59 protein-coding genes (2 of these 59 running past the window's edge) are annotated in these 53860 nt (G+C 71.6%); 25 read left to right on the forward strand and 34 right to left on the reverse strand.

The window, feature by feature from the left end:
* The 4 genes from ACE3UN_RS02295 to ACE3UN_RS02310 form a co-directional block, all read left to right on the forward strand.
* Positions 1-195 carry the 3' portion of a ribose-phosphate pyrophosphokinase gene (locus ACE3UN_RS02295; RefSeq protein ID WP_374673291.1) on the forward strand. Its footprint begins 768 nt before the window's first position, so the window shows 195 of its 963 coding nt (coding positions 769-963); its start codon lies off the left edge, out of view; it ends in the stop codon at positions 193-195.
* Between the two features lie 104 nt (positions 196-299).
* Entirely contained in the window at positions 300-926 is a 627-nt protein-coding gene (locus ACE3UN_RS02300) for a 50S ribosomal protein L25/general stress protein Ctc (protein ID WP_374673292.1), read from the forward strand.
* Between the two features lie 174 nt (positions 927-1100).
* Positions 1101-2519, forward strand: coding sequence for a pre-peptidase C-terminal domain-containing protein (locus ACE3UN_RS02305; protein WP_374673293.1), 1419 nt, complete (start codon positions 1101-1103; stop codon positions 2517-2519).
* Between the two features lie 106 nt (positions 2520-2625).
* A complete protein-coding gene (locus tag ACE3UN_RS02310) occupies positions 2626-4095 on the forward strand; it encodes a pre-peptidase C-terminal domain-containing protein (RefSeq protein ID WP_374673294.1) in 1470 nt (489 codons plus the stop codon).
* Positions 4096-4140: 45 nt separating this feature from the next.
* Here the strand turns inward: ACE3UN_RS02310 and ald are convergent, their stop codons facing one another.
* Positions 4141-5256, reverse strand: a complete 1116-nt coding sequence (ald, locus tag ACE3UN_RS02315; protein WP_374673295.1) for an alanine dehydrogenase — start codon at positions 5254-5256, stop codon at positions 4141-4143.
* Between the two features lie 124 nt (positions 5257-5380).
* Here ald and ACE3UN_RS02320 point away from each other — a divergent pair, with 124 nt between their 5' ends.
* Together ACE3UN_RS02320 and pth are read left to right on the forward strand one after the other, a co-directional pair.
* Positions 5381-6361, forward strand: coding sequence for a LysR family transcriptional regulator ArgP (locus ACE3UN_RS02320; RefSeq protein WP_374673296.1), 981 nt, complete (start codon positions 5381-5383; stop codon positions 6359-6361).
* Between the two features lie 19 nt (positions 6362-6380).
* Positions 6381-7019, forward strand: coding sequence for an aminoacyl-tRNA hydrolase (pth, locus tag ACE3UN_RS02325; protein ID WP_374673297.1), 639 nt, complete (start codon positions 6381-6383; stop codon positions 7017-7019).
* Here the strand turns inward: pth and ACE3UN_RS02330 are convergent.
* The 16 genes from ACE3UN_RS02330 to ACE3UN_RS02405 form a co-directional block, all read right to left on the reverse strand.
* Complete coding sequence (locus tag ACE3UN_RS02330) at positions 7003-7284, reverse strand: YfhL family 4Fe-4S dicluster ferredoxin (RefSeq protein WP_374673298.1); 282 nt, start codon at positions 7282-7284, stop codon at positions 7003-7005. The two genes, pth and ACE3UN_RS02330, sit on opposite strands and share 17 nt — an antisense overlap.
* A gap of 38 nt (positions 7285-7322) precedes the next feature.
* A complete protein-coding gene (gene coaD / locus ACE3UN_RS02335; protein ID WP_374673299.1) occupies positions 7323-7832 on the reverse strand; it encodes a pantetheine-phosphate adenylyltransferase in 510 nt (169 codons plus the stop codon).
* Positions 7833-7860: 28 nt separating this feature from the next.
* Positions 7861-8457 (reverse strand): 16S rRNA (guanine(966)-N(2))-methyltransferase RsmD, encoded by a 597-nt coding sequence (gene rsmD, locus ACE3UN_RS02340; RefSeq protein WP_374673300.1) that lies wholly within the window; start codon positions 8455-8457, stop codon positions 7861-7863.
* Complete coding sequence (gene hisF, locus ACE3UN_RS02345) at positions 8454-9233, reverse strand: imidazole glycerol phosphate synthase subunit HisF (RefSeq protein WP_374673301.1); 780 nt, start codon at positions 9231-9233, stop codon at positions 8454-8456. Before hisF ends, rsmD begins: the two co-directional genes overlap by 4 nt.
* Positions 9233-9991 carry a 1-(5-phosphoribosyl)-5-[(5-phosphoribosylamino)methylideneamino]imidazole-4-carboxamide isomerase gene (gene hisA / locus ACE3UN_RS02350; RefSeq protein WP_374673302.1) on the reverse strand — a complete coding sequence of 253 codons (759 nt, stop codon included), beginning with the start codon at positions 9989-9991 and terminating at the stop codon, positions 9233-9235. Before hisA ends, hisF begins: the two co-directional genes overlap by 1 nt.
* A gap of 96 nt (positions 9992-10087) precedes the next feature.
* Positions 10088-10747: an imidazole glycerol phosphate synthase subunit HisH gene (gene hisH / locus ACE3UN_RS02355; RefSeq protein ID WP_374673303.1), complete on the reverse strand. Its 660-nt coding sequence runs from the start codon at positions 10745-10747 to the stop codon at positions 10088-10090.
* Between the two features lies 1 nt (position 10748).
* Positions 10749-11408, reverse strand: coding sequence for an imidazoleglycerol-phosphate dehydratase HisB (gene hisB, locus ACE3UN_RS02360; protein ID WP_374673304.1), 660 nt, complete (start codon positions 11406-11408; stop codon positions 10749-10751).
* A gap of 6 nt (positions 11409-11414) precedes the next feature.
* The gene (hisC, locus tag ACE3UN_RS02365; protein ID WP_374673305.1) at positions 11415-12500 is read right to left on the reverse strand and encodes a histidinol-phosphate transaminase; all 1086 of its coding nucleotides are present in this window, start codon (positions 12498-12500) and stop codon (positions 11415-11417) included.
* Positions 12497-12973 (reverse strand): PIN domain-containing protein, encoded by a 477-nt coding sequence (locus ACE3UN_RS02370; RefSeq protein ID WP_374673306.1) that lies wholly within the window; start codon positions 12971-12973, stop codon positions 12497-12499. Before ACE3UN_RS02370 ends, hisC begins: the two co-directional genes overlap by 4 nt.
* The gene (locus ACE3UN_RS02375) at positions 12945-13190 is read right to left on the reverse strand and encodes a CopG family transcriptional regulator (protein WP_374673307.1); all 246 of its coding nucleotides are present in this window, start codon (positions 13188-13190) and stop codon (positions 12945-12947) included. The genes ACE3UN_RS02370 and ACE3UN_RS02375 overlap by 29 nt, the downstream gene beginning before the upstream one ends.
* Before the next feature lie 70 nt (positions 13191-13260).
* Complete coding sequence (gene hisD, locus ACE3UN_RS02380) at positions 13261-14571, reverse strand: histidinol dehydrogenase (RefSeq protein WP_374673308.1); 1311 nt, start codon at positions 14569-14571, stop codon at positions 13261-13263.
* A gap of 31 nt (positions 14572-14602) precedes the next feature.
* The gene (gene hisG, locus ACE3UN_RS02385) at positions 14603-15265 is read right to left on the reverse strand and encodes an ATP phosphoribosyltransferase (RefSeq protein WP_374673309.1); all 663 of its coding nucleotides are present in this window, start codon (positions 15263-15265) and stop codon (positions 14603-14605) included.
* Positions 15265-16575: a UDP-N-acetylglucosamine 1-carboxyvinyltransferase gene (murA, locus tag ACE3UN_RS02390; RefSeq protein ID WP_374673310.1), complete on the reverse strand. Its 1311-nt coding sequence runs from the start codon at positions 16573-16575 to the stop codon at positions 15265-15267. Before murA ends, hisG begins: the two co-directional genes overlap by 1 nt.
* A gap of 135 nt (positions 16576-16710) precedes the next feature.
* Positions 16711-16965, reverse strand: a complete 255-nt coding sequence (locus tag ACE3UN_RS02395) for a BolA family protein (protein WP_374673311.1) — start codon at positions 16963-16965, stop codon at positions 16711-16713.
* Between the two features lie 60 nt (positions 16966-17025).
* Positions 17026-17823, reverse strand: a complete 798-nt coding sequence (locus tag ACE3UN_RS02400; protein ID WP_374673312.1) for an ABC transporter permease — start codon at positions 17821-17823, stop codon at positions 17026-17028.
* Positions 17820-18740: an ABC transporter ATP-binding protein gene (locus ACE3UN_RS02405; RefSeq protein WP_374673313.1), complete on the reverse strand. Its 921-nt coding sequence runs from the start codon at positions 18738-18740 to the stop codon at positions 17820-17822. Before ACE3UN_RS02405 ends, ACE3UN_RS02400 begins: the two co-directional genes overlap by 4 nt.
* Positions 18741-18810: 70 nt before the next feature.
* On the opposite strand from ACE3UN_RS02405, the gene ACE3UN_RS02410 reads away from it, so the two are divergent.
* The 5 genes from ACE3UN_RS02410 to ACE3UN_RS02430 are packed head-to-tail and all read left to right on the forward strand — an operon-like array spanning position 18811 to position 23335.
* A complete protein-coding gene (locus ACE3UN_RS02410; RefSeq protein WP_374673314.1) occupies positions 18811-19470 on the forward strand; it encodes a TetR/AcrR family transcriptional regulator in 660 nt (219 codons plus the stop codon).
* A 57-nt stretch (positions 19471-19527) separates the two neighbouring features.
* On the forward strand, positions 19528-20304 hold the full coding sequence (locus ACE3UN_RS02415; RefSeq protein WP_374673315.1) for a hypothetical protein: 777 nt from the start codon (positions 19528-19530) through the stop codon (positions 20302-20304).
* Entirely contained in the window at positions 20301-21548 is a 1248-nt protein-coding gene (locus tag ACE3UN_RS02420) for a multidrug effflux MFS transporter (RefSeq protein ID WP_374673316.1), read from the forward strand. Before ACE3UN_RS02415 ends, ACE3UN_RS02420 begins: the two co-directional genes overlap by 4 nt.
* A gap of 5 nt (positions 21549-21553) precedes the next feature.
* Complete coding sequence (gene miaA, locus ACE3UN_RS02425) at positions 21554-22504, forward strand: tRNA (adenosine(37)-N6)-dimethylallyltransferase MiaA (RefSeq protein WP_374673317.1); 951 nt, start codon at positions 21554-21556, stop codon at positions 22502-22504.
* Positions 22505-22549: 45 nt separating this feature from the next.
* Positions 22550-23335: an MBL fold metallo-hydrolase gene (locus ACE3UN_RS02430; RefSeq protein ID WP_374673318.1), complete on the forward strand. Its 786-nt coding sequence runs from the start codon at positions 22550-22552 to the stop codon at positions 23333-23335.
* Between the two features lie 18 nt (positions 23336-23353).
* On the opposite strand, the gene ACE3UN_RS02435 is transcribed toward ACE3UN_RS02430, so the two are convergent.
* Complete coding sequence (locus ACE3UN_RS02435; RefSeq protein WP_374673319.1) at positions 23354-24187, reverse strand: GGDEF domain-containing protein; 834 nt, start codon at positions 24185-24187, stop codon at positions 23354-23356.
* 160 nt (positions 24188-24347) lie between these two features.
* Here ACE3UN_RS02435 and ACE3UN_RS02440 point away from each other — a divergent pair, with 160 nt between their 5' ends.
* Together ACE3UN_RS02440 and ACE3UN_RS02445 are read left to right on the forward strand one after the other, a co-directional pair.
* Complete coding sequence (locus tag ACE3UN_RS02440; protein ID WP_374673320.1) at positions 24348-25238, forward strand: SPFH domain-containing protein; 891 nt, start codon at positions 24348-24350, stop codon at positions 25236-25238.
* A gap of 6 nt (positions 25239-25244) precedes the next feature.
* On the forward strand, positions 25245-25487 hold the full coding sequence (locus ACE3UN_RS02445) for a hypothetical protein (protein WP_374673321.1): 243 nt from the start codon (positions 25245-25247) through the stop codon (positions 25485-25487).
* Here the strand turns inward: ACE3UN_RS02445 and ACE3UN_RS02450 are convergent.
* The 4 genes from ACE3UN_RS02450 to ACE3UN_RS02465 are packed head-to-tail and all read right to left on the reverse strand — an operon-like array spanning position 25429 to position 30269.
* Complete coding sequence (locus tag ACE3UN_RS02450) at positions 25429-27000, reverse strand: DHA2 family efflux MFS transporter permease subunit (protein ID WP_374673322.1); 1572 nt, start codon at positions 26998-27000, stop codon at positions 25429-25431. The two genes, ACE3UN_RS02445 and ACE3UN_RS02450, sit on opposite strands and share 59 nt — an antisense overlap.
* 14 nt (positions 27001-27014) lie before the next feature.
* A complete protein-coding gene (locus ACE3UN_RS02455; protein WP_374673323.1) occupies positions 27015-28220 on the reverse strand; it encodes an efflux RND transporter periplasmic adaptor subunit in 1206 nt (401 codons plus the stop codon).
* A gap of 19 nt (positions 28221-28239) precedes the next feature.
* Entirely contained in the window at positions 28240-29769 is a 1530-nt protein-coding gene (locus ACE3UN_RS02460) for an efflux transporter outer membrane subunit (protein WP_374673324.1), read from the reverse strand.
* A gap of 5 nt (positions 29770-29774) precedes the next feature.
* A complete protein-coding gene (locus ACE3UN_RS02465) occupies positions 29775-30269 on the reverse strand; it encodes a MarR family winged helix-turn-helix transcriptional regulator (RefSeq protein WP_374673325.1) in 495 nt (164 codons plus the stop codon).
* Between the two features lie 91 nt (positions 30270-30360).
* On the opposite strand from ACE3UN_RS02465, the gene ACE3UN_RS02470 reads away from it, so the two are divergent.
* From ACE3UN_RS02470 to ACE3UN_RS02485, 4 genes are all read left to right on the forward strand, one after another.
* Complete coding sequence (locus ACE3UN_RS02470) at positions 30361-32154, forward strand: ABC transporter transmembrane domain-containing protein (RefSeq protein ID WP_374673326.1); 1794 nt, start codon at positions 30361-30363, stop codon at positions 32152-32154.
* Positions 32155-32215: 61 nt separating this feature from the next.
* Positions 32216-32872, forward strand: a complete 657-nt coding sequence (locus ACE3UN_RS02475; RefSeq protein ID WP_374673327.1) for an OmpA family protein — start codon at positions 32216-32218, stop codon at positions 32870-32872.
* Between the two features lie 59 nt (positions 32873-32931).
* Entirely contained in the window at positions 32932-33747 is an 816-nt protein-coding gene (locus ACE3UN_RS02480; protein ID WP_374673328.1) for a thymidylate synthase, read from the forward strand.
* Position 33748: 1 nt separating this feature from the next.
* Positions 33749-34246: a dihydrofolate reductase gene (locus ACE3UN_RS02485; protein WP_374673329.1), complete on the forward strand. Its 498-nt coding sequence runs from the start codon at positions 33749-33751 to the stop codon at positions 34244-34246.
* A 16-nt stretch (positions 34247-34262) separates the two neighbouring features.
* Here ACE3UN_RS02485 and ACE3UN_RS02490 read toward each other — a convergent pair whose 3' ends face one another.
* Positions 34263-34742 carry a DUF456 family protein gene (locus ACE3UN_RS02490; protein WP_374673330.1) on the reverse strand — a complete coding sequence of 160 codons (480 nt, stop codon included), beginning with the start codon at positions 34740-34742 and terminating at the stop codon, positions 34263-34265.
* Positions 34743-34919: 177 nt separating this feature from the next.
* On the opposite strand from ACE3UN_RS02490, the gene ACE3UN_RS02495 reads away from it, so the two are divergent.
* Entirely contained in the window at positions 34920-35333 is a 414-nt protein-coding gene (locus ACE3UN_RS02495; RefSeq protein WP_374673331.1) for a hypothetical protein, read from the forward strand.
* A 42-nt stretch (positions 35334-35375) separates the two neighbouring features.
* The gene (gene xth / locus ACE3UN_RS02500; protein ID WP_374673332.1) at positions 35376-36149 is read left to right on the forward strand and encodes an exodeoxyribonuclease III; all 774 of its coding nucleotides are present in this window, start codon (positions 35376-35378) and stop codon (positions 36147-36149) included.
* Positions 36150-36164: 15 nt separating this feature from the next.
* On the opposite strand, the gene ACE3UN_RS02505 is transcribed toward xth, so the two are convergent.
* The 9 genes from ACE3UN_RS02505 to ACE3UN_RS02545 form a co-directional block, all read right to left on the reverse strand.
* A complete protein-coding gene (locus tag ACE3UN_RS02505; RefSeq protein WP_374673333.1) occupies positions 36165-36353 on the reverse strand; it encodes a hypothetical protein in 189 nt (62 codons plus the stop codon).
* A gap of 12 nt (positions 36354-36365) precedes the next feature.
* Positions 36366-37298: a DMT family transporter gene (locus ACE3UN_RS02510; protein WP_374673334.1), complete on the reverse strand. Its 933-nt coding sequence runs from the start codon at positions 37296-37298 to the stop codon at positions 36366-36368.
* Between the two features lie 56 nt (positions 37299-37354).
* Complete coding sequence (gene ntrC, locus ACE3UN_RS02515; protein ID WP_374673335.1) at positions 37355-38872, reverse strand: nitrogen regulation protein NR(I); 1518 nt, start codon at positions 38870-38872, stop codon at positions 37355-37357.
* Positions 38873-38893: 21 nt separating this feature from the next.
* The gene (gene glnL / locus ACE3UN_RS02520) at positions 38894-39919 is read right to left on the reverse strand and encodes a nitrogen regulation protein NR(II) (RefSeq protein WP_374673447.1); all 1026 of its coding nucleotides are present in this window, start codon (positions 39917-39919) and stop codon (positions 38894-38896) included.
* A 71-nt stretch (positions 39920-39990) separates the two neighbouring features.
* Positions 39991-40509, reverse strand: coding sequence for a hypothetical protein (locus ACE3UN_RS02525; RefSeq protein WP_374673336.1), 519 nt, complete (start codon positions 40507-40509; stop codon positions 39991-39993).
* A 145-nt stretch (positions 40510-40654) separates the two neighbouring features.
* A complete protein-coding gene (glnA, locus tag ACE3UN_RS02530) occupies positions 40655-42070 on the reverse strand; it encodes a type I glutamate--ammonia ligase (RefSeq protein ID WP_374673337.1) in 1416 nt (471 codons plus the stop codon).
* 264 nt (positions 42071-42334) lie between these two features.
* The gene (locus tag ACE3UN_RS02535) at positions 42335-43126 is read right to left on the reverse strand and encodes a competence/damage-inducible protein A (RefSeq protein ID WP_374673338.1); all 792 of its coding nucleotides are present in this window, start codon (positions 43124-43126) and stop codon (positions 42335-42337) included.
* Positions 43127-43144: 18 nt separating this feature from the next.
* The gene (locus ACE3UN_RS02540; RefSeq protein WP_374673339.1) at positions 43145-44038 is read right to left on the reverse strand and encodes an EI24 domain-containing protein; all 894 of its coding nucleotides are present in this window, start codon (positions 44036-44038) and stop codon (positions 43145-43147) included.
* 57 nt (positions 44039-44095) lie between these two features.
* Positions 44096-44908: a TIGR00266 family protein gene (locus tag ACE3UN_RS02545; RefSeq protein WP_374673340.1), complete on the reverse strand. Its 813-nt coding sequence runs from the start codon at positions 44906-44908 to the stop codon at positions 44096-44098.
* A 70-nt stretch (positions 44909-44978) separates the two neighbouring features.
* Between ACE3UN_RS02545 and ACE3UN_RS02550 the strand changes: the two genes are divergently transcribed.
* Positions 44979-45713, forward strand: coding sequence for a hypothetical protein (locus tag ACE3UN_RS02550; protein ID WP_374673341.1), 735 nt, complete (start codon positions 44979-44981; stop codon positions 45711-45713).
* Positions 45710-47017 (forward strand): pectin acetylesterase-family hydrolase, encoded by a 1308-nt coding sequence (locus ACE3UN_RS02555; RefSeq protein ID WP_374673342.1) that lies wholly within the window; start codon positions 45710-45712, stop codon positions 47015-47017. Before ACE3UN_RS02550 ends, ACE3UN_RS02555 begins: the two co-directional genes overlap by 4 nt.
* Here ACE3UN_RS02555 and ACE3UN_RS02560 read toward each other — a convergent pair.
* The gene (locus ACE3UN_RS02560) at positions 46947-47636 is read right to left on the reverse strand and encodes a TetR/AcrR family transcriptional regulator (RefSeq protein WP_374673343.1); all 690 of its coding nucleotides are present in this window, start codon (positions 47634-47636) and stop codon (positions 46947-46949) included. The genes ACE3UN_RS02555 and ACE3UN_RS02560 overlap by 71 nt on opposite strands.
* 193 nt (positions 47637-47829) lie before the next feature.
* Between ACE3UN_RS02560 and ACE3UN_RS02565 the strand changes: the two genes are divergently transcribed.
* Both ACE3UN_RS02565 and ACE3UN_RS02570 read left to right on the forward strand, forming a co-directional pair.
* On the forward strand, positions 47830-48783 hold the full coding sequence (locus ACE3UN_RS02565) for a fasciclin domain-containing protein (RefSeq protein ID WP_374673344.1): 954 nt from the start codon (positions 47830-47832) through the stop codon (positions 48781-48783).
* Between the two features lie 35 nt (positions 48784-48818).
* Complete coding sequence (locus ACE3UN_RS02570) at positions 48819-49271, forward strand: fasciclin domain-containing protein (protein ID WP_374673345.1); 453 nt, start codon at positions 48819-48821, stop codon at positions 49269-49271.
* Between the two features lie 118 nt (positions 49272-49389).
* Here the strand turns inward: ACE3UN_RS02570 and ettA are convergent, their stop codons facing one another.
* Complete coding sequence (gene ettA / locus ACE3UN_RS02575; RefSeq protein ID WP_374673346.1) at positions 49390-51054, reverse strand: energy-dependent translational throttle protein EttA; 1665 nt, start codon at positions 51052-51054, stop codon at positions 49390-49392.
* A 227-nt stretch (positions 51055-51281) separates the two neighbouring features.
* On the opposite strand from ettA, the gene ACE3UN_RS02580 reads away from it, so the two are divergent.
* Positions 51282-52658, forward strand: a complete 1377-nt coding sequence (locus tag ACE3UN_RS02580) for a S8 family peptidase (RefSeq protein ID WP_374673347.1) — start codon at positions 51282-51284, stop codon at positions 52656-52658.
* A gap of 223 nt (positions 52659-52881) precedes the next feature.
* A protein-coding gene (locus ACE3UN_RS02585) for a S8 family peptidase (RefSeq protein WP_374673348.1) crosses the window boundary here: on the forward strand, positions 52882-53860 show its 5' portion. It continues 359 nt past the right edge of the window; only the first 979 of its 1338 coding nucleotides appear in the window; it begins with the start codon at positions 52882-52884; its stop codon lies beyond the right edge, outside the window.

Here is a 53860-nt window from a genome sequence, read left to right on the forward strand (position 1 = left end):
GCCATCGAGCGCATCAAGTCGTCCCACCTCGACGAGGTGGTGATCACCAACACCATTCCGCTGTCGGACGCCGGCCGGGGCTGCCCGAAGATCCGCCAGCTGTCGGTGGCCTTCCTGTTCGCCGAGACCATCCGCCGCATCTCCGACGGGGAATCCGTCACCTCGATGTTCGCGGAGCAGAACAACAACTTCTGAGGCCTGCGCCGCAGGTCTCTTTCGCCGGGCGGCCGTCTTTCGAGGCTGCCCATTCACCCAGGGGCGCATCTGGTCGCGGACGCCCCGACTCATTGGAGAGTGTCATGGAATTCGTCGCTTTCGAGCGCAAGCTGCAGGGGACCGGAGCGAGCCGCCGCCTGCGCAACACGGGCAAGGTGCCCGGCATCGTCTTCGGGGCCGGCGAGCCCGCGATGATCGAGCTGGACCACAACGCGCTGTACTTCGCCCTCAAGAAGGAAGCCTTCCACTCGTCCATTCTCGAGATGGAACTGAACGGCGCCAAGCAGAAGGTGCTGCTGCGTGACTTCCAGATGCACCCCTGGAAGCAGCAGGTGCTGCACGTGGACTTCCAGCGCGTGGACGAGACCACCCGCCTGCGCAAGAAGGTGCCGCTGCACTTCTCCGGCGAAGAGAACTCCGTCGCCGTGAAGACCGACAAGTGCCTGGTCAGCCACGTGGCCACCGAGATCGAGATCGAGTGCCTGGCGGTCGAGCTGCCCGAGTTCATCGGCGTCGACCTGACCGGCCTGGTCAAGGGCAAGAGCCTGCACGTGTCGGACCTGCAGCTGCCCGCCGGCATCAAGGTGGTGAAGCACGGCAACCTGAACCCGGTGGTCGTGGCCGTCACCGAGCCGAAGCCGGAAGAGGAAATCGTCGCCGCGCCGGCCCCCGCCGCGGACGACAAGAAGGGCAAGAAGGGCAAGAAGTAATTCGCCTGCCCGGCTCCCTGCACACCCCGCCCCGGCGGGGTGTGTCGTTTCCGGGGGTGTCTGTTGCGTCTGGTCGCACATTGGGGGCGCATGCCCCTTGGCCTGGGGATGCTCGCGCGGCGGTGGGACACGCATGCTGGCGCGCCACCTACCACCCCGATCCGGAGACGCACCATGTCCCACCCCCTGCCCTGGCGCGCCAGCCTGGCCGCCACTGCGCTGAGCGCCGCCCTGTCCACCGCCTTCGCCGCCGCGCCGGCGCCGCGCCTGTCGCTGCCCGAGGCGGGCGCCTCCGGCCAGCGCGCCATCGACCTGCTGGGCGACCGGCTGCCCGAGGTGGCCGCCTGGCACAAGCGCAGCCCGGAAGCGCTGCGCGAGATGCTGCTGCGCGACCCCCTCATGCGCCTGGACCGCCAGGGCCGGCTGTACGTGGTGGACCAGCTCGACCACCCGCTGCCGCCGGCGCCGGAGAACGGCCCGGCCTCCGAGCCCGGTGTGCTCACCGCGCCCCTGGCCGACACCTTCAAGTTGCACAGCCGCCCCGGCGCCAAGCGCACCATCTACCTGGACTTCAACGGCGCGGTGCTGACCAACACCGCCTGGAACAACGGCGGCGGCCCCATCACGGCCCAGCCCTTCGACGCCGACGGCAGCGTCAACACCAACTTCTCCGACATGGAGCTGGAGCGCATCCAGTACATCTGGCAGCGCGTGGCCGAGGACTTCGCGCCCTTCGATGTCAACGTCACCACCGAGGAGCCGGCCGCCGACAAGCTCACGCGCAGCAGCATGGCCGACGAGGTCTACGGCACCACCGCCCTCATCACCAACCACAACGGCGTCTACAACTGCAGCTGCGGCGGCGTGGCCTATGTGGGCGTGTTCGATGCCGTGGGCGACTTCTACAAGCCGGCGCTGGTGTTCTGGGACATGCTGGGCAGCGGCAACGAGAAATACGTGGCCGAGGCCACCACCCATGAGGTGGGCCACAACCTCGGCCTGAGCCACGACGGCTATTCCGGCGGCGGCTACTACCCCGGCCATGGCAGCGGTGACACCGGCTGGGCGCCCATCATGGGCGTGGGCTACTACCAGCCCGTCGTGCAGTGGAGCATCGGCGAGTACAACACCGCCAACAACCACGAGGACGACATCGTGGTCATCGGCAACAACGGCGCCCCCCTGCGGCCCGACGACCACGGCAACAAGGCCGCCACCGCCACCGCCCTGTCCACCACGCCCAACGGCGGCAACATCAACCTGGCCGGCAGCGGCGTGGTGGAGCGCCGCAAGGACAAGGACGTGTTCAAGTTCACCGCGGGCGCCGGCGCCGGCTCGCTCACCGTGTCGCCCGACAGCCGCTCGGCCAACCTCGACGTGTTCGTGAAGCTGACGAACGCCGCGGGGACGGTGATCGCCAAGGCCAAGCCGCCTACCACGCTGGGCGCCAGCCTGTCGTTCAACCTGCCCGCCGCCGGCACGTACTACGTGACGGTGGACGGCGTGGGCGTGTACGACCCGGCCACGGACGGCTACAGCGACTACGGCAGCCTCGGCCAGTACCGCATCACGGGGACCGTGCCGGCGCCCTGAGCCCCGGCCGTCCGGGCACCGCGGCACCGCCCTGCCGTGCAACTTGCACGGCAGGGCGGCGGGTCACGGCGCTATGCTGGCGCCTCGACCCATGAGGAAGGACCGCATGCCCTTGACACGACTGGTGCACCGGCTGGTGCTGGCCTGCTGTGGCGCCACCGCCATGGCCATCGCCCTGCCCGCGGCGTCGGCCGCCACCCGCGCCGCGGCCGCCGATCCCGTCCCGACGGCCCCACCGCCGGCGCCTGCCCTGCTCCTGCCCGAGAGCGGGCTCAGCGGCCAGCGGGCCATCGACACCCTCGGACCGGCCCTGGACGCGGTGGCACGCTGGCACCGCCGGAGCCCAGACGCGCTTCGCCGGGCCCTGCTGAGCGACCCCACGCTGCGGCTCGATGCCCGCGGCCGCCTCTACGTGGTGGACACCCTGGACCGGCCGCTGCCGGCCACGCCCGCGCCGGAGCGTGCCAGCCCCGCCTACCTCGACCAGCCCATCCCGCTGGAGTACACCTTCCTCCTGCACAGCCGGCCGCTGGCACGCCGCACCATCTACCTGGACTTCGACGGCGCGGTGCTCACCAACACCGCGTGGAACAGCGGCGGCGCACCCATCGACGCACCGGCATTCGACCTCGACGGCAACCCTGCCAGCTTCAATGACGAGGAACTGCGACGCATCCAGGCCATCTGGCAACGCGTGGCCGAGGACTTCGCGCCACTGGACGTGGACGTCACCACGCAGGTGCCGGCGGCCAGCCGCCTGACCCGCAGCTCCAGCGCCGACACCAGCTTCGGCACCACCGTGCTCATCACCCGGCGTGACGGGGTGTACGTGTGCGGCTGCGGTGGCGTCGCCTACGTCGGCGTGTTCGACTATGTGGGCGACTACTACAAGCCGGCGCTGGTGTTCTTCGACGCGCTGGGTGGCGGCCACGACAAGTACGTCGCCGAGGCCATCTCGCACGAGGCGGGCCACAACCTGGGCCTCAGCCATGACGGCTACTCCGGCGGCAGCTACTACACCGGCCACGGCACGGGCGACACCGGCTGGGCGCCCATCATGGGCGTCGGCTACTACCAGCCGGTGGTGCAGTGGAGCAAGGGCGAGTACGCCACGGCGGACAACCTGGAAGGCGATTTCCTGGTCATGGGCAACCACGGCCTGCCGCTGCGCCGCGACGACCACGGCGCCACCAGCGCCACGGCCACGCCCCTGCATGCCGACACCCAGGCCGGCGTGTCCACGCTGTCCGGCACCGGGGTCATCGAATCGAGCTCGGACCGGGACTGGTTCAGCTTCAAGGCAGGCGCCGGGCGGGCCACGTTCACGGTCACCGGTGCGACGCCGTCACCCAACCTCGACGTGCACCTGCGCGTGCTCGATGGCACGGGCCGCTCGATCGCCGTGGCGAACCCTGCGGCCACGCTGTCCGCGACCGTGTCCGTGACACTGCCCTCGGCGGGCCTGTACTACCTGGCCGTGGACGGCGTGGGCGTCAACGACCCGGCCACGACCGGCTACAGCGATTTCGGCAGCGTGGGCCAGTACCGGGTCACGGGCACGGCACCTGCGCCCTGAGCTTGCCGCGCAGCGGGATGAAAAAAGGGGCCGTGTGGCCCCTTGTCAGTTCAGCAGGGTGTCCGCCGGCACGTAGGCGTAGTTGAGGTCGCGTGCCACGGCCTCGTAGGTCACCTGCCCTGCCGCCACGTTCAGCCCGTTCTTCAGGTGCGGGTTGTCGCGCAGGGCCTGCTTCCAGCCCTTGTCCGCCAGCGCCAGGCCGTGGGCCAGCGTGGCGTTGTTGAGCGCAAAGGTGGAGGTGCGCGCCACGGCGCCGGGCATGTTCGCCACGCAGTAGTGCACCACGTCGTCGACCATGTAGGTGGGCTCGGCATGGGTGGTGGCACGCGAGGTCTCGAAGCAGCCGCCCTGGTCGATGGCCACGTCCACCAGCACGGCGCCCTTCTTCATGCAGCGCACCATCGGCCGGGTCACCAGCTTGGGGGCCGCCGCACCGGGCACCAGCACGCCGCCGATCACCAGGTCGGACTCCAGCACCTTCTCCTCCAGCGTCTGGGCGTTGGAGTACAGCGTCTTCACGCGGTTGCCGAACACCATGTCGATCTGGCGCAGGCGATCCACGTTCTTGTCCAGCACGGTGACACGCGCACCCAGGCCGATCGCCATCTGCATGGCGTGCGTGCCGACGACCCCCGCACCGATCACCAGCACGTGCGCCGGCTCCACGCCGGGCACGCCGCCCAGCAGCACGCCCATGCCGCCCTTGCTCTTCTCGAGGTGGGCGGCGCCCGCCTGGATGCTCATGCGGCCGGCGACCTCGCTCATCGGCGCCAGCAGCGGCAGGCCGCCGCCCGGGCCGGTGATGGTCTCGTAGGCCACGCAGATCGCGCCGGATTTCACCAGGGCCGCGGTCTGCTCCGGGTCCGGCGCCAGGTGCAGGTAGGTGTAGAGGATCTGGCCCTCGCGCAGCATGGCGCACTCGGCGGGCTGGGGCTCCTTCACCTTCACGATCATGTCGGCCTTGGCGAACACCTCGGCCGCATCCTTCAGCAGCACCGCCCCGGCGGCCGCGTAGTGCTCGTCGGCCAGGCCGATGGCCGCACCCGCGCCCGCCTGCACGAAGACCTCGTGGCCGTGGCTGGTGAACTCGCGCACGCTCGCCGGGGTCAGGCCGACCCGGTACTCGTGGTTCTTGATCTCCTTGGGCACGCCGATGCGCATGGCTTGTCTCCTGGTTGGACGTTGGAAGCGGCCATGTTCCGGCGGCTGGCGTGCCCGCGCCAAGGTGCATCGGCAGGTCAGCGGCTACATTAGCCAGCCTGATGACGCCCATTAGCCATACCGCATGAATGCGCTGGACCCCGCGGGACTGGAGTGCCTGGCCGCCCTTGCCGAGGCGGGCAGCTTCGAGCGGGCGGCGCAGCTGCTGTCCATCACCCAGTCGGCCGTGTCGCAGCGCCTGCGTTCGCTGGAAGCCAGCGCCGGCCACCTGCTGGTGGTGCGGGCCCGCCCGCTGCGTCTCACCGAGCCGGGCAAGGTGCTGCTGCGCTATGCCCGCCAGATGCAGGCCCTGCGCGCCGACGCCGCGCGCGAGCTGGGCACGGTGCTGGCGCGCGACGAGCGCCTGCCCATCGCGGTGAACGCCGACAGCCTCGCCACCTGGGTGCTGCCGGCCCTGGACGCGCTGGTGCGCACCGGCCAGCGCGAGGGCTACGGGCTGGAACTCATCGTGGACGACCAGGACTTCACGCACGACTGGCTGCGCCAGGGCGAGGTGCTGGGCTGCGTGAGCACGGTGTCCCACGCCCTGCGCGGCTGCTCGTGCCAGCCGCTGGGCCACATGCGCTACCTGGCGGTGGCGAGCCCGGCCTTCATCGAGCGCGCCATGCCCGACGGCCTGACGCCGCACAACTTTCCGCAGGTGCCCTTCATCGTCTTCAACCGCAAGGACGACATGCAGGCCCAGTGGGTGTCCAAGGCCTTCGGCGTGCGCGCGCCACGGCTGAAGGAGCGCTACGTGCCCAGCAGCGAGGCCGGCGCGCGCGCCGCGGCCATGGGCTGGGGCGTCGCCGTGCTGCCCGAGCTGCTGGCGCGCGACGCGCTGGCCAGCGGCGCCCTGCGGCCGCTGCTGCCGCAGGTGACGCTGGACGTGGACCTGTACTGGCACCAGTGGAAGCTGAGCAGCCTGGAGGAGCCCCGGCTGCTGCCACCCGCGGCGGGCGACCGCCCCGTCACGCCGGCCCATACCGGGCTGATGGAACAGATCGGGCAGGCGGTGATCGCCGGCGCCCGCGCCGCCCTGGGCGCCCCCCTGGGCGCCCGGTAGGCGGCCGATAATCCACCGGATGATCCGTCTCATCGTCGGCCTGGGCAACCCGGGCGCCGAATACGAAGCAACCCGCCACAACGCCGGCTTCCGGTGGGTGGACGGCGCCGCCCGCCTGCTCAAGGCCAGCCTGCAGCCCGACCGCGCCTACCACGGCCTGGTGGCGCGCGTGAACCGCCCCGCCGAGCAGGGCGGCCCGCTGTGGCTGCTGCAGCCCATGACCTACATGAACGTGTCGGGCAAGTCGGTGGCGCCGCTGGCGCGCTTTTTCAAGATCGCGCCGGCCGAGATCCTGGTGGTGCACGACGAGCTGGACCTGCTGCCCGGCCAGATGAAGCTCAAGCAGGGCGGCGGCAACGGCGGCCACAACGGGCTGAAGGACATCCAGGCCCAGCTGGGCGCGGCGGATTTCTGGCGCCTGCGCCTGGGGATCGGCCACCCGGGCGTGAAGGCGGAGGTGGCGAACTACGTGCTGCGCAAGCCGCCGGCCGACGAGCGCGACGCCATCGAGCGCTGCATCGAGGAGTCGCTGCGCCACCTGGACCTGCTCACCGCGGGCGAGATGGGTCGTGCCGTGATGAAGCTGCACGCGCAGCCCCCGCGGCCCAAGCCGCCGCGGCCGCCCGCGGCGCCACCGGCCGTCAGCCCCGAGAGCTAGCCTCGGCCTCGGCGCGCGCCTGCGCCTGCAGGGTGTGGAACTTGCGCTGCAGCTGCTCGCGCGTTTCCACCCGCTCGGGGTTCACCGGGATGCACTCGACCGGGCAGACCTGCACACATTGCGGCTCGTCGAAGTGCCCCACGCACTCGGTGCAGCGGTTCGGGTCGATGAGGTAGTGCTCCTCGCCCATGGAGATCGCGTCGTTCGGGCACTCGGGCTCGCACACGTCGCAATTGATGCACTGGTCGGTGATGGTCAGGGCCATGGCGGGAACGGACAAGGCGGGCAGTAGCCGCCGGAGGATCAGCTGGGGTCGCGCGGCTGGGCCATACGCTCCTTCAGCCGCTGCAGCACCGAGGGTGCCACGAACTTGGAGACATCACCGCCGAGCATGGCAATCTCGCGCACGAAAGTGCCGGAAACGAACTGGAACTGGTCGCTGGGCGTGAGGAACATCGTCTCCACATCCGGCATGAGCTGGCGGTTCATGCCCGCCATCTGGAACTCGTACTCGAAGTCGCTCACCGCCCGCAGGCCCCGCACCACGACCTGCGCGCCGTGGCCTACCACGAAGTCGCGCAGCAGCCCGCGGAATGCCACCACCTCCACGTTGGGGTAGGCCTGCGCGAGTTCGGTGGCGATGGCCAAGCGCTCGTCCACGGTGAACAGCGTGCGCTTGTGGTGCCCGGCCGCCACCGCCAGGATGAGCCGGTCGAACAGGCGGCTCGCCCGGCGCATGAGGTCCTCGTGGCCCAGGGTCATGGGGTCGAAGGTGCCGGGGTAGACGGCGGTCAGCGGGCGGGTGGCGGTCATGGGGGCGCAGTGTAGGGCGGCGGCCCGGTCAGGCGGGGTCGGCCTGGAACAGCGCGTAGTGCACCGCCCCTGCCCGGCCGCTGCGGTGCAGCCGCAGGCCGGCGGGCGGCGCGGGCGCCGGCTCGCCGCTTTCCAGGTAGACCCAGCCGCCCGGCACGACGGCCCCGGCGGCTGCGGCGAGCGCCGGCTGCGCCAGGCCGGCGTCGAAGGGCGGATCCAGCAGCACCAGCTCCCAGCGGGCACGGCCGCCGCGCAGCACGCCCAGGCCGTCGCCGCGCTGCACCCGCAGCCCGGTGGCCTTCAGCCGCTCGCGGCTCGCGTCGAGCGAGCGCACCAGCGTCGGGTCGTGCTCGACCAGCAGCACCTCGGCCGCACCGCGCGATGCCGCCTCGAAGCCCAGCGCCCCGGAGCCGGCGAAGGCGTCCAGCACACGCCAGCCGGTGAGGTCCTGGCCCAGCCAGTTGAACAGGGTCTCGCGCACGCGGTCGGGTGTCGGGCGCAGCCCCGGCAGCGACGCCACCGGCAGCACGCTGCGCCGCCACTGGCCGCCGATGATGCGCACCTGGTGCGGCGCGCGCGAGGCACCACCCGGCCGGGGCGGCGCCGGGCCGCGCGCGGGCTTCACTGGCGCACCGGCACGCCGGCCGCGGCCAGGCGGGCCTTGGCCTGCGCCACCGTGAACTCGCCGTAGTGGAAGATGCTGGCGGCCAGGACGGCGTCGGCGCCGCCCTGCTGGATGCCTTCGACGAGGTGGTCCAGCGCCCCCACGCCGCCCGAGGCGATCACCGGCACCGGCACGGCATCGCTCACCGCGCGGGTGAGTTCCAGATCGAAGCCGATCTTGGTGCCGTCGCGGTCCATGCTGGTTAGCAGGATCTCGCCCGCGCCATGCTCGGCCATCTGGCGCGCCCAGGCCACCGCGTCCAGGCCCACGTTCTTGCGGCCGCCGTGGGTGTAGACGTCCCAGCCCGGACCGCGCGCCGCGAGGTCGTCGCCATGACGCCGCTTCGCATCGATGGCCACCACGATGCACTGGGCACCGTACTTGTCCGAGGCGTCGCGGATGACCTGCGGGTGGGCCACGGCGGCGGAGTTGAAGCTCACCTTGTCCGCCCCCGCGTTGAGCAGCCGGCGCACGTCGTCCACCGTGCGCACGCCGCCGCCCACCGTGAGGGGGATGAACACCTGCGAGGCCACCGCCTCGATGATGTGCAGGATCAGGTCGCGGCCGTCGCTGGTGGCGGTGATGTCGAGGAAGGTGAGTTCGTCGGCGCCCTGCTCGTTGTAGCGCGCGGCGATCTCCACCGGGTCACCCGCGTCGCGCAGCTCGACGAAGTTGACGCCCTTGACGACCCGGCCGCCCGTCACGTCCAGGCAGGGGATGATGCGTTTGGCGAGCATCAGGTCGGCGCCGCCTGCTGCTCGGCCAGCGCGTCGGCGCGGGCCTGGCCGGCGGCCAGGTCCAGGGCACCGGTGTAGATGGAGCGGCCGCAGATCACGCCCGCGATGCCCTCGCGCTCCACCGCGCACAGGGCCTCGATGTCGGCGATGCCGGACAGGCCGCCCGAGGCGTACACGGGCATGGTGAGCGCCTGCGCCAGCTTCACCGTGGCCTCGATGTTGATGCCGGTGAGCATGCCGTCGCGGCCGATGTCGGTGTAGATGACGCCCTCCACACCGTAGTCCTCGAACTTGCGCGCCAGGTCCACCACCTCGTGGCCGGTGAGCTTGCTCCAGCCGTCGGTGGCGACCTTGCCGTCCTTGGCGTCCAGGCCCACGATGATGTGGCCGCCAAAGGCCGTGCAGGCGTCGCGCAGGAAGCCGGGGTTCTTCACCGCGGCCGTGCCGATGATGACGTAGCTCAGGCCGTCGTCGAGGTAGCGCTCGATGGTGTCGAGGTCGCGGATGCCGCCACCCAGCTGCACGGGGATGTCGTCGCCCACGGCCTTCAGGATGGCCTTGATCGCCGCCTCGTTCACCGGCTTGCCGGCGAAGGCACCGTTCAGGTCCACCAGGTGGAGCCGGCGTGCGCCGGCGTCCACCCAGCGTCGCGCCATGGCGGCCGGGTCCTCCCCGAAGGTGGTGGAGGCGTCCATGTCGCCTTGTTGCAGGCGGACGCAGTGACCGTCTTTGAGGTCGATCGCAGGGATCAGCAGCATGGCTCGGCGAGCACGAGTGGGGAAGGAGGAAGGGGCCGCGCGGGTGGCGCGGTCAGCGGGCAGGCACCGCGGCAAGCGGTGTGCGCGCCCCGGGCATCAGGGGTTCCAGTGCAGGAAGTTGCGGTACAGGGCCAGGCCGTGCGCGGCGCTCTTCTCCGGGTGGAACTGGGTGGCAAAAATATTATCCCGGGCCACCGCACAGGTAAAGCGCGCACCGTATTCGGTGGAACCCGCGCTGTGCGCCGGATCGGCGGGCTCGGTGTAGTAGCTGTGGACGAAGTAGTACCAGGCCTCGTCCGGGATGCCCGCCCACAAGGCATGCACCCGCCCGCCGTGCGGCTGCTGGTGGACGCGGTTCCAGCCCATCTGCGGCACCTTGTAGCGGCTGCCGTCGGGCTGCAGGCGGCCGTCCAGCCGGAAGCGCTTCACCCGGCCCGGGATCAGCCCGAGGCCGGGGGTGTCCTGTTCCTCCGAGTGGTCGAGGAGCATCTGCATGCCCACGCACACGCCCATCAGCGGCTTGGTCGCCGCGGCCTCGAGCACCGCCTGCTGCAGGCCGGAGTCGCGCAGCTCCCGCATGCAGTCGCGCATCGCGCCCTGCCCCGGCAGCACCACGCGTTCGGCGGCGCGCACGTCTTCGGGGCGCGAGGTGACGGCCACTTCCACGCCTGAGCCCTCGGCCACGTGCATCACCGCCTGCGACACCGAGCGCAGGTTGCCCATGCCGTAGTCGACCACCGCGACGGTGCGTGCCATGTCAGAGGCTTCCCTTGGTGGACGGCACCATGCCCGCCGCACGCGGGTCGGGTGTGAGCGCCATGCGCAGTGCCCGGGCAAAGGCCTTGAAGATGGTCTCGCACTGGTGGTGCGCGTTGTGGCCCTTCAGGTTGTCGATGTGCAGGGTGACGCCGGCGTGGTTGGCGAAGCCCTGGAAGAACTCGAAGGCCAGCTGGGTGTCGAAGCCGCCGATGCTGCCGGCCGTGAAGCGCACGTCCATGTGCAGGCCCGGCCGGCCGGAGAAATCGACCACCACGCGCGACAGCGCCTCGTCCAGCGGCACGTAGGCATGGCCGTAGCGGGTGATGCCCTTCTTGTCGCCCACGGCGCGTGCCACCGCCATGCCGAGCGTGATGCCCACGTCCTCCACCGTGTGGTGGCCGTCGATGTGCAGGTCGCCCTCGGCCTGCACCTCCAGGTCGATCAGCCCGTGGCGGGCGATCTGGTCGAGCATGTGGTCGAAGAAGCCGATGCCGGTGGCGAGCTGGGCGCGGCCCGTGCCATCGAGGTCGACGCGCACCGAGATCCGGGTCTCGTTGGTGTCGCGCCGCACTTCCGCGGCACGCTCAGGGCTGGGCGCACGCACGGTGGCGTCGACGGGCGGGTTCACGGGGACCAGGGCGGAGTCGTGGGTGCTCATGGGTCATCAGTCGGCCAGGGCGCCGCGCAGGGCGGCCAGGGTCTGGAGGTTGTCGTCCGGCGTGCCAATGGTGATGCGCAGGCAGCCGGCCAGCAAGGGGTGCAGGCCCGAGACGTTCTTCACCAGCACGCCGCGGGCCTTCATGCCGGCGAACACGCGGGCGGCATCGGGCACGCGCGCCAGGATCATGTTGGCCTCGCTCGGGAAGGGCTGCACGCCGGGCATGCCGCGCAGGGCCGCCTGCATGGCCTCACGCTCGGCGCGGATCACGCCGGCTTGGCGCGCGTACTCGTCCACATGCTCCAGCGCGAACAGCGCCGCCTCGGCGTTGAGCACGCTCACGTTGAACGGCGGGCGCAGCTTGTCCAGCTCGCGGATCAGCGGGGCGCGGCCGATGAGGTAGCCGATGCGCACGCCGGCCAGGCCGAACTTGCTCATGGTGCGCATCAGCAGCACATGGTCGTGGCGCTGCAGCCGGGCGCGGGAATCACGCGTGGCGAAGGGCTGGTAGGCCTCGTCCATCACCACCAGCCCGGGCGCTGCCTCGATGATCGCCTCGATCGTGGCGTCGTCCCAGAGGTTGGCGGTGGGGTTGTTGGGGTAGGCCAGGTAGACGATGGCCGGCTGGTGCTCGGCGATGGCCGCCAGCATGGCGGCGCGGTCCAGCTCGAAATCGGCCGTGGTGGGCACCCCGACGAAGCGCAGGCCCTGCAGCCTGGCGGAGAGCTCGTACATCACGAAGCCCGGCACCGGCGCCAGCACCACGCTGCCCGGCACATCGGCAGCCAGCGCCAGCAGGCTGATGAGCTCGTCGGAGCCGTTGCCCAGCATCAGCTCGCAGCCCTCGGGCATGCCGGCGTGGCGGGCCAGCGCCTCGCGCAGCACGTCGATGCGCTCGGCCGGGTAGCGGTTGAGCGCCACCTCGGCCAGCCGCTCGCCCAGCGCACGGCGCAGCGCCGGCGGCAGGGTGAACGGGTTCTCCATGGTGTCCACCTTCACGAAGCCGGCGCTGGGCTGCACGGCGTACCCGTGCATGCCCTGCACATCGGCGCGCAGGAAGCGGGTCATGCGGTCGGCAAGGGCGGCGCTCATGGCTTGGCGGCGGGTTCGGGAGGGGGGTGGTCCAGCACGGCGGGGTCGACAAGGAAGGGGTTCACGATGCGCAGGCCGTCGATGCGCTGGTCGTGCTGCAGGTCCTCGGTGAGCAGCCACTCGCAGCCCTGGTGCAGCGCGGCCGCCACCATCAGGCTGTCCCACCAGCTGATGCCGAAGCGTGCCTCCAGGGCCCAGGCAGTCTCCACGGTCTGGTGGTCGACGGCCCAGGGCTGCCAGTGCTGATACCGACGCACCTCGGCGCGGGCATCACCGCGTGTCACGTTGGCTGCCAGCTTGCGCGTGGCCACCGCGTAGTACTCGTTCAGGACCTGCTGGCTGGTGCGACCGCGCCGCTCAAGCCACAGCTTCTCCAGCCAGGCGCGGGCGATGGGCCGCTTGTCGTCCTCGCGCGCATCGTCGGCGTAGACGAGGACGTTGGTGTCAACGAAAACGGTCGAGGCGGTCGCCATAAATCTCGTCCCGCTTGGGATAAGGGCCGCCGATGCTGAACAAGGGCCGCTCGCGCTGCCGCCACTCGTTCATCGCGCGCTCGTAGGCGTCGTCGTGGCGCATCTTCTCGGCCAGCATCTCACCGACCAGCCGCGACACGCTGGTGTTGCGGCGCGCGGCTTCCAGCCTCGCCCACTCGGCGACGCTGTCTTCCATGGTGACGGTGACGTTCTTCATGCCTACCCCCGCGGGACCGGACGAACACGAACTTCGTGTGGCACGATTCTCGTGTGGCACGAAGTTCGTGTCAACGCTTCAGGCGCATCTCCGCGGCCCGCGCGTGGCCCTGCAGGCCTTCCCCGTGCGCCAGCTCCGCGGCGATCACGCCAAGCTTGTTGGCGCCCACTTCGCTCACCTCGATGAGGCTGCTGCGCTTCTGAAAGTCGTACACCCCCAGCGGCGACGAGAAGCGGGCCGTGCCCGACGTGGGCAGCACATGGTTGGGGCCCGCGCAGTAGTCGCCCAGGCTCTCGCTGGTGTAGGCCCCGAGGAAGATGGCGCCGGCATGCCGCAGCAGCGGCTCCCAGCGGTGCGGGTCGGCGGACGACACCTCGAGGTGCTCCGGCGCGATGCGGTTGCTGATCTCGCAGGCTTCTTCCATCGAGCGCGTCCGGATGAGCGCCCCGCGGCCTTCCAGCGAGGCGCGGATCACCGCCGCGCGCGGCATCTCAGGCAGCAGTCGCCCCATGGCAGCGCGCACCTCGGCCAGGTACTCGGCGCTCGGGCACAGCAGGATGGATTGCGCCAGCTCGTCATGCTCGGCCTGGCTGAAGAGGTCCATGGCCACCCAGTCGGCGGGCGTGCTGCCGTCGGCCAGCACCAGGATCTCGCTGGGCCCCGCGATCATGTCGATGCCCACCTGGCCGAACACGCGCCGCTTGGCGCTGGCCACGTAGGCATTGCCCGGGCCGGTGATCTTGTCCACCGCCGGCACGGTGGCGGTGCCATAGGCCAGCGCCGCCACCGCCTGGGCGCCGCCCAGCGTGAAGGCGCGCGTGACGCCGGCCACATAGGCCGCCGCCAGCACCAGCGGGTTCTTCTCGCCGCCGGGGGTGGGCACCACCATGATGATCTCGCCCACACCGGCCACGTGGGCCGGAATGGCGTTCATCAGCACGGACGACGGGTACGCCGCCTTGCCGCCCGGCACGTAAATGCCCACCCGGTCCAGCGGGGTGACCTTCTGCCCGAGCAGCGTGCCGTCCTCGTCGCGGTAGCTGAAGCTGCGGCCACAGGCCTCCAGCTGGCGCTCGTGGTAGCGGCGCACCCGCTCGGCCGCGGCCTGCAGCGCGCTGCGCTGGGCGGGCGTGATGGCGTCGAAGGCCGCCTTCAGCTCCTCGCGCGTGAGCTCGAGCCCGGCCACCGACGCGGCCTGCAGACGGTCGAAGCGCGCGGTGTAGTCCAGCACCGCCGCGTCGCCGCGGCGCCGCACATCCGCGAGGATGTCGGCCACGCGCTGCTCGATGGAGGCATCGGTGTCCTCCGACCAATGGCGCAGGCGGGCGAACTCGGCGTCGAAGTCGGCGGCGGTGGTGTCGAGCTGGCGCAGGTTCAGCATGGCGGGGCGGGGCAGGCGGTGGCTGGGGTCGTCAGGCGCGCACGGCGCCGGCAAACGCATCGATCAAGGGGCGCAGCATGTCGCGCTTGAGCTTCAGCGCGGCCTGGTTCACCACCAGGCGCGAGGAAATCTCCATGATGCGTTCCACCTCGACCAGGTGGTTCGCCTTCAGCGTGGACCCGGTGGACACCAGGTCGACGATGGCGTCGGCCAGGCCGGTGAGCGGCGCCAGCTCCATCGAGCCGTACAGCTTGATCAGGTCCACGTGCACGCCCTTGTCGGCGAAGTGCTGGCGCGCGACGCTGGTGTACTTCGTGGCCACGCGGATGCGCGAGCCCTGGCGCACGGCGGCGGCGTAGTCGAAGTCGTCCCGCACGGCCACGCTCATGCGGCAGCGTGCGATCTGCAGGTCCAGCGGCTGGTACAGGCCACCGCCGCCGAAGGCGGCATCCGAGGCCGCGCCGTGCTCCAGCAGCACGTCCTTGCCGGCCACGCCGAGGTCGGCCGCGCCGTACTGCACGTAGGTGGGCACGTCGGTGGCGCGCACCAGCACCACGCGCACATCCGGCCGGTTGGTGGCCAGGATGAGCTTGCGGCTCTTGTCCGGGTCCTCGGCCACCTCGATGCCGGCGGCAGCCAGCAGCGGCAGGGTCTCCTCGAAGATGCGTCCCTTGGACAACGCGAGCGTGAGCATCAGGCCCCCCGTGCGGCAATGCGTTCGATGTCGGCGCCGAGGGCGCGCAGCTTGTCTTCCATGCGGTCGTAGCCGCGGTCCAGGTGGTAGATGCGGTCCACCACCGTGGTGCCCTCGGCCACCAGGCCGGCGATGACCAGGCTGGCCGAGGCCCGCAGGTCGGTGGCCATCACGGCCGCCCCGGACAGGCGCTCCACACCGGTGACCATGGCCGAGTGCCCGTCCACCTCGATCTTCGCGCCCAGGCGGATCAGCTCGTTGACGTGCATGAAGCGGTTCTCGAAGATCGTCTCGCTGATGCGCGCGGCGCCTTCGGCGATGCAGTTGACCGCCATGAACTGCGCCTGCATGTCGGTGGGAAAGGCCGGGTACTCGCTGGTGCGGAAGCTCACCGCCTGAGGCCGGCGATCGGCCTGCACGCGGATCCAGTCCCCCTGCCCGTCGCGGCCGGAGGTGACGACGACGCCGGCCTCGCCCAGCTTGTCGATCACCGCGTCCAGGTGGCGCGCCTCGGCGCGGCGCAGCGTTACGTCCCCGCCGGCCGCGGCCACGGCACACAGGAAGGTGCCCGTCTCGATGCGGTCGGGCAGGATGTGGTGCGGCGTGGCCGGGGCATGCAGCCGCTCCACGCCGTCGATGACGATGCGGTGGGTGCCGTGGCCCTCGATGCGTGCGCCCATGGCGATCAGCAGCTCGGCCAAGTCGGGGATCTCGGGCTCCTGCGCGGCGTTCTCCAGCACCGTCTGGCCCTCGGCCAGGACCGCCGCCATCATGAGGTTCTCGGTGCCGGTCACCGTGACCATGTCGGTGGTGATGCGGGCGCCGCGCAGGCGGCGCTGGCCGGCGGCGTTCAGGGGCGCCTGCGCGCGAATGTCGCCGTGCTCGACGACGATCTCGGCCCCCATGGCCTGCAGGCCCTTGATGTGCTGGTCCACCGGCCGCGAGCCGATGGCGCAGCCGCCCGGCAGGGACACCGTGGCCGTGCCGAAGCGCGCCAGCAGCGGCCCGAGCACGAGGATGGACGCGCGCATGGTCTTGACCAGCTCGTAGGGCGCCTGCGTGCTGGTGATGTCCGCGGCGTCGATGACGACCCGGCCGGCCGCCGCCTCGTCCACCGCGGTGCGGGCGCCCAGGTGGCGCAGCAGCTTCAGCGTGGTGGCCACGTCCTGCAAGCGGGGCACGTTGTGCAGCGCCACCGGCTCCGGCGTGAGCAGGGCCGCGCACAGCTCGGGCAGCGCCGCATTCTTGGCGCCGGAGATGGTGATCTCGCCCTGGAGGCGGCGGCCGCCGCGGATCTGCAGTTTGTCCATGGTGGAGTCAGTGAAGGCGACTGGGGCCGGCGGGTCCGTGCGGGACCGGGGGAGGGGGCGCGCCCAGCGGGCGCCGGGAGGGCAGGCGGGCGGACGGGCCGCCCGGCGTGTCAGGCCAGGGTCAATGGGGGCACATCACGGGGAGCCCGGCGGGGCCGTCCACTCGGCCGGCGTGAGGGTCTTCATCGACAGCGCGTGGATCTCCTCGCGCATGCGGTCGCCCAGCGCCGCGTACACGCGCTGGTGCCGGCGGATGCGCGACAGCCCCTCGAACTCGGCCGACACGATGGTGGCGAAGAAGTGCCGACCGTCGCCCTCCACCTCCAGGTGGTCGCAGCCGAGGCCGGCAGCGATGTACTCACGGATCTGGGCAGGGGTGGGCGCGGACATGGCTCGGGATTATCCCCGATAGGGCGATGACGGGGCGACGCGGCGGGGGATGCGGCGCGCTCAGTGGCGCAGCTTGTAGCCGGTGTGCAGCAGCCGCAGCGCGGCCGCCGCCACGGCCACGAACGCCCCCAGCACCACCGCCAGGGACAGCCAGGGCGACACGTCGCTGACGCCGAAGAAGCCGTGCCGGAACCCGTCGACCATGTAGAAGAACGGGTTCAGGTGGCTGGCCGCCTGCCAGAACGGCGGCAGCGAGTGCACCGAATAGAACACGCCAGCCAGGAAGGTCATGGGCATGACGATGAAGTTCTGGAAGGCCGCCATCTGGTCGAACTTCTCCGCCCACAGCCCCGCGATCAGCCCCAGCGAGCCCATCAGCGCCGAGCCGGCGAGGCCGAAGACGAGGATCCAGCCGGGCGCCGCGAAGGCGGGCGGGTCGAACCACACGGTCACGGCCAGCACGCCGGCACCCACCACCAGCCCGCGGACCATGGACGCCCCGACATAGGCCACGTACCAGGCCAGCGGCGACAGCGGGGTGACCAGCAGGAACACGAGGTTGCCCGTGATCTTGCTCTGGATGAGGCTGGACGAGGTATTGGCGAACGCGTTCTGCAGCACGCTCATCATCACCAGGCCGGGGATCAGGAAGCTGGTGTACGACAGGCGGTCGTAGACCTGCACGTGGTCTTCCAGCACATGGCCGAAGATCAGCAGGTACAGCACGGCCGTGAGCACCGGGGCCCCCACCGTCTGGAAACTCACCTTCCAGAAGCGCAGGATCTCCTTGTAGAACAGCGGGCGGCTGCCTTCGAGGCGCCAGAAGCGCGCCGGACGGACGGCGGGACGGGCGCTCATGCCGCCACCTCCTGCGCATGCGCCTGCATGATCTGCAGGAACACGTCCTCCAGGTCGGCCCGGCCGATCTCCAGGTCCTCCACGCGCACGCCGGCCTGGCGCAGGCGACCCAGCAGCTGCTCGATCTCGGCGGCGTCATGCGCCGGCAGCTGCACGATGCGGCCGGTCACCCGGGCCGCGGCGGCCAGCTCGGGTGGCAGCGTGTCGTCGGTCTTGAAGCGCAGCTGGCTGCCGGCCGTGCCGGCCAGCAGGTCGGCCGTGCGCTCCAGCGCCACGATGCGCCCCTGCTTGAGCATGGCGATGCGGCCGCACAGCGCCTCGGCCTCCTCGAGGTAGTGCGTGGTCAGCAGCACCGTGTGGCCCTCGCGGTTCAGCCGGGCGATGAACTGCCACAGCGTCTGGCGCAGCTCCACGTCCACGCCGGCAGTGGGCTCATCCAGCACGATGACGGGCGGCCGGTGCACCAGCGCCTGCGCCACCAGCACGCGGCGCTTCATGCCCCCCGACAGCTGGCGCATGTTGGCATGCGCCTTGTCGGCCAGGCCCAGGCCGGCCAGCAGCTCGTCGATCCAGTCGTCGTTGTGGCGCACGCCGAAGTAGCCGCTCTGGATGCGCAGCGTCTCGCGCACCGAGAAGAACGGGTCGAACACCAGCTCCTGCGGCACGATGCCCAGCATGCGCCGCGCCGCCGCGTAGTCGTCGACCACATCGTGGCCCATGACGGTGACGCGCCCCTGCGTGGCACGCGCCAGGCCGGCCAGGATGCTGATCAGCGTGGTCTTGCCCGCCCCGTTGGGGCCGAGCAGTCCGAAGAACTCGCCCCGCTGGATATCGAAACTGACCCCATCGAGCGCACGCAAGGTGCCCCGGGCGCCGGTGTAGGTCTTGGCGACGCCCTGGAAGGAAACGGCTGGCATAGCGGCCGGATTGTAGGTAGCCTCCCCAAGGGGTGTGCGGTGCGGGGATGCTAGATTGGCGGCGCCCACCATGCCCACCAAGAAACCCCGCCGCACCGCCGAGCGCATCCTGGAGGTCACGCTCGACCTGTTCAACCGCTTCGGCGAGCCGAACGTGTCCACCACGCTCATCTCGGCGGAGCTGGGCATCAGCCCGGGCAACCTCTACTACCACTACCCGGCCAAGGACGAGCTGATCAACGCGCTGTTCGACCGCTACGAACGTGCCCTGAACGAGCTGCTCAACGCCGCGGACGACGTGCGCCACGTGGAGGACGCCTGGCTGTTCTTCCACATGCTCTTCGAGCTGATCTGGGACCACCGCTTCCTGTACCGCGACCTCAACGACCTGCTCAGCAAGAACCGGCGGCTGGAGACGCACTTCCAGTTCGTGCTGAAGAACAAGTCCCGTGCCGTCGAGGCCGTGCTGGCGGGCCTGGGCCGCGGCCAGGCCATGCGGCTGGCGCGCGAGGACATGGCGGTGGTGGCCACGTCCATGGTGGTGGTGCTGACCTACTGGCTCAGCTACGCCTACGTGCGCGAGCCGCGCAAGGCGCTGGAGACCGAGCACGCCGCGGCCACGCTCGCCAGCGGCGCCTGGCATGTGCTGGGGCTGCTCGGCCCCTACCTGGAGCCCGAGGCGCGCGCCCATCTGCACACCCTGGCCGGCCCCTACCGGCAGACCGATTGACCGGCGCCGCGCCACGCCGCGCCCTGCACCCCCACATCGCCCGACAAGGAGACAGCCATGGCCAAGTGGACCGCCTTTCCCTATGACAGCGCCGACTACACCTACGACGCCGCGGCGCTGAAGAAGCACTGGGCGCGCCTGCACGCCGGCGACGCCGAGCCCTGGCCCAAGGACGAGGCCGCCCAGCGGGCCTGGGCGCTGTACCACGCCGGGCAGTTCCAGCAGGCCGTGGACGCCGGGCTGAAGGCGGGGGGCGCGGGCCTCACCGCCGCCAACAAGGCCCAGGCCATCTACGCCAACTACCTGGAAAAGAGCGAGAAGACGCGCCTGGCCCTGCTGCTGGAGGTGGCCGAGCGCGCCGAGGCGCAGGCCCGGGCCGAGCCGAAGAACGCCAACGCCTGGTACCTCATGGCCTATGCCCTGGGCCGCTACAGCCAGGGCATCAGCGTGACCAAGGCCCTGGCGCAGGGCCTGGGCGGCAAAGTGAAGGGGGCGCTGGAGACCGCCATCACGCTGCAGCCCCGGCACGCCGACGCCCACATCGCGCTGGCAGCGTTCCATGCCGAGGTGATCGACAAGGTGGGCAAGCTGCTGGGCAAGACGCAGGGTGCGGACGCGGCCACCGGGCTGCGCCTGTACAAGGAGGCGATGAAGCTGAACCCGGCGAGCGCCATCGCCCGGGTGGAATACGCCAACGGGCTGGTGATGCTCGAGGGCGAGAAGAAGATGGCGGATGCGGAGCGCCTGTACGCCGAGGCCGCCGCGTGCGAGCCGATGGACGCCATGGAGCGCCTGGACGTGGAGATGGCACGGGCGGAACTCGAGGACGAGTGACCACCGACCGGCTTTCCCCGCTCTCCCCGGCCCTGGCCGCCCTGGCGATCGCACTGCTGCTGGGGCTGCAGCCGGTCACGACCGACCTGTACCTGCCCGCCCTGCCGCTGCTGCGCGCGCAGCTGGGGGCCTCCATGCCGGCGGTGCAGCTGACCATGTCGCTGCTGCTGCTGGCGTTTGGCGCCGGGCAGCTGGTGGCCGGGCCGCTGTCCGATCGCTTCGGCCGCCGTCCCGTGCTGCTGGGCGGCCTGGTGCTGCATGTCGCGGCCAGCCTGGCCTGCGCCGCGGCGCCGCACATCGAGGCGCTGATCGTGGCGCGCACCGTGCAGGGCCTGGGGCTGGCCGCCTGCGTGGTGTGTGCCCGGGCGATGGTGCGCGATCTCTACGAGCCGGCCCAGGGCGCCCACGTGATGACCTGGGCCATGTCGGGCCTGGGCGTGATGGCCCTGGTGGCCCCGCTGGCGGGTGGCTGGCTGGCGGCGCGGATCGGCTGGCGTGCGCCGCTGGGAGGCGTGGCCGCGGTGGCGGGCGTGGCGCTCGTCGTCATCGCCTGGCGCGTGCCCGAGACCCTTGGCCGCCGCGACGCCGACGCGCTGCGGCTGCGCCCGCTGGTGCGCACGCTGGGACAGGTGCTGCGGCATCGCACCTTCCGTGCCTGGGCGGGGCTGGTCAGCGCCACCTACGGCGGCCTGTTCCTCATGCTTGCCGGCTCGTCGTTCGTGTACATGGGCGTGCTGGGCCTGGACGCGGCGGGTTATGGCGTGGCGCTCGCCTCGGCCTCGCTGGCCTACCTGGGCGGCACCTTCTGGTGCCGGCGGCTGCTGCGTCGCCATGGGCTGGCCGGCGCGGTGCGGCGCGGCGCCGCGTGCACGCTCGCCGGCGGCCTCGGCATGGCCGCACTCGGCCTGGCCGGGTCCACGCAGCTGCTGCCCGTGCTGGCGGCGCACTGGCTCTACAACATCGGCCATGGGGTCCACCAGCCCTGCGGCCAGGCCGGCGCCGTCGGCCCCTTCCCGCGCACGGCCGGGCTGGCCTCCGCGCTGGCCGGCTGCGTGCTCGCGGCGGTGGCCTTCGGCGTGGGCCTGTGGCTCGGCCAGGCGCTGGACGGCACGCTGCAGCCCCTGGGCCTGGGCCTGGGGTTCTGGGCGGTGGTCACCGCGCTCATCGCCTGGACCTGGGTGCGGCGCGACGGCGAACGGTTCGGCCCCGCGGCGGCCGGTGCCGCCGCCCCCGCCGCACGGTGAGGCCCATGGACATCCCGTCGTCTCCCGAATGGATCGGCCTCGCCGGCCCCACCGCCTCGGGCAAGACCGCCCTGGCCCTGGCGCTGGCGCGCGAGTTCCCGATCGAGGTCGTCAGCGTCGATTCCGCGCTGGTGTTCCGCGGCATGGACATCGGCACCGCCAAGCCCACGCCCGCAGAGCAGTCCGCGGTGCCGCACCACCTGCTCGACATCCTGGATCCGGCCGAGGCCTATTCCGCCGCCCGATTCGTGGAGGACGCGCGGCGGCTCGTCGCCGACATCCGGGCACGCGGGCGGCTGCCGCTGCTGGTGGGTGGCACCATGCTGTACTTCAAGGCGCTGGTCGACGGCATCGATGCGCTGCCCCCGGCGGACGCGGCCGTGCGCGCCACGCTCGATGCCGAGGCGGCGCGCGACGGCTGGCCGGCCCTGCATGCGCGCCTCGCGCGGCACGATCCGGCCACGGCGGCGCGCCTGCCGCGCGGCGACGCGCAGCGCATCCAGCGCGCGCTGGAGGTGTGGATGCTCACGGGCCAGCCGCTGTCGTCCTTCCACACGGGCGGCGCGGCCCGCGCCCCCATGCCGCACCGCCTGCTGTCGCTCGAGCCCACGGACCGCGCCTGGCTGCATGCGCGCATCGACGAGCGCTTCGCCCACATGCTGCACGACGGCCTGCTGGAGGAGGTGCACGCGCTGCGCGCCCGTGGCGACCTGCACCTCGGCCTGCCCAGCGTGCGCTGCGTGGGCTACCGCCAGGCGTGGGAGGCACTGGACGCCGGCCTGGCGGGCGATGCGCTGCGCGCGGCCGTGGCCGAGCGCGGCGCCGCGGCCACCCGCCAGCTGGCCAAGCGCCAGCTCACCTGGCTGCGTAAGATGCCGCGTGACATATTGCCGGCGGAGGACCCGGCCGCCGCCCGCACCCGGGCCCGGCAGTTGTTACTTGCCGTACACGATTGACGTCTGTCAATCGCCGGCTCGATGGCGGCGCCTACATTGCGCCGCATGCCTGTCACCCTGTACGACCAGGACGGCCACCGCTGTCTCATGTTCACCGACCTCGGCCACCCGCCCGGCGCGGACGGCCATGCCGACGAGGCGGTGCAGTCGAACCAGTTCCTGATCGTGGACGGCGACACCGGCGCCATCATCGACCCGGGCGGCAACCTGGCCTACAGCGAGCTGTACCTGGCCATGACGCGGCACTTCCCGCCGCATCGGCTGGAGGCGCTGCTCGCGTCCCACGCGGACCCGGACATCATCGCCTCGCTGGACCGCTGGACCACGTCCACGCAGGCGAAGATCTACGTGTCCGCGGTGTGGGAGCGCTTCATCCCCCACTTCTGCAAGCCGGGCAAGACCGTGGGCCGCATCGTGCCCATCCCGGACAGCGGCATGCGCATCCGCATCGGCCGGTCGGACCTCATCGCCCTGCCGGCGCACTTCCTGCACGCCGAAGGCAACTTCCAGTTCTACGACCCGGTCAGCCGCATCCTGTTCTCGGGTGACCTGGGCGTCTCCCTCGTGGGGGGCCAGGCGGCGCAGAAGCCGGTGGACAACCTGGCCACGCTGCTGCCGCACATGGAGCGCTTCCATCGGCGCTACATGGTGTCCAACAAGGTGATGCGCCTGTGGGCGGACATGGTGTCCACCCTGCCCATCCAGATGATCGTGCCGCAGCATGGCGCCCCGCTGGTGGGCCCGGCCGTCGGCCAGTTCATCCAGTGGGCGCGCGGCCTGGCCTGTGGGGTGGACCTGGTGGACAGCACGCTCTACCGCGTGCCGGCCTGATCCCGCGGGCGACGCGCCTCAGGAAGTGACGGAGCGCGTCTCGCCGCTGCGGCGGGGCTGGATGGGCGTGGCACGCACGCAGTTGCGGCCCGCTTCCTTGGCGGCCTCGAGCGCCGCCTCGGCGTCCTGGATGAGCCCGTCCAGCGCCGCCTGGCCCATGTGCACATGGGCGACACCCACGCTGACGGTGGCCACCACGTGCGCGTTTTCCCAGCGGAACGGCGCCGACGCCACCTGCTGGCGGATGCGCTCGGCGGCATCCAGCGCGCCCAGCGGGTCGGTGTGGGGCAGGAAGACGGCCAGCTCCGCGCCGCCGAAGCGCGCCAGCAGGTCGGACTGGCGCAGCGTGGCGTTCACCCGCCGCGTCACTTCCATCAGGATCGCGTCACCGCAGCGCTGGCCCATGGTGTCGTTGATGCGGCGCAGGTGGTCGGTGTCGATCAGCAGCAAGGCGCCATCGTCGCCGTAGCGGCGGCAGCGCGACCACTCGCGCTCGGCCAGACGTAGGAACTGACGGCGGTTGCTGACACCGGTGAGTTCGTCGTCCACCAGCAGCAGCTCACGCTGCACCGATGTCTGCGCCAGCGCGCGCGCCAGGTGCAGGGCCGCATAACCCGCGGCCACGGCCGGCGCCAGCGCCAGCACACCGGCACCCAGGGCCACCGGCCAGGAGGTGCCATCGAGCCACACCAGCAGGGTGGCCACCACGACGGCCACCACCACGGCCACGCCGGCCTGGAAGGCCAGGGCCGAGCCGAGGCTGGCCCGGCTCGCGAGTCGGGTCAGGGCCTGCAGCCAGGCAGGCGGGGCGGCGCGCGCGGTAGGCGGCGGGGTCTCGGGCACCATCGTCATGTCGGGTGAGGGTCGGGGAATTCGACCACAAATCGGCCAATCGGGGACGGGCTTGAGCCCGGCCCCTGCGGCATTTACATCGTGGGGTCCCGCCCCGATTGACACCTTTGCCGGCCCGGCCCTAAAGTGATATCACTCTGATTTCAACCGGGAGACCTTCATGACACCCAGCGTCCGCGCCGAGCGACCCTTCACGTCGGCCAATGGCTACCTCATGGCGGCCGTGGGGGTGGGGTTGATCACGATCGGCCTGGCCAGCCTGGTGCGCGGCGTCGCCGGCATCGGCGGGCTGCTGTTCGCCCTGGCCCTGCTGGGCGGCGGGACGGTGGTGCTGGCCGGCCTGTACATGCTGCAGCCCAACACGTCCGCCCTGCTGATGCTGTTCGGCGAGTACCGCGGCACCGACCGCAGCGAAGGCCTGCGCTGGGCCAACCCGCTGCTGGTCAAGCGCAAGCTGTCGCTGCGGGCGCGCAACCTGAACGCCCCGACGCTGAAGGTGAATGACCGGCGCGGCAACCCGGTGGAGATCAGCGCCGCGGTGGTCTGGCGGGTGCGCGACACCGCGCAGGCGGTGTTCGAGGTGGACGACTTCGAGCTGTTCGTGAAGGTGCAGGCGGAGGCCGCGCTGCGCCACCTCGCCTCGCAGTACGCCTACGACCAGGGCGACGACACGGAGGTCGAGAGCACCGAGGTCACGCTGCGCGGCAGCATCGAGGAGGTGGCCGCGGCGTTGAAGACCGAGCTGCAGGCGCGCTTCGCGGACGCCGGCGTGGAGGTCATCGACGCCAAGCTCACCCACCTGGCCTATGCGCCCGAGATCGCCCAGGTGATGCTGCGCCGCCAGCAGGCCGAGGCCATCATCAGCGCCCGGCGCAAGATCGTCACCGGCGCCGTCACGATGGTGGAGGCGGCCCTGCGCGGGCTGTCCGAGCGCGAGATCGTGCACCTGGACGACGAGCGCAAGGCCGCCATGGTGAGCAACCTGCTGGTCGTGCTGTGCTCGGACAAGGACACCCAGCCCATCCTCAACGCGGGCACGCTGTACAACTGAGCCGGCATGGCCAGCCCGGGCAAGAAGAGCTACCCGCTGCGCATCGACCCGGCGCTGTGGGCCGAGATCGAGCGGCTCGCGGCGCAGGAGCTGCGCAGCGCCAACTCGCAGGTGGAGTTCCTGCTGCGCGAGGCGCTGGCCCGGCGCGGCCGGCTGCCGGCCGCCGACGGCGCGGGCGCGGCTGCGCCGGTCAGTGCGCCCCGCCCGCGTCCACCGGCGCCGCCCCCAGGCGAGGCGGACGGCGGGTGAACCAGATCAGGCCGATCAACGCCAGGAACAGCAGCGACGAGGCGAGGAAGATGTCGTCCGCCGCCCGTGTGTAGGCCTGCTGGTCGATCAGCCGGTTGACCTGCGCCAGCGCCTGCTCTGCGCTGAGCCCGGCCGCCTGCAGCGACGCCAGCGTCTGCGCCAGCGCGCCGTGCCCCGTGCCCAGCGGCTCGGCCAGGTGGGCGTGGTGCATCGCCGCCCGGTCGTCCCACAGCGTCGTCGCGATGGAGGTGCCCATGGCGCCGGCGGTGATGCGCACGAAGTTCGACAGGCCCGCGGCCGTCGCGACCCGCTCCGGCGCGATGCCCGACATCGTCAGCGTGGTGAGCGGGATGAAGAAGAACGCCATCGCCGCGCCCTGGATGAAGGTGGGCAGCAGCACGTGCGCCAGGTCGGTCTGCGGCGTGAACTGGGAGCGCATCCACAGCACCAGCGCGAACACGACGAAGGCCAGCGTGGCCATGCGGCGCGGGTCCCAGACCGCCACCTTGCGGCCCACCAGCGGCGACAGCAGGATGGCGAACACGCCCACCGGCGCCAGCGCCATGCCCGCGGCGGTGGCCGTGTAGCCCATCCACTGCTGCAGCCACAGCGGCATGAGCACCACGTTGCCGAAGAACAGACCATAGGCCACGGACAGCGCCAGCGCACCGAAGGCGAAGTTGCGCCGCGCGAACAGGCGCAGGTCCACCACCGGGTGCGCGTCGGTGAGCTCCCAGACCAGGAACACCGCGAACGAGACCCCGGCCACCACCGCCAGCAGCACGATCTGCGGCGAGGCGAACCAGTCCAGTTCCTTGCCCTTGTCCAGCATGAGCTGCAGCGCGCCCACCCAGGTGACCAGCAGGGCCAGGCCGATGCCGTCGATCGGCAGCCGCCGCACCGGGGTCTCGCGGTGGCGGTAGATGCCCCAGGTGAGCGCCGCCGCGAACAGGCCCACGGGGATGTTGATGTAGAAGATCCACGGCCACGCGATGTGGTCGGTGATCCAGCCGCCCAGCAGCGGCCCCACCACCGGCGCGACAAGCGTGGTGACGCCCCACAGCGCCAGCGCCGTGCCGGCCTTGGCGCGTGGGTAGCTGGCCAGCAGCAGCGTCTGCGACAGCGGGATCATCGGCCCGGCCACCAGCCCCTGCATCACGCGGAACGCGACCAGCCATTCCAGCGTCGGCGCGAAGCCGCACAGCCACGACGCCAGCACGAACAGCAGCACGCTCCAGGTGAACAGGCGCACCGCGCCGAACCGCTGGGTGAGCCAGCCCGTGAGCGGCACGGAGATCGCGTTGGCCACGCCGAAGCTGGTGATCACCCACGTGCCCTGCCCCGGGCTGACGCCCAGGTCGCCCGCGATGGCGGGGATGGACACGTTGGCGATGGACGAGTCCAGCACGTTCATGAAGGTCGCCAGCGACAGCGACAAGGTGCCCAGTGCCAGCGCCGCGCCCTGCAGCGGGGGCGGCGGTGCCGAGGCAGCGGCAGCGGAAGGCCGGCTCATGCCCACGCCGCCCGTCAGCGCGCCAGGGCCTGGCCGCCGACGATGCGCGCGATGCGCTCGTCCACCGCGCGCTCGGCCGCCTGGTAGACGGTGGTGGCCGCCACCGCCTGCTCGCGCGGGGTGGACGCCAGCGTGGCGCCCCCGGTGTCGGCCGTGTCCACCGTCACCTCCATCGACAGGCCGATGCGCAGCGGGTGCGCCGCCAGCTCGGCCGGGTCGAGGGCGATGCGCACCGGCACGCGCTGCACCACCTTGATCCAGTTGCCGGTGGCGTTCTGCGCCGGCAGCAGCGCAAAGGCCGAGCCCGTGCCCGCGCCCAGCCCGGCGACCCGGCCGTGGTAGACCACCCGCGTGCCGTAGACGTCGGCCACCAGCTCGGCCGGCTGGCCGATGCGCAGGTCGGCCAGTTGGCCTTCCTTGAAGTTCGCGTCCACCCACAGCCGGTCGAGCGCCACGACGGTCATCAAGGGCGCACCGGCCTGGACCCGCTGGCCCACCTGCACCGCACGCCGCGCGACATGGCCGTCGATCGGGGCCGGCAGGTCGGCGCGCTGCAGCGCCAGCGCGGCCTCGCGCACCCTTGCCGCGGCACGCTGCACGTTGGGGTGCTGCGTGGGCGTGGTGCCCTCGGTCATCACGCGCGCCGTGGCCAGCTGTTCGCGTGCGGCCAGCACGGCGGATTGCGCCGCCGCGGCGGCGCTGCGCACCGCCGCCAGCTGCGCCGTCGCGTGCTCGTACTCCTCGCGTCCCACCGCGCCCGTGGCCACGAGCGGCGCCCGCCGGTCCACATCCTCCTGGGCGCGGCGCTGCTCGGCCTGGGCACGCGCGAGGTCCGCCTCGCGCAGCGCCACCTGGGCCTGCAGCGTGGCGTTGCCGGCGTACAGCGAGCGCACCTCGCGCACCGTCTGCGCGAGCTGCGCCTCGGCTTGCTCCAGCGCCACCCGCATGTCGGCCGTGTCCAGCCGCACCAGCGGCTGCCCGGCCTTCACCCGGTCGTTGTCGTCGGCCAGGATGGCCACCACCGTGCCGCCCACCTGCGGGGTGATCTGCACCACGTTGCCCGCCACGTAGGCGTTGTCGGTGGTCTCGTGGTGGCGACCGTGCAGCCAGTGCCACACGCCCCAGCTGGCACCGGCGAGGGCCACCACGAGGGCCACGCCGACCAGGCCACGGCGGCGGGCGGCGGGGGAGGCGACGGGAGAGGAAGCGGCGTCGTTCATGGGCGGTCGGAAATCCGGTTCAAGGGGTGCCGGCGGCCGCCTGGACGACGGCGGCGGCAGGCGGGAAGTCGGGCGACGCGTCGGTGCGCGCCGTGTTCGTCGGGGGCACCACGGCCCAGCCGCCGCCCAGCGACAGCGCCAGGGCCACCCCGGCGTCGAGCTCGCGGGCGCGCAGGTCGACGGCCTGGCGGCGCTGTGCCAGCCACTGCGTCTCGGCGTTGAGCACCACCAGGTAGCTGCCCAGGCCGGCGCGGTGGCGCTGCGCGGCCAGCGCATGCGCCTGCTCGGCACCGGCCAGGGCCCGCGCCTGCTCGTCCCGCTGGCGCGCGAGCGACTGCAGCGACACCAGGGCATCGGCCGCCTCCCGCACGGCCGTCAGCACCGTGCCGTCGTACTGGGCCACGGCGGCGTTCAGCTCGGCCTCACGGCCGCGCAGCTGGGCACGCAGCTGGCCGCCCTCGAACAGCGGCAGGTGCAGCGCGGGCGTCACGCCAGCCTGGCGGCTGGCGGCTTCGAACACGTGGTCCAGGCCGATGGCGTTCAGCCCGATGAAGGCCGACAGGTTCACGTCCGGGTAGAAGCGGGTGCGCGCCAGCGCCACCTCCTGCCCCGCCGCCTCGACGCGCCAGCGGGCGGCCTGCACGTCGGCGCGCCGGGCAAGCAGGTCGGCACCCAGGCGGGCCGGCAGCCCCGGCAAGTCCAGGGCATCGAGCGACGGATGCAGGCCGTCGAGCGCCGCCGGCGCCTGGCCGGAGAGCACCGCGAGTTGATGGCGGCCGAGCGCCGCCTGCTCGTCGAGCGCCTCGATCTGCGCGCGCATGTCGGGCAGCGAGGCCTGCGACTGCACCCGCTCGACCTGGGTGTCCAGGCCGGCGGCCACGCGCTGCCGCGTGAGCACCCACATCTGTTCACGCTGTGCCAGCGCGCGCGCCGCCACCTCACGCTGGGCCAGCACGCGCGCCAGCGCCACGTAGCCACGCGCCACCTGCGCCGCCAGGCCCTGGGCGGCCAGCGCCGCATCGGCCCTCGCGGCACTGGCCTGGCCGCGCGCGGCCGCCAGGGCCGCCGCCTGGGCGCCATACCAGTCGGGCCCCCAGGCCACGCCCGCCTGCACCGTGCCGCTGTTGAGCACGCTGCCGGCCAGCGGCGGCGGCACCAGGCCCTGGGCGGTGTAGCGCTGCCGCGAGGCCTCCACCGACAGGCGCGCCTGGGCCTGCCCGGCGCCCTCCGTCTGCCGCGCCAGGGCCTCGGCGCGCAGGGCCCGGGCTTGCGCGGCCAGCAGGCTGGGCTGCGCCTGCAGCGCCCGCTCCACCAGCGAGGCGAGCTGGGCATCGCCCCATGCCGTCCACCACGGCGTTGCCGCCAGCGCCCCCTCGCCTGCCGGCTCGCCGGGGCCGTCGAGACCGAGGGAGCGCGCATCACGCGGCTGGGCCCGCGTCAGCGGCTCGCCGGGCGACGCGCAGCCGCCCAGCAGCAGCACCAGGGCGGACAGCACGGCCACCCCCAGCGTGGCCGAGGTCAGCGCGGCCGCGCCGCGTCGGGGATCCATCGGCTTCATGCGTCGTGCTCCTCGCGCATGGCATCGGCATTGGCCACCAGGCGGCCCAGCAGCGACAGCAGCTGCTCCCACTCGGCCCGACTGAAGCCGCGCAGGTGGTTGTTCAGCACCTCGGCCATCACCGGCGGCACGCGCTTGGCCACCTGGCGCCCCTCGTCGGTGAGCGCCACGCGCACCACGCGCCGGTCGGCCTCGGAGCGCTCGCGCCGCACCAGGCCCTTGGCCTCCAGCCGGTCCAGCGCACGCGTCATGGCGCCGGCATCGAGCGAGAGTTCACGCGCCAGCGACACGGCCGTGTCGCACTCGCGCACCGAGAGCTTGAACAGCGGCAGCCACTGCGCATGGGTGAGGTCGTAGCGGGCCAGGCGTTCGTCGGCCTGGGCCAGCACCGAGGCGAGCACGCGCTTCATCAGGAAGCCGTAGCTCTGGTCGGGCCGGTACTGGCCGGCCACGTAGAAGCCGGGCACCGCATCGTCGTGGCGGGAAGTCATGCCCGCAATTTACTTGCCTATGCAATGATTGACAAGGCATGCGTTACATCGACCCCACGCACACCGGGGGCCATTGCCTACACTCGCGCCCATGCCCGCTGCCCCCACCGAAGCCTCCGAGCGCCCGCGCGGCGCCAACCCGCGCGCCCTGTCCGGGCTGATGCCTTTCCTGCGGCCCTACCGTGGCCGCATCGCCCTGGCGCTGATGTTCATGGTGCTGGCCGCCGTGGCCACGCTGGTCCTGCCGGTGGCGCTGAAGTCCCTCATCGACGAGGGCCTGGTCGCCGCCGGTCCGGGCGACCGGCTCATGGCCCTGCGGGAGCACTTCGGGGCGCTGTTCGCCGTGGGTGCCGCGCTGGGGCTGTTCTCCGCCGGGCGGTTCTACTTCGTCACCTGGATCGGCGAGCGCGTGACGGCCGACCTGCGTGATGCCGTGTACGCGCACGTGGTGCGCCAGAGCCCGGAGTTCTTCGAGACCACCGCCACCGGCGAGGTGCTCAGCCGCCTGACCACGGACACGACGCTGGTGCAGTCGGTGGTCGGCTCCAGCCTCAGCATGGGCCTGCGCAACACGGTCATGGGCATCGGCGCGCTGGGCATGCTGGTCGTCACCAACCCCTACGTCATGACGCAGGTGCTGGGCATCCTGGTGCTGGTGGTGCTGCCGGCGCTGTTCTTCGGCCGCCGCGTGCGCAAGCTCAGCCGCGCCAGCCAGGACCGCGTGGCCGATTCCAGCGCCATCGCCGGCGAGGTGCTGAACGCCATCCCCGTGGTGCAGGCCTACGGGCAGGAGCGGCGCGAGGCGGAGCGGTTCGCCGCCGCCACCGAAGCCGCGTTCGACACCGCCCGACGGCGCACGCGGGTGCGCGCCGCCCTGGTGGCCTTCCTCATCAGCGCCACCTTCGGCGCGCTGCTGTGGGGCCTGTACCAGGGCACGCAGGCGGTGCTGCGCGGCGACATCACCGCCGGCCACCTGGGGCAGACGGTGCTGTACGTGATCGTGCTGGTGAGCTCCGTGGCGGTGCTGTCGGAGGTCTATGGCGACCTGCTGCGTGCCGCCGGCGCCACCGAGCGGCTGATGGAGCTGCTGGCCGCCCGCTCGCCGGTGGCCGAGCCGGCCCGGCCCACCGCCCTGCCGCCCACCCGTGGCGGCTCGCGGGTGGCGCTGCAGGAGGTGCGCTTCCACTATCCGTCCCGCCCCGCCCATGCAGCCCTGGACGCCGTGAGCCTGCACATCGAGCCCGGCGAGACGGTGGCGCTCGTGGGCCCCAGCGGCGCGGGCAAGACCACCGTGCTGCAGCTGCTGCTGCGCTTCTACGACGCCCAGCAGGGCCGCGTGGCCATCGACGGCGTCGATGTGCGCGAGGCTGCCCTGGCGGACCTGCGCGGGCGCATCGGCATCGTGCCGCAGGACAGCGTGGTGTTCTCCACCAGCGCCCTGGAGAACATCCGCTACGGGCGCCCCGACGCCACGAATGAAGAGGTCATCGCAGCGGCGAAGGCCGCGTTCGCGCACGACTTCATCCTGGCGCTGCCCGAGGGTTATGCCAGCTTCCTGGGAGAGCGCGGCGTGCGCCTGTCCGGCGGCCAGCGCCAGCGCCTGGCCATCGCCCGGGCCATCCTGAAGAACCCGCCCCTGCTGCTGCTGGACGAGGCCACCAGCGCGCTCGATGCCGAGAGCGAGCGCATGGTGCAGGCCGCCCTGGAGCGGGCGATGGCCGACCGCACCACGCTCGTCATCGCGCACCGCCTGGCCACCGTTCAGAAGGCGGACCGCATCGTGGTGCTCGAGGCGGGCCGCATCGTGGAGCAGGGCCGGCACGCCGAGCTCGTGGCCCGCGGGGGCCTGTACGCGCGCCTGGCCGCGATGCAGTTCGACGCCTGATGCGCCCAGGGCGGGAACGCCACCTGCTCCGGGCCGGTCCAACCCAGAAAGGAGCCTCGTGATGAACCTGAACACGCCTTCCCTGCGCCTGACCGCGCTGTGCCTGAGCGCCGCGCTGGCCACCGGCTGCGCCAACATGGGCGAACGCGAAAAGGGCACCGCCGCCGGCGCGGGCATCGGCGCCGCCGTGGGCGCCATCGTCAGCACCACCACCGGCGGCAAGGCCGGCACGGGGGCCGTCGCCGGTGGTGTGGTGGGCGCGGTGGCGGGCAACCTCTGGTCCAAGCGCATGGAAGACAAGCGCAAGGCCATGGAAAAGGCCACCCAGGGCACGGGCGTGACCGTGGACCGCACGGCCGACAACCAGCTCAAGGTGAATGTGCCGAGCGACATCTCGTTCGACACCGGCCGCGCCGACATCCGCCCCGAGCTGCGCCCGGTGCTGGACCAGTTCGCACAGGGGCTGGACACCAGCATGCACGTGCGGGTGGTCGGCCACACCGACAGCACCGGCAGCGATGCGGTGAACGACCCGCTGTCCGTGGCCCGCGCCCGGTCGGTGCAGGACTACCTCTCGGCACGCGGCGTGAGCGCGCAGCGCGTGGAGATCTCCGGCGCCGGCTCGCGCCAGCCCATCGCCGACAACGGCACGGCCGACGGACGGGCCCGCAACCGCCGCGTGGAGATCTTCCTGCGCGAGCCGGAACGCCCCTCCTGAGACCCGGCCCGGCGCCGGCTGCGGGCGGGCACGGCGGGGGCGGCGCATAGAATTTCGCGATGACCGCACCCCGCCCCGTCCGCTCGCAGTATGAGGATTTCCTGCGCCATGTCTTCGAGACGGGCGTGGCCAAGGCGGACCGCACCGGCACGGGCACCCGCAGCGTGTTCGGCCACCAGATGCGGTTCGACCTGGCCGAAGGCTTCCCGCTGGTCACGACCAAGAAGGTCCACCTCAAGAGCATCATCCTTGAGCTGCTGTGGTTCCTGCGCGGCGACTCCAACGTGAAATGGCTGCAGGAGCGCGGCTGCACCATCTGGGACGAATGGGCCCGCGACGACGGGGACCTCGGGCCGGTGTATGGCGTGCAGTGGCGCACCTGGCCCACGCCCGACGGCGGCCACATCGACCAGATCGCGCAGGTGGTCGAGCAGCTCAAGACCAACCCCGACTCGCGCCGCATCATCGTGAGCGCGTGGAACGTGGCCGAGCTCCACAAGATGGCGCTCATGCCCTGCCATGCGTTCTTCCAGTTCCATGTGGCGCACGGCCGGCTCAGCTGCCAGCTGTACCAGCGCAGCGCCGACATCTTCCTCGGCGTGCCGTTCAACATCGCCAGCTACGCCCTGCTCACCCACATGCTGGCGCAGCAGTGCGATCTGACGCCGGGCGACTTCATCTGGACGGGCGGCGACTGCCACATCTACGACAACCACGTGGAGCAGGTCAGGACGCAGCTCGCCCGCACCCCCTTCGCCTACCCCGAGCTGCACATCCGCCGGCGCCCCGCCTCGATCTTCGACTACGAGCTCGACGACTTCGAGGTGCGTGACTACCAGCACCACGCGCCCATCAAGGCGCCGGTGGCCGTCTGACATGGCGCTGGTGCTCATCGCCGGGGTGGCGCGCGGCGGCGTGATCGGCCGCGACAACCGGCTGCTGTGGTCGCTGCCGGAAGACATGAAGCACTTCCGCGCCGCGACGATGGGTTGCCCGGTCATCATGGGCCGGCGCACCTGGGATTCGCTGCCCGAGCGCTTCCGCCCCTTGCCGGGCCGCCGCAACCTCGTGCTCAGCCGCCAGCCCGGCTTCCACGCACCGGGGGCGGAGGTGGTGCCGGCGCTGGCCGATGCCCTGCAACGGGTGCAGGACGCCCCGCGCGCCTTCGTCATCGGCGGCGAGCAGATCTACCGGCAGGCCCTGCCCCACGCCGACGAGCTGCTGCTCACCGAGATCGACCTCGACGTGGACGGCGACGCGCACTTTCCCGAGGTGGATCCGGCGCAGTTCGAGGAAGTGGCCCGCCACACCCAGCGCGCCGCGCCGCCGAACGCGATGGACATCGCGTTCGTCACCTACCGTCGGCGGCGCTGAACCGGCGCCACCGCGCTCAGACGGCGTAGGCCACGGCCCAGGCGGCCACCATGGCCAGGCCCAGGGTGAGCTTGACGAGGGCGGCCACGAGGTAGCCCGCGCCCGCAGCCACTGCGGCGCGCGCCGTGCCGGCCCGGTCGCGCCCCTGGCTCCATTCGCCCGCGGCCGCGCCGGCCACCGGGCCCAGGATCAGCCCGGCGAGACCGCCGAACACCCCCAGCACGGCCCCGAGCCCCGCGCCCGCCATTGCGCGCCGGCTGGCCCCGGCCCGCTTCACGGCCAGCGCGGCCGCGGCGAAGTCCACGCCCCAGGCCAGCAGCGCGACCAGCGCCAGGGCGACCAGGGTCCACGGGCCGACGCGGTCGTAGCCGTCGATCCACGCGGCCAGCCACAGCCCGCCGAACAGCAGCGGGGTGCCGGGCAGCAGCGGCAACACCAGGCCGGCCAGGCCGAGCAGCACGGCGGCGACGGCGACGATCCACAGGGCAATGTCCATGGGGGTGGGAGTGGTGAAGCAGGGGTGGACAGGGGCGGCACCGTATCCTGCCGCGGCACCGGACGGGCCGTCGAGCAGGCTGCACCGCAGCATCGGTTCCGTCGAACCGACGGAACCTGCCGGTCCCCTGGCGATCGACATGCCTGGGCCATTGGCCATTGGCTGGAGGACATCACGATGAAGGCATGGATCTGGGGCATCACCACGCTGCTGGCGGCGGTCTGGACGGGCCTGGCCTGGGGCACCGCCGAGGCCGTGGCCTGGGCGGCGCAGGCCGTGAACACCGGCGAGGCGGCCGACTGGGGCCGCGCCGCCGCACAGTGGCCGGTGCCCGACTGGCTGGCGATCTGGGTCGACCCCGCCCTGCTGCGCTGGGGCCAGGAGGCCCTGACCTGGCTGGTCGACGCGATGCCCAGCGGCGGCACGCTGGCCCGGCAGGCGGTCGGCTGGGTCGTGGGCCTGGTGTGGCTGGGCTGGGGCCTGGGCCTGGCGCTGCTGCTGGCCGTGGCCGGCGTGCTGCACTGGCTGGTGGCGCGCGCCCGCCGGCCGGTGGCGCAGCAGGTAGCATCCGCCACCCGCACCGCGCCCTGAGGTGATCCCCGGGCGCGCCCTCGACCTGCCCCTGCCCGCCCGATGAAGCTCGCCACCTGGAACGTCAATTCGCTGTCGGTCCGCCTGCCCCAGCTGCTGGCCTGGCTGGCCGAGCACCCGGTGGACGCCATGGTGCTGCAGGAAACCAAGCTCTCGGACGACAAGTTCCCGGTGGCGGAGATCGAGGCGGCCGGCTACCACGTGGTCTTCCATGGGCAGAAGACGTACAACGGCGTGGCGCTGCTGACCCGCGGCACGCCGGCCGAGACGGTGGTGCGCAACCTGCCCGGCTTCGGCGACGACCAGGCGCGGCTGATCGCGGGCACGCTGGCGGGCATCCGCGTCATCGGCGCCTACTTCCCCAACGGGCAGGCGCCCGGCACCGACAAGTTCGCCTACAAGATGGGCTGGCTGGACGCGCTGCGCGGCTGGCTGCAGGCGGAACTGGCGGCCCACCCGCAGCTCGTGCTGATGGGCGACTTCAACATCGCCCCCGAGGACCGCGACGTGCACGACCCGGTCGCCTGGGCCGGCCAGATCCATTGCACCGACGAGGAACGTGCGCATTTCCGCGCCCTCGTGGGCCTGGGGCTGCACGACGCCTTCCGGCTGTTCGAGCAGCCCGAGAAAAGCTGGAGCTGGTGGGACTACCGCCAGCTCGCGTTCCGCAGGAACCAGGGCCTGCGCATCGACCACATCCTGGTGAGCGAGGCCTTGCGCGCCCGGGTGCGCGCCTGCGGCATCGACAAGCAGCCGCGCCGCCACGAGCGGCCCAGCGACCACGCGCCGGTGTGGGTGGAACTGGCCGACGCCTGAGCGGCCGGCCCGCGTTCAGCCGCCGCTGACCTGGTCCTTGGCGCCGGGCAGGCGCTCGGTCGGCGGCGGCGGCGCGGGTTCACCGGGGCGTCCGCCCTGCCCGATGCCCTGCGCAGGCAGGCGTTCGGCGGCGTTGGGTGATGCCGGGTCGGCCGGCGCGGGAGCCGGTGGCACGGGGGGCGGGGCAGCGGCAGGGGTCGCCATGGCGGGTTCCTTTCAGCGGTCGGACGGGCTGGCCGCCGGCGCGGCAAGGCCCGTGCCGCCACCGGGCACCCGCCCGCGCGGCTGCCACATCGCCACCCCGTTGCCGGCCAGGGCGAGCACCACGCCGGCCGCCGTCTCCCCCGTCCACACGAAACCCTCGAGCAGCGACGAGACCGCCAGCGCCACCACGGGTGTCACCACGCCGATGTAGCCCGCCTTGGCCGGACCGATGCGGTGCACCAGGGTGTAGAACGCGCCGAAGGTCGCCACCGATCCCGCCACCGCCAGGTAGGCCAGCGAGGCCACGAACGGCACGCTCCACAGCACCTGCGTCGACGCGCCGCCCAGCCCGCCGACGACCGCCGACCCGGCCGCGCCCCACGCCATGGCCCAGGCCAACGGCGGCCAGCCGGAGACACCCTGGCGCTGGTAGCGCACGGCGGCGATGCTCGCGGCGTTGGACAGCAGCACGGCCGCGGCCGTCAACGCGGCACCCAGCAGCACGCCGTCCGAGGCGCCGAGCCGCGCGAACTCGTGGCGGAAGATCAGCGCCACGCCGGCCAGGCCCATGGCACCGCCGGCCGCCACGCGGCGCGACATGGGCGTGCCCAGGAACAGGCGAGCGGTGACCAGCCCCACCAGGGGCGAGGCGGCATAACCCACCGCCACCACGCCGCTGACGATGAAACGCTCGGCGTGGTAGATGCCGATGTAGCTCAGGCAGAAGCCGGTGAGGCCCTGCAGCGCGAACAGCGCATGCAGCCGGGGCGGGAACCGCATCGGCAGGCGCCGCCAGCTGCACCAGCCGAACAGCAGCAGCGCGGCCAGGGCGAAGCGCACCGCCACGCCATACTCCGGCGCGATGGCGCCGATCTGCGCCGTGATGGCGTACCACGTGGTGCCCCAGATCAGCACGCACAGGGCATACAGGGATGTGGTCGACATCCGCGGGAGTGTCGCACCCGCTGCCACGCCACCGTGTCAGCAGGCGGGGCCGCCGGTCAGTCGTCCAGGCCGAGTTCCTGGATCTTGCGCGTGATGGTGTTGCGGCCGATGCCCAGCTTCTGCGCGGCCTCGATGCGGCGGCCCCGGGTGAGGCCCAGCGCCGTGCGGATCAGGCGGGCCTCGAACTGGCGCGTCAGGCCGTCCCACACCTCGGGCAGGCCAGCCTCCAGGCGGCGGCGCGCCTCGGATTCCAGGTCGGCCAGCCAGCGCCCGTCGGCCGCCTCGCCCACCCCACCCACCCCACCCGCCAGCGCGGCCGGGCCGGCGGGCGGTGCGGCGGGTGCGGGCTCGGCACCCACCCGCGCCTCGCCGGCCGTCGGCCATGACGACGCCGGTGCCGCAGGCGCCGACCCGGCGACGGCGCGCGTCGCCAGCTCGGCCGGCAGGTCCTTGGCCTCGATCAGCTGCGCGGGCGCCATCACGGTGAGCCAGTGGCACACGTTCTCCAGCTGGCGCACGTTGCCGGGGAACTCGAAGGTCTTCATGACCGCGAGCGCCTCGTCGCTGATGCGCTTGGGCTCCACCCCGAGCTCCTTGGCGCTCTTGGCCAGGAAGAACCGGGCCAGGGCGGGAACGTCGTCGGCCCGCTCGCGCAGCGGCGGCAGCCGCAGGCGGATGACGTTCAGGCGGTGGAACAGGTCCTCGCGGAACGCGCCCTGTCGCACGCGCTCCTCCAGGTTCTGGTGGGTGGCGGCGATGACGCGCACGTTGGCCTTCAGCGGCTGGTGGCCGCCCACGCGGTAGAACTGGCCGTCCGACAGCACGCGCAGCAGGCGCGTCTGCAGGTCGAAGGGCATGTCGCCGATCTCGTCCAGGAACAGCGTGCCGCCGTCGGCCTGCTCGAAGCGGCCGCGGCGCATGGTCTGCGCGCCGGTGAAGGCGCCGCGCTCATGGCCGAACAGCTCCGACTCGAGCAGGTCCTTCGGAATGGCCGCGGTGTTGATGGCGATGAACGGGCCGCTGCCGCGCGGGCTGTGGCGGTGCAGCGCATGCGCGACCAGCTCCTTGCCCGTGCCGGACTCGCCCGTGATGAGCACCGTGACGTTGCTCTGCGACAGCCGGCCGATGGCACGGAACACGTCCTGCATGGCCGGCGCCTGGCCGAGGATCTCGGGCGCCGGGAGCTGCCGCTCGTCCTTGACCTCCTCGCGCAGGCTCTCGTCCACGGCGCGGCGGATCAGCTCCACCGCCTTGGTGAGGTCGAAGGGCTTGGGCAGGTACTCGAAGGCCCCGCCCTGGAAGGCCGACACCGCGCTGTCCAGGTCGGAGTAGGCGGTCATGATGATGACTGGCAGCCCCGGCAGCCGCTCCTTCACCTGGGCCAGCAGGTCCAGCCCCGAGCCGCCCGGCATGCGGATGTCGCTCACCAGCACCTGGGGCTCGTCGTCCGCCAGGGCGGTGAGCACCTCGCGCGGGTTGGCGAAGCTGCGCACCGGCAACTGCTCGCGGGCCAGGGCCTTCTCGAGCACGAAGCGGATCGATTGGTCGTCGTCGACGATCCAGATGGGTTTCATCGAGGGGGCTGTCTTTCAGCGTCAGGGCAACGGAATCACGATCTTGAAGACCGTGCGTCCCGGCTCGCTGTCGCATTCGATCGTGCCCTGATGCTGTTGGACGAAGGTCTGCGCCAGCGTGAGCCCGAGTCCTGAGCCGCCGTCCCGCCCCGATACCAAGGGGTAGAAGATGCGGTCCTTCAGGTGCTCGGGGACGCCCGGTCCGTTGTCCAGAACATGCAATTCCAATGCCAGTCGATAGCGCTGCTTGCCGATCGTCACCTGTCGCGCCACCCGCGTGCGCAGGATGATCTCGGCCTCCTCCCGCTCGATGCGCTCGCCCAGCGCCTGCGCGGCGTTCTGCACGATGTTGAGCACGGCCTGGATGAGCTGCTCGCGGTCACCGCGGAACTCGGGGATGGACGCGTCGTAGTCGCGGCGGACGGCCAGCCCGCGCGGGTGTTCCAGCAGCACCAGCGTGCGCACACGCTCGCACACCTCGTGGATGTTCACGTCGCCCACCACATGCGGCTTGCGGTGCGGCGCCAGCAGCCGGTCGACCAGGGTCTGCAGGCGGTCTGCCTCGTGGATGATGACCTGCGTGTACTCGGTGAGCTCCGGCGACGGCAGCTCCAGGGCCAGCAGCTGGGCCGCCCCGCGGATGCCGCCCAGCGGGTTCTTGATCTCGTGCGCGAGGTTGCGGATGAGTTCCTTGGTGACCTCGGCCTGCCCGTGCACGCGCTCCTCGCGCTCCTGGCGGGTCTGCTGCTCGATCTCGATCATCTCCACCAGCACGGCCCCGCCGGCGCGGTCGGTCTGGCTGACGATGATGTGCACGGGCAGTGGCTCGCTGCCACCCACCACCGCCCGGCGCAGCGCGCCTTCGAAGCGGCGGGTGGAGAACTCGTTGCGCGACACGGCGTCCAGCGCCTCACGCAGGGCGGCCGGCTCGCGCAGCCATTCGTGCAGGTGGCGGCGGGTGAGCGTGCGCCGCGACAGCCCGACGGCCGCCTCCAGGGGGGCGTTCGCGAACAGGCATTCGCCACTGGGCCGGACCACGGCCACCATGGTGGCCAGCAGGTCCAGCGCCTCCAGGCCCGCCGGGGTGTCGACGTCGGCCTGCGGGTCGTGGGGGGCGCTCACGACGGCAGCTTGGCCAGCTCCCGCCGCAGCGCCGCCACGTCGGCCTCCTGGCGCGTGATGGCGGCCTTCAGCTCGGCCACGCGGTCGAGGTAGCGCTGCGCATTGCGGACTTCGTCGCCGCGGCGCTCGGGCTCGCCGTTGTTGTACTCGCGCCGCAGCGCCTCCAGGCGTTCCTCGGCCTGCCGCAGCTCGGTCTCCAGGATGCGGCGGGCATCGGTGTCGCGCGCGCGCTGCTCGGCCGAATCGACGCGGTCGGTCTTGGGGCCGGAGGACGGCGCGGCGCCCTGCACGGGGCGCGGCTTGGGGCCGGCGATGGTGGTGGGCTGCTGGGCCTCGCGGGCCTTGCAGCCGCGGGCCTCGGCCTCCTTGGCGGTGATCGTGTTCGTGAACACGTTGCCGGGGCAGATGTAGTAGACGCTGCCCGCCTGCGCCGCCGCAGGCCCGGCCACCGCCAGGCAGGCCACGGCCACGGCGGCCACGCGCCAGGCGCCGAGAAAGTCAGCGGGTGTGATCATGCGAAGGATTGTGCGCCAAAGGCCCTCAACGCCCGAGGTGACCGGCACGACGACCGGGCACCGGCCATGAAAAAGGGCGGCCTTCGGCCGCCCTTTGTCGCGTGTGCCGGCGGCGCCCCGGCACGCCGGGGCCGCCGCCCGCGCATCACAGCGCGTAGTACATGTCGAACTCGACCGGGTGCGTGGCCATGCGGAAGCGGGTCACCTCCTGCATCTTCAGCTCGATGTAGGCGTCGATGTAGGCATCGGTGAACACGCCACCCTTGGTCAGGAACGCGCGGTCCTTGTCCAGGTACTCCAGCGCCTGGTCCAGGCTGTGGCAGACGGTCGGGATCTTCGCGTCCTCTTCCGGCGGCAGGTGGTACAGGTCCTTGGTGGCGGCCTCGCCCGGGTGGATCTTGTTCTCCACGCCGTCCAGGCCGGCCATCAGCAGGGCGGCGAAGCACAGGTACGGGTTGGCGGAGGGATCCGGGAAGCGCGCCTCGATGCGGCGGCCCTTGGGGTTGGCCACGTACGGGATGCGGATGGACGCCGAGCGGTTCTTGGCCGAGTAGGCCAGCTTGACCGGGGCCTCGAAGCCGGGCACCAGGCGCTTGTAGCTGTTCGTGCCGGGGTTGGTGATGGCGTTGAGCGCACGGGCGTGCTTGATGATGCCGCCGATGTAGTACAGCGCGAACTCGGACAGGCCCGCGTAGCCGTCGCCGGCGAACAGGTTCTTGCCGTCCTTCCAGACCGACTGGTGCACGTGCATGCCGGAGCCGTTGTCACCGACGATGGGCTTGGGCATGAAGGTGGCCGTCTTGCCGTAGGCATGGGCCACGTTCACGATCACGTACTTCTGCAGCTGCAGCCAGTCGGCGCGCTCGACCATGGTGGAGAACTTCGTGCCGATCTCCATCTGGCCGGCATTGGCCACCTCGTGGTGGTGCACCTCGACCGGGATGCCCAGCTGCTCGAGCAGCAGGCACATCTCCGAGCGCATGTCCTGGCCGCTGTCGACCGGGGGCACCGGGAAGTAGCCGCCCTTGACGGTGGGGCGGTAGCCGGAGTTGCCGTGCTCGTACTCCTTGGCGCTGTTCCAGGCGGCTTCCTCCGATTCGATCTTGAAGAACGAACCGCCCATCTCGTTGCCCCAGCGCACGCTGTCGAACACGAAGAACTCGGGCTCGGGGCCGAAGAACGCGGCGTCGCCCAGGCCGGAGCTCTTCATGTAGGCCTCGGCGCGCTTGGCCAGCGAGCGCGGGTCGCGCTCGTAGGGCTTGCCGTCGTGCGGATCGATGACGTCGCAGGTCAGGATCAGCGTGGGCTCTTCGAAGAACGGGTCGATGTTGGCCGTGTTGGGATCCGGCATCAGCAGCATGTCGGACGCCTCGATGCCCTTCCAGCCGGCGATGGAGGAGCCGTCGAACGCATGGCCGCTCGTGAACTTGTCTTCGTCAAAGTGGGAGACGGGCACGGAGACGTGCTGCTCCTTGCCACGGGTATCGGTGAAGCGGAAGTCGACGAACTTGACTTCGTTGTCCTTCACCATCTGCATCACGTCGGCGACGGTCTTGGCCATCAAAAGGGCTCCTGGCGGCTGGGTGTGTTCAATGACGGGGGAAGTTCGCCTCGTCGGACAGGGCGCGGCGCGGACGCGGCGCACCGGATCGGGCGGGCAAGCCGCGAGGATTATGCAGAAAGCATGCCCACTTCTGGTGAGCGCCCCGGCCGGGCGCCGCGGGCGCGTGCCGCCCTTCTGAGCAGGCCTTGACACGCCGCAAGCCGAGGCGACGCACCACTCCAGGGCGAGCGACCGCCCCATCCTGGAGCGAACGGGGTGCACCTATTCGGTGCTGAACTCGACGCCGGGCAGCACGCGCAGGCCCGCCTGCAGCGCCAGGAAGGCGCGCTCCGTGGCGACGGGCTCTCCCTTCACCCCGAGCTCGATGTGCCGGCCCCGTTGCGGATGGTCCACGCTGGGCAGGCTGAACACCTTGACGCCCGGGTGGGCGGCCTCGATCGCCTCCATCAGCGGCGTCAGCGTGGCCTCCATGCTGCCCCGCACGAAGACCGCGCGTTCCAGGTGGGCGCGCGGCACGAGGCCGGCGTAACGCTGGTCCAGCAGCCACTCGATCATCGGATGGGCCATGACCGGAAAGCCGGGCACGAAGTGCACGTCACCCACGCTGAAGCCGGGGATCTTGTTGTACGGGTTGGGAATGAGCTCGGCGCCCTCGGGGAACACGCCCATCTGGAAGCGGTGGACGTTGTCGGGCCGGTCGGGCTCGTAGGCCACGCCCTGCTCCGCCGCCACATCGCGCATGCGCTCCTCGATGAGGGCGCGTGCGTCCGGGTGCAGCACGAGCGGGCGGCCCAGCGCGGCCGCGGCGCACTGGCGCGTGTGGTCGTCCGGCGTGGCACCGATGCCGCCACAGCTGAACACGACGTCCCCGCTGGCGAAGGCCTCGCGCAGCGCCGCCGTGATGAGCCCGCGCTCGTCACCGAGGTAGCGCACCCACGACAGCGCATGGCCGCGCGCGCCGAGCAGCTCGATCACGCGGGCCATGTGCTTGTCCTGCCGTCGGCCCGACAGGATCTCGTCGCCGATGATGATCAGACCGAATTCACGTGTCATGGCGGCAAGTCCCGGGGTTCAGGCCAGCGGGCCGCGCAGGTCGGTGCCCAGCGCGGCGCCGGGCGGCGCAGCGCCCGGCATGGGCGGGGGTGGCTCCACCGGCTCCACGACGACCACCGCCGCCGCGCGGCGGGCATGCAGCGCCGCCAGCAGGTAGTGCGTGAACCACAGCGAGGAGAAGGCGAACACCAGCGTGTAGAGCCACACCGTGGCCGCCACCATCACGGGCGCGAGCACCAGCGCCAGCGCACTCACCGCCCAGATCAGCGTGGGCGCGGCGCCCAGGAAGCCGCTGACGATGCCCAGCAGCAGGAGCTGCCAGCGGTGCTCGGCCATGAGGGCCCGCCGCTCGTCGCGGCTGGCGTGCTCGGCCAGGGCATCGAAGCTCATCACCCGGGCGGTGAGCCAGCCCCAGATCAACGGCGGCACGATCAGCACCGCGCCCGGGACCAGCCACAGGGGCAGCGTCACGAAGATGGCCAGCAGCGCCAGCGCGGTGGCGGCCAGCGACCAGCCGAGGCTCTGCCACCAGGCCGCTCCGCGGCGCTTCTCGAGCGCGGGGAACCGCCGCTCGGCGACCAGGCTCACGATGGCCGGCGTCATGAGCAGCGCCACCAGCAGCAGCGACGCCACGATGACCAGCGGCGCCGCCAGCGCGATGAGGATCAGCGAGACCACCATGGCCCGGAAGTGCGGGCCCATCATGGACTCCACCCACTTCAGCGCCGCATCCACCAGCGCCCAGTCCTCGAGCGCCTGGCGCACCGTGGCATACGCGCCATCCCAGAAGTACCAGGCCCAGCCGATGGTGAGTCCGCCCGCGATGAGCAGCGGCAACAGCGACAGGCCGATCACCCGCGGCATCAGCAGGTAGGCCAGCGCGCGCCAGAAGGAGTCGAGCAGCAGGGTCATCGGCCGCAGCATAGCCGGCCGGCGCGCCGCGGGCGGCCCCGCCGCGCGCCGGGCCGGTCACTCGTCGTCGCCGCCCAGGATGCCGCCGAGCAGGCCGCCGGTGGCGAAGCCGCCCAGCACCGAGCCCTCCTCGCGCGAGCCGCCCATCTGCGGGGCCGCGGCGAACACGCGGCTGGCCAGGCGGGAGAACGGCAGGCTCTGCAGCCACACGGTGCCCGGGCCGGTCATCTTGGCGAAGAACAGGCCCTCGCCGCCGAACAGCGCCGTCTTGATCTTGCCCACGTACTGGATCTCGAAGTTCACGTTGGGCGTGTAGGCCACGACGCAGCCGGTGTCGATCATCAGCGTCTGGCCGGGCTGCAGCTCGCGCTTGACCACCGTGCCGCCGGCGTGCACGAACGCCAGGCCGTCGCCCTCGAGCTTCTGCATGATGAAGCCTTCGCCGCCGAAGAAGCCCACCGACAGCTTCTGCTGGAAGTGCAGGCCGATGGACACGCCGCGCGCGGCGCACAGGAACGCGTCCTTCTGGCACACCAGCATGCCGCCGAGCTGCCGCAGGTCCATGGGGATGATCTTGCCCGGGTAGGGCGCGGCGAACGCCACGCGGGCCTTGCCGGCGCCCTGGTTGGTGTAGACCGTGGTGAACAGCGACTCACCGGTGATCAGGCGCTTGCCGGCACCGAGCAGCTTGCCGAACAGGCCGCCGCCTTGCTTGCCGCCGTCGCCGAACACGGTGTCCATGCCGACCGAGGCGTCCATGAAGAACAGGCTGCCGGCCTCCCCCACCGCCGCTTCGCCGGGGTCGAGCTCGACCTCCACGAACTGCATCTCCGAGCCCTTGATCTCGTAGTCCACGACATCCATCGCCATCGCTGTGTTCCCCTTGTTGAAAGCAGGGCGGCACCTTGCCGCGAAGGCGCGAATGGTACTGAAATCGCCCATGGCCACGCCGGACCGTGCCCGCACCCGCTCGACGCGTCGCCGCGCCGGCGTGGTGGCGGTACTGGCGGGCGCCGCCGTGGTCGCGGCGCTGGGGCTTGCGGCAGGGCGCGCCGGGCCGCCGGCGGTCGGCCCCGCCGTGCAGTCCGCGCCTGCGGCCGCGGCGGCGTCGGCCCGTGCGGCGCCTGCGGCCATCCCCCCCGCTCCGGCCGTGGCCAGCGCCGACCTGCTCACACCTGCCGAGTGGGCCGCCTTGCACGCCGCGCATGCCGGGCAGCCGGACGGCCCGGCGGAGATCGCCCGCATCCTGGAGCTGCTGGCCTTCCGGCGTGACGCCCGGGCGGTGCAGGCGGCGCTGGCCCAGGGCGGGCCCGACGAGTCCACACGCGCCATCGCCCGGCGGCTGGACGCCGGGCTGGCCGAGCGTGTGGCCCGCCGCGAGATGACCGCCCCGGAGGCGCTGCACCTGAAGGCCGCGCTGCTGGCGGTGCTGCAGCCCGACCCGGCGGCCCGCGCGCCCGAGCTCGCCGCCTGGCGCGCAGCGCTGGCCGAGCGCGCCCGATCGCCCGCGGACGCGCGCGACACGCGCTGGCGGCGGGAGCGCGACGCGCTGGTGGCCGGCTGGCCCGCCGGCGTCAGCCCGTCGGCCGGGCAGCTCGACGCCTTGCAGGCATTGCGCCAGCGCATCTATGCCGGCACATCCGACTCCCCCCCACCCCCAGGAGACACGCCATGAGCCACACTGCCTTGCGATCCCCGATGGCACGGACCAGGCCGCGCTGGCGGCGACTGGGCTGGCACGCGGCCCTCGCGCTGGCCGCCTGGCTGGCCGCCCCGGCGGCGCAGGCGGCCTGGTTCGTGTGGGAGACGGTGGAGCTGTCGCTGGCCACGGGCGCGTCCTGCGGCAACGGCACGCCCTACCGCTTCTTCGTCAACCGCACGCCGCTGAACGGCCACGTGGCCATCAGCTTCGAGGGCGGCGGCGCCTGCTGGGACCAGGACGCCTGCGAGGGCCGAGGCGAGTACAGCGCCACCAACCCCGATGGCATTCCCGCCGACTACCTGGCGCAGCCGAACGCGGCCGCGGGCGGGCTGGTGACGCCGTTCACGGCGCGTGTCGACCCCTTCCAGTCGGTGCAGACGCAGGACTGGACCCTCGTCTACCTGCCCTACTGCACCGGCGACGTGCACACCGGCAGCACGGTGAGGGTCTACGGTGACCAGCGGCCCGATGCGCCGCGTGTGCAGTACCACGCGGGCCAGGCCAACGTCCGCGCGGCGGCGGACTGGATGCGCCGCCACCTCGGCCGGCCGGACAAGCTGCTGCTCACGGGCTTCTCCGCCGGCGGCGTGGGTGCCACGGCCCAGCACGCCATCGTGCGCGACCGGCTGGCACCGCGCGGGCGCACGACGCTGCTGGCCGATTCCGGGCCGCTGATGAGCGCGCCGCGCGGCCACACCAGGGAGCAGTCGCCCTCGCTGCCGCTGCATGAGCGCATCCGCGCCACCTGGGGCCTGGACGCGCCGGGCGGCCTGATCCCCACGCTGCAGGCGCGACTGCCCACGCTGAACCCCGATGACCTGGGCAGCCTCCACGGCGCGCTGGCCCGGCGCTACACCCAGGACCGGTTCGGCTACATGGTGTTCCAGGAGGACGGCATCTTCGCCGGCTTCAGCTACCTGGACTTCTTCCCCGAGATCGCCAACGAGCCGGATCCGAAGAGGCGCGCCGACCTGCTCAACGCCCTGTGGCGGCAGGACCTGGCCCACTGGCTGCCCACGCTCGACGCCGAGCCGAACATCCAGTACCACGTGCCCTTCTTCCGCGACTTCAATGAATCGCACTGCCTGACCATCGTCGACTTCTCGGGCACCGGCATCCAGGAGGCGGGCCTGGCCACCGTGGAGCCGTTCATCAACAGCGCGCTGGACCGCAAGCCGCCCCTGCGCACCGTGGAGCAGGACCAGCTCAGCGACCTCGGGCAGCCCTTGTCGCTGGCACTGGAGATCCTGGCGATCGTGCTCGAGCTGTTCGGCTGACGGCGGCGCCCGCGGCACGCGACTGCAGGCCACCGAAGCAGGTGGCCAGCAGCAGCGCCACGATGCGCTCGTCGGTGTAGGCCCCGGACGCCTTGAGCACGCCCAGCACCGGGTCGCAGGCGCGCGCGAACAGCGTGTACAGCACCACCTCCGGCGGCATCGCGGCATCGATGTCGCCGTCGGCCTGTGCCTCGGTGATCCACTCGCCGAGCTGCTCGCTCACCCCCAGCAGCTTGCCCATGTAGCCGGCATCGGCCACCAGCGCCGCACGCAGCGCCGAGTTCTGCGCGGGCAGCGAGGGCATCTCGCCGGCCAGCTGCACCTCCAGGGTCCAGCGGGCCACCGCCTGCAGGCGCTCGAACGCATTCAGGCCCGCTGCCGCCAGCTCGTCCAGCCGCGCCTGGGCGCGGTCCAGCACGCGCACCATGGCCGCCGCCGCCAGCGCCTCCTTCGAGGGGAAGTGCTTGTAGAGCACCGCCTTGGCGATGCCCACGTCGGCCGCGACCTCGTCCACCGTCATGCCGTCGTAGCCCTTCTGCGCGAGCAGCCGGTTCACCGACGAAACGATGGCCTCCTCGCGGGCCAGCAGGACCTGTTCCCGAAACGACACCCGTGCCATGCCGCGATGTTACCGCGTGGCGCGCGCAAATGAACTCACTGGGCGCAATTTGTACCGAATAGTTTTCCGAATGACCATACAGTTGACTTCGTGAACTCGTCAGTTCACATTTAGCACCGTTCGGTACCGACCACCGGATTCGCACCGACTTCGATCTCTCTTCACCCGCTCGTCAACCTGATGGAGAACCGCCATGTGGACATGGATCCAACGCACCGGCGTCGCCGCCGCCGTGGTCGCCAGCAGCCTGCTCGCCGGCTGCTGGGATGACGACGACGACGACAAGCGCAACCTCGTGGAAGCCGTGCAGGCCGACCCGGAATTCAGCGTGCTGGCGGAGGCCGTGGTGGCCGCCGACCTGGCCGACACCCTGAGCGGGGAGGGCCCCTTCACGCTGTTCGCACCGACCAACGACGCCTTCACCGCCCTGCTCGCCGAGCTGGGCCTGACGAAGGAGCAGCTGTTCGCGGACAAGCCCCTGCTGACCGCCGTGCTCACCTACCACGTGGTGGCGGGCGAGGTCATGGCGGCCGACATCCCGCAAGGCAGCCCCATCACCACGGTGCAGGGCGGCTACTTCAAGATCGACACCTCGTCGGGCGCCCTGGCCGTGACCGATGGCCGCAACCGCGTGAGCCCCATCGCCGCCACGGACGAGGAGGTGGAGAACGGCGTGATCCACGTGGTGGACAAGGTGCTGCTGCCAGCCGACAAGACCGTGGTGCAGACCGCCGCCGCCCTGGCCGCGGGCGATCCGCCCGAGTTCACGCTGCTGGTGGAGGCGCTGCAGGTGACCGGCCTGGACGCCACGCTCTCCGGCACGGGCCCCTTCACCGTGTTCGCGCCCACCGACGCGGCCTTCGTGGCGCTGCTCGAGGAACTGGGGCTGACGAAGGACGAGCTGTTCGCCGACACCGCCCTGCTCAGCAGCGTGCTCACCTACCACGTGGTGCCCGACCTGGTGCTGGCCGCCGATGTGCCGCTGGACACGCCCATCACCACCGTGCAGGGCGGCAGCTTCAGCGTCAGCGGATCGCTGGTCATCACCGACACCGCGGGCCGCACGGCCAACATCACCCTGACCGACGTGCTGGCCGGCAACGGCGTCATCCACGTCATCGACCGCGTCATCCTCCCGGCGCTGTGAGCGCCTGCCCTCCCCCCGTAGAAAGGACTTCTGCCATGAAGCGACTGCTCGTTTCCCTCGCGCTCGGCGCGGCCGCCCTGGGCGCCCAGGCCAAGGACATCGTGGACACCGCGGTGGCCGCCGGCCAGTTCAAGACCCTGGCCACCGCGCTGCAGGCGGCCGGCCTGGTGGACACGCTCAAGGGCCCCGGCCCGTTCACCGTGTTCGCACCCACGGACGCCGCCTTCGCGAAGATCCCGAAGGCGCAGCTCGACGCGCTGCTGGCCGACAAGGCCAAGCTCACCGCCGTGCTCACCTACCACGTGGTGCCGGGCAAGGTGATGGCCAAGGACGTGAAGGCCGGCAAGGTGAAGACCGTGCAGGGCAAGGAACTCACGGTGGCCACCACCGGCGGCGTCATGGTGGACAACGCCAAGGTCGTTCAGACCGACATCGCGGCCGACAACGGCGTGATCCACGTGATCGACACCGTGGTGATGCCGATGTAAATCGAAGCGCCGCCCGACAGGGCGGCCGCTTCCTCCAAGCGGCGTGCGCGGATCCGGCTTTGCCGGTCCGCTGCGCGAGCCCCCTCGGGGGGCAGGCCCCGCCAGGGGCCGTGGGGGCCTACTTCAGCGCCTTGTAGCGCATGCGGTGCGGGCGGGCACCCTCCTCGCCGAGGCGCTTCTTCTTGTCTTCCTCGTACTCGTGGAAGTTGCCCTCGTAGAAGAACCACTGGGAGTCGTCTTCCACCGCCAGGATGTGCGTGCAGATGCGGTCGAGGAACCAGCGGTCGTGGGAGATGACCATGGCCGAGCCGGCGAACTCGAGCAGGGCCTCCTCCAGCGCACGCAGGGTTTCCACGTCCAGGTCGTTCGACGGCTCGTCGAGCATGAGCACGTTACCGCCTTGCGCCAGCGTCTTGGCCAGGTGCAGCCGGCCGCGCTCGCCGCCCGACAGGCTGCCCACCAGCTTCTGCTGGTCGTTGCCCTTGAAGTTGAAGCGCCCGATGTAGGCGCGGCTGGGCATGACGAACTTGCCCACGACGATGTTGTCGAGCCCGCCGGAGACGTCCTCCCACACGGTCTTGTCGTTGGCCAGGTTCTCGCGGCTCTGGTCGACGAAGGCGAGCTTGGCGGTCTTGCCGATCCTCACCTCGCCGGAATCGGGCTGCTCGGTGCCCTGGATCATGCGGAACAGGGTCGACTTGCCGGCACCGTTGGGCCCGATGATGCCGACGATGGCACCGGCGGGCACCTTGAAGCTCAGGTTGTCGATGAGCACGCGGTCACCGAAGCTCTTGGTGACGTTGACGAACTCGATCACCTCGTTGCCCAGGCGCTCCGCCACCGGGATGAAGATCTCGTTGGTCTCGTTGCGCTTCTGGTATTCGACGTCGCTCAGCTCCTCGAAGCGGGCCAGGCGTGCCTTGCTCTTGGCCTGGCGGCCCTTGGCGTTCTTGCGCACCCACTCCAGCTCCTGCTTCATGGCCTTGGCGCGCGCATCCTCGGTCTTCTGCTCCTGCTTCAGGCGCTCTTCCTTGCCTTCCAGCCAGTCCGAGTAGTTGCCCTTGAACGGGAAGCCCTGGCCCCGGTCTAGTTCCAGGATCCACTCCGCGGCGTTGTCCAGGAAGTACCGGTCGTGGGTGATGGCGACCACGGTGCCCGAGAAGCGCTTGAGGAACTGCTCGAGCCACTCCACCGATTCCGCGTCCAGGTGGTTGGTGGGCTCGTCCAGCAGCAGCATGTCCGGCTTGGACAGCAGCAGGCGGCACAGCGCCACGCGGCGCTTCTCGCCGCCGGACAGCTGGCCGATCACGGCGTCCCAGGGCGGCAGGCGCAGGGCGTCGGCCGCGATGTCGAGCTGGTGCTCGGTGTTCTCGCTGCCGGCCGCGGCGATGACGGCCTCCAGCTCGGCCTGCTCGGCCGCGAGCTTGTCGAAATCGGCGTCCGGCTCGGCATAGGCGGCGTACACCTCGTCCAGGCGCTTCTTGGCCGCCAGCACGCCGCCGATGCCTTCTTCCACCGCCTGGCGCACCGTCTGTTCCGGGTTCATCTGCGGCTCCTGCGGGAGGTAGCCGATCTTGATCCCCGGCATGGGCGTGGCTTCGCCCTCGTATTCCTTGTCCACGCCGGCCATGATCTTCAGCAGGGTGGACTTGCCGGAGCCGTTCAGGCCGAGCACGCCGATCTTCGCGCCCGGGAAGAAGGACAGCGAGATGTCCTTCAGGATCTGCCGCTTCGGCGGCACGATCTTGCCGACGCGGTTCATGGTGAAGACGTACTGGGCCATCGCTTGATGTCTTTCGGGTCGGGGAGCTGTCGGGAAAGCGTGTCAGTCCGGCGCACCGCCAAAGGGCGCCGAACCGGCCATTATCCCCCGCCCCCGACCCTCAACAAGCGTCATGGGGTTGGCCGTCCCCCGTGCCGACCCCCGTGCGGCCCGGCACGCGCTGCGCACAATCGGCCGGCCGCCTTCCCGGCGACAGACCCACGCCTCCCACCCGAAAGAGCTGACGCATGAAACAACGCTTCTCCCGCGGCCTCGTGGCCGCCGCCGTCGCCACCGTCTGCGCCGCCGGCGCGCACGCCTCCCCGGCCCGCATCGACGCCGACCTGCAGCGCACCGACCTGCGTTTCGTGGCGGACGAGCTGCTGGTGCAGTTCCGACCCGGCATGGCCGCTGCCGCGCGCGACGCCGCCCTGAAGACGCTTGGCGCCCGCTCGGCCAAGGTGCTGCGCCGCGCGGCCCAGGACGGCGAGCTCCACCTGGTGCGCCTGCCCCAAGGTCGGGCCGTGACCGATGCGCTGCGCACGCTGCGCGCGCACGGCGCCGTGAAGTTCGTCGAGCCGAACTGGATCTACGGCACCCAGGCCGCGCCGAACGACCCCTACTACGCCGACGGCAGCCTCTGGGGTGTGTACGGTGACGCGTCGCCGGGCCGCAAGAACCCGTACGGCAGCCAGGCCGCCGAAGCCTGGAACGTGGGCAAGGACTGCTCGTCGGACGTGGTGGTGGGCATCATCGACGAAGGTGTCATGACCAGCCACCCGGACACCCAGGCCAACATCTGGGTCAACCCGTTCGAGGTGGCCGGCAACGGCATCGACGACGACGGCAACGGCTATGTCGACGACGTGCATGGCTGGGACTTCGTCGGCGACGACAACACGACCTTCGACGGCGTGGGCGACGACCACGGCACGCACGTGTCGGGCACCATCGGCGCCGTGCGCAACAACGCCGAAGGCGTGGCCGGCATCTGCGGCACGGTGAAGATGGTCAACGCCAAGTTCCTGGGCGCCCAGGGCGGCACCACGGCCGACGCCATCCTGGCCGTCGACTACATGACCGACCTGAAGACCCGCCACGGCATCAAGCTGGTCGCCACCAACAACTCCTGGGGCGGCGGCGGGTTCTCGCAGGCCCTGAAGGACGCGATCGACCGCCAGGGCGCCGCCGGCATCCTGTTCGTCGCGGCCGCCGGCAACGGCAACCTGCTGGGCATCGGCCAGAACACCGACAAGAAGCCGGCCTACCCCGCCAGCTACACCAGCAGCAACATCATCTCGGTGGCGTCGATCACCAAGAAGGGCACGAAGTCCGGCTTCTCGAACTACGGCCTGACCTCCGTGGACCTGGGCGCGCCCGGCTCTGCCATCTGGTCGACCGTGCCGAAGAACGTGAACGGCGTGGTCACGCCGGGCTACGCCGCCTACGACGGCACCTCGATGGCCACGCCGCACGTCACCGGCGCCGTGGCGCTGTACGCCTCGCTGCATCCCACCGCCACCGCGACGCAGATCAAGGCAGCCATCCTGAACTCGGCGGTGCCCACCACCTCGCTCGCCGGCAAGACGGTCACTGGGGGTCGCCTGGACGTGAGCGGTTTCTGATGACGGTCGGCGGGCCGCACGTCGGTCCGTGACACGCGCCCCCAGGGGCGTCAACCCCGCAGGCCGGTCCCAGGACCGGCCTGCGCCTTTTTGGGGGACAAGGGTTCCCACTCGCCCCTAGGCTGAAGGGTCGACACCCCTGTGGGGGAGGCAGAGCATCCGGATCCCTGATGCCGGCCCTCACGCCGGCCTTGACCCTCCCCCCATGCACAGGAGCCCTTCCATGCGTCGTATCACCCCCCGCTTCCGCCACACGCTGATCGTCACTGCCCTGGCCTCGCTGGCCGGCGGCGCGCTGGCTGGCGGCAAGCCGGATCTCGTCGTGGCCGAGCTGCAGCAACCGCACCGCCAGTTCGTGCGCGGCGAAATGCTCGTGCAGTTCAAGGCCGACGCGGCCGAGAGCAGCCGCCTGACCGCCCTGAACAAGGTGGGCGGCAAGCTGCTGGAGCGCGTGCGCGGCGACCTGCACCGCATCAGCCTGCCGCAGGGCGCCAACCTGGCCGCGGCCGTGCGTGCGCTGCACGCGCAGGACGCGGTCGAGTTCGCCGAGCCGAACTGGATCTACCAGCACACCGCCGTCTCCAACGATCCGTACTACGTGAACGGCCAGCTGTGGGGCATGTACGGCGACAGCTCGCCGCTGCAGACCAACCAGTACGGCAGCCAGGCCGGTGAAGCCTGGAACAACGACCACTACAGCTGCAAGGGCGTGGTCGTGGGCGTGATCGACGAGGGCGTGCAGTACACCCACCCGGACCTGAAGGCCAACCACTGGAAGAACGCCGCCGAGACCGACGGCAACGGCATCGACGACGACGGCAACGGCTACGTCGACGACAAGCACGGCTGGGACTTCGACGGCAACAACAAGTCGGTGTACGACGGCACCGGCGACGACCACGGCACGCACGTGTCGGGCACCATCGGCGGTGTCGGCAACAACGGCGTGGGCGTGGCCGGCGTGTGCTGGAAGGTCAAGATGCTGCACGTCAAGTTCCTGGGCAGCTTCGGCGGCACCACGGCCAATGCGATCAAGTCGGTCGACTACGTCACCGACCTGAAGAGCCGCCACAACCTGAACCTGGTGGCCACCAACAACTCCTGGGGTGGCGGTGGCTTCTCGCAGGGCCTGCAGGACGCCATCGAGCGTGCCAATGCCGCCAACATCCTCTTCGTGGCCGCGGCTGGCAACAACGGGATGA

It is taken from the genome of Ideonella sp. (genome assembly GCF_041918995.1).
In the GTDB taxonomy this organism is placed as follows: domain Bacteria; phylum Pseudomonadota; class Gammaproteobacteria; order Burkholderiales; family Burkholderiaceae_C; genus Ideonella.

Bases quoted from the DNA above. Each gene is read 5' to 3' on its own strand.
- hisH (WP_374673303.1), bottom strand. From the start codon at position 10,747: ATGGCACGCACCGTCGCGGTGGTCGACTACGGCATGGGCAACCTGCGC.
- ACE3UN_RS02540 (WP_374673339.1), bottom strand. From the start codon at position 44,038: ATGACCCTGCTGCTCGACTCCTTCTGGCGCGCGCTGGCCTACCTGCTG.
- ACE3UN_RS02490 (WP_374673330.1), bottom strand. From the start codon at position 34,742: ATGGACATTGCCCTGTGGATCGTCGCCGTCGCCGCCGTGCTGCTCGGC.
- ACE3UN_RS02535 (WP_374673338.1), bottom strand. From the start codon at position 43,126: ATGACACGTGAATTCGGTCTGATCATCATCGGCGACGAGATCCTGTCG.
- ACE3UN_RS02395 (WP_374673311.1), bottom strand. From the start codon at position 16,965: ATGTCCGCGCCCACCCCTGCCCAGATCCGTGAGTACATCGCTGCCGGC.
- ACE3UN_RS02330 (WP_374673298.1), bottom strand. From the start codon at position 7,284: ATGGCCCTGACCATCACCGACCAGTGCATCAATTGCGACGTGTGCGAG.
- hisD (WP_374673308.1), bottom strand. From the start codon at position 14,571: ATGCTGAACCTGCGCCAGCTCGACACCACCGCCGCCGACTTCGACGCC.
- ACE3UN_RS02415 (WP_374673315.1), top strand. From the start codon at position 19,528: ATGGCCAAGTGGACCGCCTTTCCCTATGACAGCGCCGACTACACCTAC.
- ACE3UN_RS02455 (WP_374673323.1), bottom strand. From the start codon at position 28,220: ATGAACGACGCCGCTTCCTCTCCCGTCGCCTCCCCCGCCGCCCGCCGC.
- ACE3UN_RS02460 (WP_374673324.1), bottom strand. From the start codon at position 29,769: ATGGATCCCCGACGCGGCGCGGCCGCGCTGACCTCGGCCACGCTGGGG.
- hisC (WP_374673305.1), bottom strand. From the start codon at position 12,500: ATGAGCGCCGCCCTTGCCGACCGCATGACCCGCTTCCTGCGCGCCGAT.
- miaA (WP_374673317.1), top strand. From the start codon at position 21,554: ATGGACATCCCGTCGTCTCCCGAATGGATCGGCCTCGCCGGCCCCACC.
- ntrC (WP_374673335.1), bottom strand. From the start codon at position 38,872: ATGAAACCCATCTGGATCGTCGACGACGACCAATCGATCCGCTTCGTG.
- xth (WP_374673332.1), top strand. From the start codon at position 35,376: ATGAAGCTCGCCACCTGGAACGTCAATTCGCTGTCGGTCCGCCTGCCC.
- ACE3UN_RS02410 (WP_374673314.1), top strand. From the start codon at position 18,811: ATGCCCACCAAGAAACCCCGCCGCACCGCCGAGCGCATCCTGGAGGTC.
- ACE3UN_RS02485 (WP_374673329.1), top strand. From the start codon at position 33,749: ATGGCGCTGGTGCTCATCGCCGGGGTGGCGCGCGGCGGCGTGATCGGC.
- ACE3UN_RS02320 (WP_374673296.1), top strand. From the start codon at position 5,381: ATGAATGCGCTGGACCCCGCGGGACTGGAGTGCCTGGCCGCCCTTGCC.
- ACE3UN_RS02555 (WP_374673342.1), top strand. From the start codon at position 45,710: ATGAGCCACACTGCCTTGCGATCCCCGATGGCACGGACCAGGCCGCGC.
- ACE3UN_RS02445 (WP_374673321.1), top strand. From the start codon at position 25,245: ATGGCCAGCCCGGGCAAGAAGAGCTACCCGCTGCGCATCGACCCGGCG.
- ACE3UN_RS02405 (WP_374673313.1), bottom strand. From the start codon at position 18,740: ATGCCAGCCGTTTCCTTCCAGGGCGTCGCCAAGACCTACACCGGCGCC.
- ACE3UN_RS02495 (WP_374673331.1), top strand. From the start codon at position 34,920: ATGAAGGCATGGATCTGGGGCATCACCACGCTGCTGGCGGCGGTCTGG.
- hisF (WP_374673301.1), bottom strand. From the start codon at position 9,233: ATGCTCGCCAAACGCATCATCCCCTGCCTGGACGTGACGGGCGGCCGG.
- ACE3UN_RS02570 (WP_374673345.1), top strand. From the start codon at position 48,819: ATGAAGCGACTGCTCGTTTCCCTCGCGCTCGGCGCGGCCGCCCTGGGC.
- ACE3UN_RS02580 (WP_374673347.1), top strand. From the start codon at position 51,282: ATGAAACAACGCTTCTCCCGCGGCCTCGTGGCCGCCGCCGTCGCCACC.
- ACE3UN_RS02430 (WP_374673318.1), top strand. From the start codon at position 22,550: ATGCCTGTCACCCTGTACGACCAGGACGGCCACCGCTGTCTCATGTTC.
- ACE3UN_RS02435 (WP_374673319.1), bottom strand. From the start codon at position 24,187: ATGACGATGGTGCCCGAGACCCCGCCGCCTACCGCGCGCGCCGCCCCG.
- ettA (WP_374673346.1), bottom strand. From the start codon at position 51,054: ATGGCCCAGTACGTCTTCACCATGAACCGCGTCGGCAAGATCGTGCCG.
- ACE3UN_RS02400 (WP_374673312.1), bottom strand. From the start codon at position 17,823: ATGAGCGCCCGTCCCGCCGTCCGTCCGGCGCGCTTCTGGCGCCTCGAA.
- ACE3UN_RS02480 (WP_374673328.1), top strand. From the start codon at position 32,932: ATGACCGCACCCCGCCCCGTCCGCTCGCAGTATGAGGATTTCCTGCGC.
- hisG (WP_374673309.1), bottom strand. From the start codon at position 15,265: ATGCTCACGCTCGCGTTGTCCAAGGGACGCATCTTCGAGGAGACCCTG.
- ACE3UN_RS02440 (WP_374673320.1), top strand. From the start codon at position 24,348: ATGACACCCAGCGTCCGCGCCGAGCGACCCTTCACGTCGGCCAATGGC.
- ald (WP_374673295.1), bottom strand. From the start codon at position 5,256: ATGCGCATCGGCGTGCCCAAGGAGATCAAGAACCACGAGTACCGGGTC.
- ACE3UN_RS02505 (WP_374673333.1), bottom strand. From the start codon at position 36,353: ATGGCGACCCCTGCCGCTGCCCCGCCCCCCGTGCCACCGGCTCCCGCG.
- coaD (WP_374673299.1), bottom strand. From the start codon at position 7,832: ATGACCGCCACCCGCCCGCTGACCGCCGTCTACCCCGGCACCTTCGAC.
- glnL (WP_374673447.1), bottom strand. From the start codon at position 39,919: ATGGTGGCCGTGGTCCGGCCCAGTGGCGAATGCCTGTTCGCGAACGCC.
- ACE3UN_RS02300 (WP_374673292.1), top strand. From the start codon at position 300: ATGGAATTCGTCGCTTTCGAGCGCAAGCTGCAGGGGACCGGAGCGAGC.
- glnA (WP_374673337.1), bottom strand. From the start codon at position 42,070: ATGGCCAAGACCGTCGCCGACGTGATGCAGATGGTGAAGGACAACGAA.
- ACE3UN_RS02545 (WP_374673340.1), bottom strand. From the start codon at position 44,908: ATGGCGATGGATGTCGTGGACTACGAGATCAAGGGCTCGGAGATGCAG.
- ACE3UN_RS02310 (WP_374673294.1), top strand. From the start codon at position 2,626: ATGCCCTTGACACGACTGGTGCACCGGCTGGTGCTGGCCTGCTGTGGC.
- ACE3UN_RS02525 (WP_374673336.1), bottom strand. From the start codon at position 40,509: ATGATCACACCCGCTGACTTTCTCGGCGCCTGGCGCGTGGCCGCCGTG.
- ACE3UN_RS02565 (WP_374673344.1), top strand. From the start codon at position 47,830: ATGTGGACATGGATCCAACGCACCGGCGTCGCCGCCGCCGTGGTCGCC.
- hisB (WP_374673304.1), bottom strand. From the start codon at position 11,408: ATGAGCACCCACGACTCCGCCCTGGTCCCCGTGAACCCGCCCGTCGAC.
- ACE3UN_RS02375 (WP_374673307.1), bottom strand. From the start codon at position 13,190: ATGAAGAACGTCACCGTCACCATGGAAGACAGCGTCGCCGAGTGGGCG.
- ACE3UN_RS02560 (WP_374673343.1), bottom strand. From the start codon at position 47,636: ATGGCACGGGTGTCGTTTCGGGAACAGGTCCTGCTGGCCCGCGAGGAG.
- ACE3UN_RS02305 (WP_374673293.1), top strand. From the start codon at position 1,101: ATGTCCCACCCCCTGCCCTGGCGCGCCAGCCTGGCCGCCACTGCGCTG.
- murA (WP_374673310.1), bottom strand. From the start codon at position 16,575: ATGGACAAACTGCAGATCCGCGGCGGCCGCCGCCTCCAGGGCGAGATC.
- ACE3UN_RS02370 (WP_374673306.1), bottom strand. From the start codon at position 12,973: ATGGCGACCGCCTCGACCGTTTTCGTTGACACCAACGTCCTCGTCTAC.
- ACE3UN_RS02450 (WP_374673322.1), bottom strand. From the start codon at position 27,000: ATGAGCCGGCCTTCCGCTGCCGCTGCCTCGGCACCGCCGCCCCCGCTG.
- ACE3UN_RS02510 (WP_374673334.1), bottom strand. From the start codon at position 37,298: ATGTCGACCACATCCCTGTATGCCCTGTGCGTGCTGATCTGGGGCACC.
- ACE3UN_RS02470 (WP_374673326.1), top strand. From the start codon at position 30,361: ATGCCCGCTGCCCCCACCGAAGCCTCCGAGCGCCCGCGCGGCGCCAAC.
- ACE3UN_RS02550 (WP_374673341.1), top strand. From the start codon at position 44,979: ATGGCCACGCCGGACCGTGCCCGCACCCGCTCGACGCGTCGCCGCGCC.
- ACE3UN_RS02475 (WP_374673327.1), top strand. From the start codon at position 32,216: ATGAACCTGAACACGCCTTCCCTGCGCCTGACCGCGCTGTGCCTGAGC.
- ACE3UN_RS02465 (WP_374673325.1), bottom strand. From the start codon at position 30,269: ATGACTTCCCGCCACGACGATGCGGTGCCCGGCTTCTACGTGGCCGGC.
- hisA (WP_374673302.1), bottom strand. From the start codon at position 9,991: ATGCTGCTGATCCCTGCGATCGACCTCAAAGACGGTCACTGCGTCCGC.
- pth (WP_374673297.1), top strand. From the start codon at position 6,381: ATGATCCGTCTCATCGTCGGCCTGGGCAACCCGGGCGCCGAATACGAA.